This is a genomic window from Cryobacterium fucosi (assembly GCF_004403515.1).
Taxonomy (GTDB): Bacteria; Actinomycetota; Actinomycetes; order Actinomycetales; family Microbacteriaceae; genus Cryobacterium; species Cryobacterium fucosi.
The window spans coordinates 1-53,129 of sequence record NZ_SOHH01000116.1; the positions used below are offsets into that span (position 1 = coordinate 1).

The 53,129-nt window shown below is 67.8% G+C and carries 51 protein-coding genes and 2 tRNA genes; 13 read left to right on the forward strand and 40 right to left on the reverse strand.

The window, feature by feature from the left end; genetic code table 11:
- The 5 genes from E3T48_RS15735 to E3T48_RS15755 all read left to right on the forward strand — a co-directional run.
- On the forward strand, positions 1-241 hold a 241-nt coding region (locus E3T48_RS15735; RefSeq protein ID WP_174844192.1), incomplete at its 5' end, for a transposase.
- Between the two features lie 211 nt (positions 242-452).
- Entirely contained in the window at positions 453-1,331 is an 879-nt protein-coding gene (locus E3T48_RS15740; protein WP_134525006.1) for a LysR family transcriptional regulator, read from the forward strand.
- A gap of 318 nt (positions 1,332-1,649) precedes the next feature.
- On the forward strand, positions 1,650-2,012 hold the full coding sequence (locus tag E3T48_RS15745) for a cupin domain-containing protein (protein WP_134524968.1): 363 nt from the start codon (positions 1,650-1,652) through the stop codon (positions 2,010-2,012).
- 78 nt (positions 2,013-2,090) lie between these two features.
- A complete protein-coding gene (locus tag E3T48_RS15750; protein WP_134524969.1) occupies positions 2,091-2,393 on the forward strand; it encodes a putative quinol monooxygenase in 303 nt (100 codons plus the stop codon).
- Positions 2,394-2,562: 169 nt separating this feature from the next.
- Positions 2,563-3,687, forward strand: coding sequence for an IS30 family transposase (locus E3T48_RS15755; RefSeq protein ID WP_241986879.1), 1,125 nt, complete (start codon positions 2,563-2,565; stop codon positions 3,685-3,687).
- 185 nt (positions 3,688-3,872) lie between these two features.
- On the opposite strand, the gene E3T48_RS15760 is transcribed toward E3T48_RS15755, so the two are convergent.
- The 8 genes from E3T48_RS15760 to E3T48_RS15795 all read right to left on the reverse strand — a co-directional run bounded on the left by E3T48_RS15760 (position 3,873) and on the right by E3T48_RS15795 (position 10,061).
- Positions 3,873-4,604, reverse strand: a complete 732-nt coding sequence (locus tag E3T48_RS15760; protein ID WP_134524971.1) for a tyrosine-type recombinase/integrase — start codon at positions 4,602-4,604, stop codon at positions 3,873-3,875.
- A gap of 84 nt (positions 4,605-4,688) precedes the next feature.
- Positions 4,689-5,453, reverse strand: a complete 765-nt coding sequence (gene istB, locus E3T48_RS15765; protein WP_134524972.1) for an IS21-like element helper ATPase IstB — start codon at positions 5,451-5,453, stop codon at positions 4,689-4,691.
- Positions 5,450-6,691: a Mu transposase domain-containing protein gene (locus E3T48_RS15770; protein WP_194087860.1), complete on the reverse strand. Its 1,242-nt coding sequence runs from the start codon at positions 6,689-6,691 to the stop codon at positions 5,450-5,452. Before E3T48_RS15770 ends, istB begins: the two co-directional genes overlap by 4 nt.
- A 52-nt stretch (positions 6,692-6,743) precedes the next feature.
- A complete protein-coding gene (locus E3T48_RS15775) occupies positions 6,744-7,199 on the reverse strand; it encodes a hypothetical protein (protein ID WP_134524973.1) in 456 nt (151 codons plus the stop codon).
- A complete protein-coding gene (locus tag E3T48_RS15780; protein WP_241986875.1) occupies positions 7,199-7,495 on the reverse strand; it encodes a helix-turn-helix domain-containing protein in 297 nt (98 codons plus the stop codon). Before E3T48_RS15780 ends, E3T48_RS15775 begins: the two co-directional genes overlap by 1 nt.
- 111 nt (positions 7,496-7,606) lie before the next feature.
- Positions 7,607-7,680 (reverse strand) — tRNA-Ile (locus E3T48_RS15785).
- Between the two features lie 10 nt (positions 7,681-7,690).
- Entirely contained in the window at positions 7,691-8,947 is a 1,257-nt protein-coding gene (locus tag E3T48_RS15790) for a glycosyltransferase (protein WP_241986876.1), read from the reverse strand.
- Positions 8,948-9,146: 199 nt separating this feature from the next.
- Positions 9,147-10,061, reverse strand: a complete 915-nt coding sequence (locus E3T48_RS15795) for a DMT family transporter (protein WP_134524975.1) — start codon at positions 10,059-10,061, stop codon at positions 9,147-9,149.
- Between the two features lie 40 nt (positions 10,062-10,101).
- On the opposite strand from E3T48_RS15795, the gene def reads away from it, so the two are divergent.
- Positions 10,102-10,668, forward strand: coding sequence for a peptide deformylase (gene def / locus E3T48_RS15800; protein ID WP_134524976.1), 567 nt, complete (start codon positions 10,102-10,104; stop codon positions 10,666-10,668).
- Positions 10,669-10,697: 29 nt separating this feature from the next.
- Here def and E3T48_RS15805 read toward each other — a convergent pair whose 3' ends face one another.
- The 15 genes from E3T48_RS15805 to recO form a co-directional block, all read right to left on the reverse strand.
- Positions 10,698-11,561 (reverse strand): sensor histidine kinase, encoded by an 864-nt coding sequence (locus tag E3T48_RS15805; RefSeq protein WP_134524977.1) that lies wholly within the window; start codon positions 11,559-11,561, stop codon positions 10,698-10,700.
- A gap of 79 nt (positions 11,562-11,640) precedes the next feature.
- Positions 11,641-11,713 (reverse strand) — tRNA-Asn (locus tag E3T48_RS15810).
- Between the two features lie 61 nt (positions 11,714-11,774).
- Positions 11,775-12,683, reverse strand: a complete 909-nt coding sequence (locus tag E3T48_RS15815; protein WP_420898390.1) for a D-isomer specific 2-hydroxyacid dehydrogenase family protein — start codon at positions 12,681-12,683, stop codon at positions 11,775-11,777.
- A gap of 109 nt (positions 12,684-12,792) precedes the next feature.
- Complete coding sequence (locus E3T48_RS15820) at positions 12,793-13,728, reverse strand: ATP-binding cassette domain-containing protein (protein ID WP_134524978.1); 936 nt, start codon at positions 13,726-13,728, stop codon at positions 12,793-12,795.
- A 5-nt stretch (positions 13,729-13,733) separates the two neighbouring features.
- Entirely contained in the window at positions 13,734-15,422 is a 1,689-nt protein-coding gene (locus E3T48_RS15825; RefSeq protein ID WP_134524979.1) for an ABC transporter ATP-binding protein, read from the reverse strand.
- Positions 15,419-16,444 carry an ABC transporter permease gene (locus E3T48_RS15830; RefSeq protein ID WP_134525010.1) on the reverse strand — a complete coding sequence of 342 codons (1,026 nt, stop codon included), beginning with the start codon at positions 16,442-16,444 and terminating at the stop codon, positions 15,419-15,421. Before E3T48_RS15830 ends, E3T48_RS15825 begins: the two co-directional genes overlap by 4 nt.
- A gap of 31 nt (positions 16,445-16,475) precedes the next feature.
- Positions 16,476-17,561 carry an ABC transporter permease gene (locus E3T48_RS15835; RefSeq protein WP_134524980.1) on the reverse strand — a complete coding sequence of 362 codons (1,086 nt, stop codon included), beginning with the start codon at positions 17,559-17,561 and terminating at the stop codon, positions 16,476-16,478.
- Positions 17,562-17,658: 97 nt separating this feature from the next.
- Positions 17,659-19,290, reverse strand: coding sequence for an ABC transporter substrate-binding protein (locus E3T48_RS15840; RefSeq protein WP_134524981.1), 1,632 nt, complete (start codon positions 19,288-19,290; stop codon positions 17,659-17,661).
- A 178-nt stretch (positions 19,291-19,468) separates the two neighbouring features.
- The gene (gene dnaG, locus E3T48_RS15845) at positions 19,469-21,352 is read right to left on the reverse strand and encodes a DNA primase (protein ID WP_134524982.1); all 1,884 of its coding nucleotides are present in this window, start codon (positions 21,350-21,352) and stop codon (positions 19,469-19,471) included.
- A 25-nt stretch (positions 21,353-21,377) separates the two neighbouring features.
- The gene (locus tag E3T48_RS15850) at positions 21,378-22,625 is read right to left on the reverse strand and encodes a deoxyguanosinetriphosphate triphosphohydrolase (RefSeq protein WP_134524983.1); all 1,248 of its coding nucleotides are present in this window, start codon (positions 22,623-22,625) and stop codon (positions 21,378-21,380) included.
- Entirely contained in the window at positions 22,618-23,793 is a 1,176-nt protein-coding gene (dusB, locus tag E3T48_RS15855) for a tRNA dihydrouridine synthase DusB (RefSeq protein WP_134524984.1), read from the reverse strand. Before dusB ends, E3T48_RS15850 begins: the two co-directional genes overlap by 8 nt.
- Positions 23,794-23,875: 82 nt before the next feature.
- Positions 23,876-24,007 carry a hypothetical protein gene (locus E3T48_RS17460; protein WP_255455850.1) on the reverse strand — a complete coding sequence of 44 codons (132 nt, stop codon included), beginning with the start codon at positions 24,005-24,007 and terminating at the stop codon, positions 23,876-23,878.
- Positions 24,004-24,663, reverse strand: coding sequence for a DsbA family oxidoreductase (locus E3T48_RS15860; RefSeq protein WP_134524985.1), 660 nt, complete (start codon positions 24,661-24,663; stop codon positions 24,004-24,006). Before E3T48_RS15860 ends, E3T48_RS17460 begins: the two co-directional genes overlap by 4 nt.
- A gap of 216 nt (positions 24,664-24,879) precedes the next feature.
- Entirely contained in the window at positions 24,880-25,698 is an 819-nt protein-coding gene (locus E3T48_RS15865; protein ID WP_134524986.1) for an isoprenyl transferase, read from the reverse strand.
- Complete coding sequence (recO, locus tag E3T48_RS15870; RefSeq protein ID WP_134524987.1) at positions 25,695-26,417, reverse strand: DNA repair protein RecO; 723 nt, start codon at positions 26,415-26,417, stop codon at positions 25,695-25,697. Before recO ends, E3T48_RS15865 begins: the two co-directional genes overlap by 4 nt.
- A gap of 75 nt (positions 26,418-26,492) precedes the next feature.
- On the opposite strand from recO, the gene E3T48_RS15875 reads away from it, so the two are divergent.
- Both E3T48_RS15875 and E3T48_RS15880 read left to right on the forward strand, forming a co-directional pair.
- A complete protein-coding gene (locus E3T48_RS15875) occupies positions 26,493-27,194 on the forward strand; it encodes a trimeric intracellular cation channel family protein (protein ID WP_134525011.1) in 702 nt (233 codons plus the stop codon).
- 207 nt (positions 27,195-27,401) lie between these two features.
- On the forward strand, positions 27,402-28,040 hold the full coding sequence (locus E3T48_RS15880) for a hypothetical protein (RefSeq protein WP_174844194.1): 639 nt from the start codon (positions 27,402-27,404) through the stop codon (positions 28,038-28,040).
- Positions 28,041-28,259: 219 nt separating this feature from the next.
- On the opposite strand, the gene leuA is transcribed toward E3T48_RS15880, so the two are convergent.
- The 11 genes from leuA to hrcA form a co-directional block, all read right to left on the reverse strand.
- Positions 28,260-30,032 carry a 2-isopropylmalate synthase gene (leuA, locus tag E3T48_RS15885; protein ID WP_134524988.1) on the reverse strand — a complete coding sequence of 591 codons (1,773 nt, stop codon included), beginning with the start codon at positions 30,030-30,032 and terminating at the stop codon, positions 28,260-28,262.
- Between the two features lie 180 nt (positions 30,033-30,212).
- Entirely contained in the window at positions 30,213-32,768 is a 2,556-nt protein-coding gene (locus tag E3T48_RS15890; protein ID WP_134524989.1) for a bifunctional lysylphosphatidylglycerol flippase/synthetase MprF, read from the reverse strand.
- On the reverse strand, positions 32,765-34,027 hold the full coding sequence (locus E3T48_RS15895) for an alpha/beta hydrolase (RefSeq protein ID WP_134524990.1): 1,263 nt from the start codon (positions 34,025-34,027) through the stop codon (positions 32,765-32,767). The genes E3T48_RS15890 and E3T48_RS15895 overlap by 4 nt, the downstream gene beginning before the upstream one ends.
- A gap of 156 nt (positions 34,028-34,183) precedes the next feature.
- Positions 34,184-35,086 carry a GTPase Era gene (era, locus tag E3T48_RS15900; protein ID WP_134524991.1) on the reverse strand — a complete coding sequence of 301 codons (903 nt, stop codon included), beginning with the start codon at positions 35,084-35,086 and terminating at the stop codon, positions 34,184-34,186.
- Positions 35,070-36,398, reverse strand: a complete 1,329-nt coding sequence (locus E3T48_RS15905; protein ID WP_134524992.1) for a hemolysin family protein — start codon at positions 36,396-36,398, stop codon at positions 35,070-35,072. The genes era and E3T48_RS15905 overlap by 17 nt, the downstream gene beginning before the upstream one ends.
- Positions 36,395-36,862 carry an rRNA maturation RNase YbeY gene (gene ybeY, locus E3T48_RS15910; RefSeq protein WP_134524993.1) on the reverse strand — a complete coding sequence of 156 codons (468 nt, stop codon included), beginning with the start codon at positions 36,860-36,862 and terminating at the stop codon, positions 36,395-36,397. Before ybeY ends, E3T48_RS15905 begins: the two co-directional genes overlap by 4 nt.
- On the reverse strand, positions 36,859-37,872 hold the full coding sequence (locus E3T48_RS15915) for a PhoH family protein (protein ID WP_134525012.1): 1,014 nt from the start codon (positions 37,870-37,872) through the stop codon (positions 36,859-36,861). Before E3T48_RS15915 ends, ybeY begins: the two co-directional genes overlap by 4 nt.
- 88 nt (positions 37,873-37,960) lie before the next feature.
- Positions 37,961-38,353, reverse strand: a complete 393-nt coding sequence (locus E3T48_RS15920) for an HIT domain-containing protein (protein WP_134524994.1) — start codon at positions 38,351-38,353, stop codon at positions 37,961-37,963.
- A 19-nt stretch (positions 38,354-38,372) separates the two neighbouring features.
- Positions 38,373-39,113, reverse strand: a complete 741-nt coding sequence (locus E3T48_RS15925; protein WP_134524995.1) for a 16S rRNA (uracil(1498)-N(3))-methyltransferase — start codon at positions 39,111-39,113, stop codon at positions 38,373-38,375.
- Between the two features lie 6 nt (positions 39,114-39,119).
- Complete coding sequence (gene dnaJ, locus E3T48_RS15930; RefSeq protein WP_134524996.1) at positions 39,120-40,229, reverse strand: molecular chaperone DnaJ; 1,110 nt, start codon at positions 40,227-40,229, stop codon at positions 39,120-39,122.
- An 88-nt stretch (positions 40,230-40,317) separates the two neighbouring features.
- Complete coding sequence (hrcA, locus tag E3T48_RS15935) at positions 40,318-41,349, reverse strand: heat-inducible transcriptional repressor HrcA (protein WP_134524997.1); 1,032 nt, start codon at positions 41,347-41,349, stop codon at positions 40,318-40,320.
- A 171-nt stretch (positions 41,350-41,520) separates the two neighbouring features.
- Here hrcA and E3T48_RS15940 point away from each other — a divergent pair, with 171 nt between their 5' ends.
- Both E3T48_RS15940 and E3T48_RS15945 read left to right on the forward strand, forming a co-directional pair.
- A complete protein-coding gene (locus E3T48_RS15940) occupies positions 41,521-41,973 on the forward strand; it encodes a DUF4870 domain-containing protein (RefSeq protein WP_134524998.1) in 453 nt (150 codons plus the stop codon).
- A gap of 43 nt (positions 41,974-42,016) precedes the next feature.
- Positions 42,017-42,388, forward strand: coding sequence for a DUF4870 domain-containing protein (locus E3T48_RS15945; protein WP_241974728.1), 372 nt, complete (start codon positions 42,017-42,019; stop codon positions 42,386-42,388).
- A 114-nt stretch (positions 42,389-42,502) separates the two neighbouring features.
- Here the strand turns inward: E3T48_RS15945 and hemW are convergent, their stop codons facing one another.
- From hemW to lepA, 3 genes are read right to left on the reverse strand one after another with little or no spacing between them, the layout of a single operon-like run.
- Positions 42,503-43,729: a radical SAM family heme chaperone HemW gene (hemW, locus tag E3T48_RS15950; protein ID WP_134524999.1), complete on the reverse strand. Its 1,227-nt coding sequence runs from the start codon at positions 43,727-43,729 to the stop codon at positions 42,503-42,505.
- A 4-nt stretch (positions 43,730-43,733) separates the two neighbouring features.
- Positions 43,734-44,381, reverse strand: coding sequence for a DUF1990 family protein (locus E3T48_RS15955; RefSeq protein WP_134525000.1), 648 nt, complete (start codon positions 44,379-44,381; stop codon positions 43,734-43,736).
- A gap of 4 nt (positions 44,382-44,385) precedes the next feature.
- Complete coding sequence (gene lepA / locus E3T48_RS15960; protein ID WP_134508630.1) at positions 44,386-46,239, reverse strand: translation elongation factor 4; 1,854 nt, start codon at positions 46,237-46,239, stop codon at positions 44,386-44,388.
- 508 nt (positions 46,240-46,747) lie between these two features.
- Between lepA and E3T48_RS15965 the strand changes: the two genes are divergently transcribed.
- From E3T48_RS15965 to rpsT, 3 genes are all read left to right on the forward strand, one after another.
- Positions 46,748-48,040 (forward strand): HNH endonuclease signature motif containing protein, encoded by a 1,293-nt coding sequence (locus tag E3T48_RS15965; RefSeq protein WP_166789775.1) that lies wholly within the window; start codon positions 46,748-46,750, stop codon positions 48,038-48,040.
- Between the two features lie 399 nt (positions 48,041-48,439).
- Positions 48,440-49,186 (forward strand): alpha/beta fold hydrolase, encoded by a 747-nt coding sequence (locus E3T48_RS15970; protein ID WP_134525002.1) that lies wholly within the window; start codon positions 48,440-48,442, stop codon positions 49,184-49,186.
- Between the two features lie 118 nt (positions 49,187-49,304).
- A complete protein-coding gene (gene rpsT, locus E3T48_RS15975) occupies positions 49,305-49,568 on the forward strand; it encodes a 30S ribosomal protein S20 (RefSeq protein ID WP_134508407.1) in 264 nt (87 codons plus the stop codon).
- A gap of 136 nt (positions 49,569-49,704) precedes the next feature.
- Here the strand turns inward: rpsT and holA are convergent, their stop codons facing one another.
- The 3 genes from holA to E3T48_RS15990 all read right to left on the reverse strand — a co-directional run.
- Positions 49,705-50,700, reverse strand: coding sequence for a DNA polymerase III subunit delta (gene holA, locus E3T48_RS15980; protein ID WP_166789776.1), 996 nt, complete (start codon positions 50,698-50,700; stop codon positions 49,705-49,707).
- A 107-nt stretch (positions 50,701-50,807) separates the two neighbouring features.
- On the reverse strand, positions 50,808-51,026 hold the full coding sequence (locus tag E3T48_RS15985; protein WP_134525004.1) for a hypothetical protein: 219 nt from the start codon (positions 51,024-51,026) through the stop codon (positions 50,808-50,810).
- Positions 51,023-53,129 (reverse strand): ComEC/Rec2 family competence protein (locus E3T48_RS15990; RefSeq protein WP_134525005.1); only part of this gene is annotated, 2,107 nt, incomplete at its 5' end. The genes E3T48_RS15985 and E3T48_RS15990, both read right to left, overlap by 4 nt.

Consider the following 53,129-nt stretch of genomic DNA (forward strand, 5'->3'; position numbering starts at 1 on the left):
CTGGCTGGTGCTGGCCACGATCGCGTTCAACCTCTCCCGCGCCATCGGCACGCTCGCCAGCACGGAGCTCGGCAAAGCGCGCAGCGGCACCATCCGCCGCAAACTCATCTCCATCCCGGCACGCCTCTCGACCTCGGCCCGGAAAATCGCCCTGCATTTGCCGAGCAGCTGGCCCTGGGAAACCGGATGGCAAGCCCTGTTCACAGCGGCCTGCGGACCACCGCGAACCGCGACCATCTGACCACCCAGCCGAACGGCGCAACAGGACCAGGAACACCACCGGCAGCAAGGCCGGACGCACCGCCATGCCCGCGAGCAGAAAGCCCCGATCAATGGTTGGCGGCCTCACTCAACCAGGCTGACCGGTGGATCGAGGCTANGGTGGATCGAGGCTAGGCTCCAACCATGAATCAAATGAATTTGGGTCATCTTGTCATGAACAAAGTCGATCCATGTCGGTGACTTTGCGACAGTTGGGCGTTCTTGTTGCAGTGGTGGATGAGGGGAGTTTCGGGGCTGCCGCTGATGCCTTGCAGATGAGCCAGTCCGCCGTCTCGCATTCAGTCGCCGCGCTGGAGTCGGTGGCGGGTGCACCGCTCGTTGTCCGAGCGCCGACAGTCGCAACGACACCGCTGGGCGAAGCTGTTCTAGCACACGCCCGGAGCGCCCTCGCCAGTGTGCGCGCTCTCGACGCAACCGTCCGTCGTCACCTTGAAGGTGTTGCTGTTGGCCCCGTTCGCCTCGCGGCTGGCGTGACGGCATCTCATCGCCTCGTCCCCGAACTCCTCAACCGGTGGCGTGTGGACCTGCCCGGACTTGACGTGCGCTTGTTCGAGGGCAGCGACGACGAACTCGAAGCCTGGCTCGAGACCGGAGCGGTGGATGCTGCTGTCCTGGTCGACCCGAACCCGATCCCTCATGGCGCGGTGATCCTCGCCCGTGACGACTTCCGTGCCGTGCTCCGCTCCGATCACCCCCTCGCCCGCGAGACACGCATCAGCCTGGGCGACCTCGCCGAGGATCCCCTGCTGACATCGACCAGCGGCTGTGAACCTCAAATCACTGCGCTGCACGCCATGGCCGGATCCGACTACGCGCCGGCGCAAAGGGTGCACGAGACCAGTACCCTGCTGGGCATGGTCGCGGCCGGACTCGGAGTCGCGATCATGCCTGCACTGGCGCTCACGATGCTCGCTAAAAACCTAGTAATGGTCGAACTCGAACAACACCTCGAACGAACCCTTGTCTTCACTGGACCCTCGGGTCGCCCGTGGCACCCGAGCGTTGAACGCATGCGCGACATCGCGGAAACGGCCACGACACCACTGTGATCCCTGCCATGTCAGGCCCCAAGAAAGCAGTCAAGACCAAGACACAACACTCGCTACGCCCGCCCGCAAAGGGCCCTATTGGGGTCTTCGCGACGGCCAGGCGTTGGTGGTCGACGGCAGCAGCGTTGTGCTTCTCTGAGCGATCCGCCTACCGCATACCGCCGATGCGCCGCTGAAGGTTCCCAAGTGACACAGGATCGGGCCGGCCGGGACGTTGGATGGATCGGCCCAGACCTGTCGCGCTGGCCGTCCCGCTTTCGAGTTGAAGTTCGTATCGCGAAGTGCAACTCCGGTTGGTCATTCCGGCATTATTGAGTCATGACAGATGATGTTCGCAACGTTTCTGATGCCCTCGACCTTATCTCCGACTATTGGCAGCCGCGCCGCCTGACGAGCGTCAACGATTACGACGTCAAAGTCGTAAAACTACAGGGCGAGTTTGTCTGGCACACCCATCCAGACACTGACGAACTCTTCATGGTGCGAACCGGCCAACTCACCATTCAACTCCGAGACCGAGATGTGCACCTCGGTCCAGACGATGTATTCGTCGTTCCTGCAGGTGTCGAGCATTGCCCTCGCGCAGACCAAGAAGTATTCGCACTCCTGTTCGAGCCCAAGGGCACGGTCAATACCGGCGACGTCGGCGGCGACCGCACGGCTGCACTTCAAGAATTCTGAACAAACACACCTTCGTCCCGTTGACCGTTCCCAAAAGACACAGCATCGGCATGCTCGGGCGCTGGGTAGGGTTGTGCCATGACTTTCGCAAACGCGGGAACACTCGGTGTCGTCCCCGGTAAACGTGATGAGCTGGTCGCTCATCTGACTCAGCGCAGCGACACCCTCAAACAGATCGGCTGCCTGGCGTATGAGGTAGGGGTCAGCGACGACGACCTCGACACGGTGTTCGTCGTGGAACTATGGGACAGCGCCGAAGCGCATCAAGCTTCGCTCGCCTTGCCCGAGGTCCAAGCATCTATAGCGGCCGCAAGGCCGCTTCTGTCCGGCGCTTTTGGAGGGTTTCGCTTCAACGTCGTCGGATCACCACTACGCGACTGAACCGCGGCGCTCCAAGCGCACGATCTACGATCCACCGTCGGAACTCCTCAGCCGTCCCATTAGCCGTTGGCGAGCTCAACCGGTCGTTGCAACACCCGTTGATAGTGAGGTGTTGTCCGTGTGGTTGAAGCATGAGTTGGTTGAAATACAGGCTCGATTCTGGGTGTTGATGGCCCAAGGCTCGACGCTGACTTCGGCATGTGATGCTGTGGGGGTGAATCGACGAACGGGACGGCGTTGGCGCCAAGCGACCGGGGGGCGGGTTCCGCTTCCCAAGCCGGAACTGTCAGGGCGATACTTGAGTCTGGAGGAGCGGCTCCGGATCGCGGACTTGCACGTGACCGGCGCCGGGATCCGGGCCATCGCCGGCCAGGTCGGCCGGTCGGCTGCGACGATCAGTCGCGAGCTGGCCCGAGGCGGGTCCAAGTCCGGCCCGCGAGCCCGGACCAGGTATGCCCCCTATGCGGCCCAGAAGCGGGCCGAGCTTCGCGGCCGCCGCCCCAAGGGCAGCAAGTTCGACCATCCAGAACTGGCATCCTTGGTTCAGGCCAAATTGTGCGTGAAATGGAGCCCGGAGCAAATCAGCGATCACTTGGCTTCGGCGTTCCCGGACCGGCAGGAGATGCGGGTGAGCCCCGAGACGATCTATCAGGCCCTCTATGTGCAAGGCCGCGGCCATCTGCGCGCTGACCTGCACCAACACTTGCGCACCGGCCGTGCCATCCGACGTCCGAGACGACCGGCCGCGAAGAACTCGGGCAAGATCCCGGACATGATCATGATCAGCGAGCGACCCGCGGAGGTCGCCGACCGTGCCGTGCCTGGCCACTGGGAGGGAGATCTGATCTTGGGATCCAACTGCCGGTCCGCGATCGCTACCCTGGTCGAGCGTCAGACCCGATTCACGATGCTGGTCCACCTCCCCGGCGACCACAACGCGATCACGGTCCGCGATGGCCTGCTGGCAGCCATCAAAACGCTCCCCGTGCAGCTGGCCACGACCCTGACCTGGAACCAGGGAACCGAGCTCGCCCAGCACCGCCAGATCACCTTGGCCACCCAGATGGCCATCTACTTCTGCGACCCGCACTCGCCCTGGCAACGAGGAACCAACGAGAACACCAACGGACTGCTCCGCCAGTACTTCCCGAAAGGCACCGACCTCTCCGAGCACTCACCCGATCGGCTGCTCGAAGTCGCCACCGAACTCAACAACCGGCCCCGCAAAACACTCGGCGGAATCACCCCCGCCCAAGCCAGGCAACGACTACTTGAAACCGCCTCTCCTTACTGAGACAGACCAAGGTCGGCGGTGCAGATAAGGACAGAGCAGCGAGTGGCCGAGTCCGGTATGCGCCGTATCTCCTTTGTCGGTCAGGGAGCCTAACTTTGGCACCTGCCTTGCCCTGCCCAACACGGGGGCCAACCAATGGGTCGCCGGCCTCCGTGTTGGGCGTCTTGAGAGTCTGGGTCTCCCTACTACGGCGGCGCCAGCCGCTGCAGCACCGACGCCGGCTCCGACTTCACCGTGCGATCTGGCTCGGCGTAGTGCGCCTTCGTCGTCGACGTCGAGGCGTGTCCGAGCATGTCGGCCGCAGCCTGCATGCCCAGTTCGTTGGCGAGCAGCGTCGCACCGGTCCGGCGAAAGGAGTGCGGGGTGATTTCCATACCCTCGAGGCCAGCGTTCCGGAGGATGCCCCGAAACGTGCGTCTGACGTTGTACGGCGTGAGTGGAGTGCCTTTCCGTGAGAAGAACAGCAGGTGCTCCGCGTCTTCCGGATCGATCAGCGTCAAGCGTTGTCGAATCACGTCGGCCGCGAATTGCGGCACGGCAATGACGCGGTTCGACTCGTGTGTCTTGGGGTGTGCCTGACGGAGAACACCGGCGCCGTTGTGCACGACGAGCGTGCCGCTGATGTTCACTCGCGGCGGGTCGGCAGCCATGTCCACGTCGCATTGCCGAAGCGCGAGCGCCTCGCCGATGCGTGTCGCCGTGCCGAGCATCACCTCGATGATGTCTCTCACCTGCCCGTCGGATCGCGGTCCCATCGTGCCCTCCCCCGTGCGCCAGTCGCGGGCCGCGAGTCGGATGGCGGCGATCTGCTCCGTCGTGAGCGCCTTGGGGGTGTGAGGAGGCTTCTTCATTCGCGAGGTTTCCTTCACCGGATTGCGCGGGATGATCTCTCGCCGAACTGCGAAAGCCAAGATCATGCTGAGGATCGTGCGGGAGTGTTAACGCCGACTGAAAACAGGGCCACTTCTGCCAACTGAAAACAGGGCCACTCGCGTGTGGTTCTAGTGTGCCGTAGTCGTGGCAGGTTGGTGTTGCTTGAGCCGGTAACTGTTGCCTTTGAGGCTGATTACGTCGGCGTGGTGAACGATGCGGTCGATCATCGCGGAAGCGATCGTGAGGTCGCCGAACACGTCGCCCCAGCGGGCGAAGGGCAGGTTGCTCGTCATGATCAGCGAGGCGTGTTCGTAGCGGGACGACACGAGCTGGAAGAACAGGTTCGCGGCGTCCTGGTCGAAGGGGATGTAGCCGACCTCGTCGACGATCAGCAGGCTGTAACGGCGCAGCCTGATGAGCTCGGCGGCGAGTTTGCCCCTCGAGTGGGCCTCTTGGAGTCGCGTGACCCAGCCCGTCGCCGTGTCGAAGAGGACCCGGTGGCCGACCTTAGCGGCCTTGATCCCGATGCCGACGGCGAGGTGTGTTTTCCCGGTTCCGGGAGGCCCGAGGAGGACGACATTCTTCGCTTCGGTCAGAAACACGCTCGTGCCCAGGTGCGCGATCAGGTTCCGGTCGGCGGAGGGCTGGTGGTCGAAGTTGAAGTCCTCGAGGGTCTTGTGACCGGGGAACCGGGCGGCCTTGATCCGCAGCGCAGCCCCGGATGCTTCGCGTTCGGCGACTTCTTTGGAGAGAACCGCGGCGAGGTATTCCTCGTGGGACCAGCCCGCGTCGCGGGCCTGGTCGCCCAGGCGCCGGAAGGCTTCGCTGATCCGTGGTGCCCGCAGCGCGCGGGCGTAGTACTCGATCTGCGAGGCCGCTTCCGGGCCGGTCATGACGCGACCGCCATCACGGTCGGCGCGGCGTCGATGTCAACGCTGAAGAGTTCGTCGTAGCGGGCTAGTGAGGCCATCTCGACGACGGCCGTGACCGTGGGTCGGCGGGCGCGTTGGGCTTGGAACTGGGCGCGGAGCTCGGCCGCGCGGAGGACATGTGCCGGGTCGGTGACGGTCAGTTGCCGGGCCCACTTCCGGCGGTGGCTGGCGATGAGGACCCCGTCGTGGTGGACGGTCACTCGCTCCAGGCTCGCTGCCACGTCAACGACCCGGCCGATCATGGCCGGGTCGACGGAGTAGTCGTTGCTGAACGCGCGAACGTAGTAGTCCCGTGGGAGCCGGACGCTGTTGCGGAACATCACCTCCGGCGCCAGCGGTGGCAGGCCGCGCATCGCCGCCCGGTCGATGCGGACCAGGTCTCCGGGTCGCCCTCGTCGCGATCGGGAGAGACGGTTGTTTGCGATGGGTAGCCAGCCGGCCAGCTGCTGGTTGAAGTCGTCGGGAGAGGTGAAGGCGCGCCCCGACATGAAGCGGCTGCGGAAGAAGCGATTCATTCGCTCGACCATGCCCTTGGACTCGGGGTCGCGGGCCTTGAGGAGCTTGATCTGGGTGCCGAGAGTGCCGGCGAACGCGGCGGCGGACTCGGTGAGCTTCCCGCGCCCGATGCCGGTCTCGTTGTCCCAGGTCAGCCGGGCGGGAACGGCCTCGGCCTCCTGCAGCAACGACCACATCCCACCGAGCAGATCCGGCGTCGTCCGCGAGGGCAACATGCGGGCTTGGATGAATCCGGAGAACGTCGACGTCATCACCAAAACCGGCGGCGCAGCAGCCTGGTCATGGCCCAGCGGCAGGTCTTCGTGCGGGAACCAGAGATCACATTGGACCTGGAAGCCGGGCGGGTGCACCAGTCGATCCGCGGGGTCCGGCACCGCATACTCCGGCCGCAGCTCGGCGATCTTGGCCCGGAACAGCGACGGAGACCCCGACCAGCCCACCCGCTCAGCAGCGGTCGCGGCCGGCATCGTTGGCGTCGCCGCGAGCAACACCCGCACCTGGCCGGCGAACGCGTCGAAGCTCGACCCCGTCGGCTCACGCTGATACGTCGGCGACCGATCCACGGCCAACGCCCGATCCACCGTTCCCCGGGACACTCCGACCAGCCGAGCTATCTCCCGCTTCGAATGTTTCCCCGTCGAACGCAGGTGGCGAATCTCTGCCCAATCATCCAATTTGATCACCTTCCATGATGGTTGGTGGCCCTATTTTCAGTTGGCGTTTCTGGCCCTGTTTTCAGTTGGCGTTAACACGGGAGTGCTTCGCTCGCGTGTAGGACTTCTCGCGCTGCTTCTTCAGGAAGAGTTCGATGCGTCCGACGGTCACTTCGCGAATGGTGAAGTGCTCGAAGAAGGGCAGCACGAGCACGCGCAGCTCCCGCTTGTAGGTGTCTTTGGTCCCTTGGGCGCGGTCGACGTCGAGCATCACGTCCTCCAGCCAGGCGTCGGCGAGCATCGGGAAGGGCGAGCCCGCATTCAGCGAGTCGCCGACCCCACCGGCACGCATGCGCCCGGCCAGTTCGACTTTCAACGCTGACTGCGCCGCATTGCGACTCGAACGGGTCACGCCCACTTGCCGCGATTGCCCGTCCCAGTCGCGGAACACAGTCGTCGCCCGGAACCGCTCGGGACCGACCTTTGTCGTCGTGATCGCGCCGAAGGTGCTGATCGGCAGTCGTGGTCGTCCGGCCATCAACGCTCGCCCCCGCGGCCGCTCAGGGACGATTCAGGCTCGTGGAGACCGTCCAACCACCGCCGAACATCGGAGACGCGGTAGCGGATCTCCCGGCCGACTCGAATGCCGGACGGGCCGCGACCGTCAGTGCGCAGGTCGTAGATGGCCTGCACGTGCACGCCGAGATACTCGGCGAGTTCGCTTGTCGTCAGTACAGGCTCTAGACCGAGCCCGAAGAGTCGTTCAGTATCCATAACCCGTAGGTGTTCGAGGTCACTCCAGACCGATCGAACCGGGTCGTGCACCTTCTCCATGAGCGCCCTTTGTAGGCGGTCACTTTGGAATAAACAATGGATAAACAATGTGTGCATCAAGTCTTGCCCTTTCGGTAAGGACAAGAAACCCTGATCACACGATATTTCGAGTAGGGCGGCCGGGACTTGAACCCGGGACCGACGGATTATGAGTCCGCTGCTCTAACCAGCTGAGCTACCGCCCCAGAACCGCGGTTACTCCGGGGAGTGTGCGGCGGCCTCGGAGGTGACCGTGTCGACCACGGGTTCCCCACGATACAGGCACTCGAAGGTGTTCAGGGTGCGGTTGATATCGTGCGCCCCGATCAGCTTGAGCGACTCGCGCTTGAGCGCGATGAGTTCGTCGGGCGAGGCGGTGAGCACCTGGATGAGCCTGGCAGCCATGTCCTTGGCGCTGCCCGGCTCGAACAGATAACCGTTCTGTCCATCGTGCACCAGGTGCGGAAGGGCCATCGCGTTCGCGGCGACCACGGGAAGCCCGGAGGCCATGGCCTCCATCGTGGCGATGCTCTGCAGTTCCGCAATGGACGGCATCGCGAAGACCGTCGTCCGCGTGTACGCGGCGCGCAACTCCTCGTCGGTCACATACCCGGCGAAGGTCACCCGGTTACGGATGCCGAGGGTCTGGGCCAGGTGCTCGAGGTTGCGTTTCTGGTCGCCGCCGCCGACGATCTCGACCTTGACGTTCAGGTCGGGTGAGAGCAGCGTGACCGCATGCAGCAGCACATCGATCTGCTTCTCTCCGGTGACTCGTCCGACGAAGAGGATCCGGTTCTCGGTGCGCGGCTCGAAGCTCGGCGCATAGTTGTGTGCGTCGATTCCGCAGGAGATCGCGAGCACGCCCTCGAGCCCGGTGTAGCGCTCGAGGAATTCGGCGGCGCGCACGGTAGGCGTGGTCACGGCCTCGGCTCGGCCGAACGTGCGACGCGCGGCTTTCCAGGCGCCCCGGATCATCCCCTCGTGCAGCCACTTGGGCAGGAGCGTGAACTCGAGCATGTTCTCCGGCATGAAGTGGTTCGTGCCGATGATGCGGATCCCGCGCTTGGCGGCTTCGATGGTGACACCGCGGCCCACATTGATGTGGGATTGGAAGTGCACGACATCCGGCTTGAAGGTGTCGAGGATGCGGCGGCTCTCCGCGTGGATCAGCCACGGCAGGGCGAAGCGCAGCCAGTCATGCGGGTACCAGCGCCAACTCTTCAGGCGGTGCACGACCATCGGCTGGCCTTCGTGGATCTCGGTCCAGGTGCCGTGCTTGCGGGACGGCGCGGGTGCCATGATCTGCACCTCGTGCCCCCGGGAAACGAGGCCGGCGGCGAGCCGCTCGGCGAAGCGGGCCGCTCCGTTGACGTCAGGGGCAAAGGTGTCCGCGGCGATGAGAACCCGAATCGGCTTCTTCGTTGCCGGCTCAACGCGGGTGGCGTCGCTCGGCGAATCGGTCGAATCTGACAAGTGGAATTGTCCCAACGTAAGTGAGCCGGAGGTCGTCATCCGGCGAGAATTCAAGGATTCGTCGGCGCGCACGCCGACGAGGTCATATAGCACCCTATTCTAAACCGCCGTGTCTACAGCCATTCCCGGCACCGGCGCGTCACCGAGCCGAGCGGAAGCAGTGCGGCAAACGGGCAGCAAAAGAGGGCATCGACGGACGCTATCCGGTGGCCTGCGGGTGGTGACGGGCAAGCAGGAACACGCCGTAGATCGCGAGTGCGCCGGCCACGATGAATGCCACGGCCGCCCAGGCCGGTGCCTGCGCCACTTCGCCGAGCACGACGATTCCGATGCCGACCGCGATCAGGGGGTCGATCACGGTCAGCCCTGCGATCACCAGGTCGGGAGGTCCGGACGCGTACGCGTTCTGCACGAAGTAGGCACCGAGGGCCGCGCCGAGCAGCAGGCCGGCGACGCAGGTCAGCGTCAGCCACTCGAAGTTGCCGTTCTGGGTGCGGTTGATGATCACCTTCGCGAGCGTCGCGACGAACCCGTAGAGAACGCCCGCTCCGATGATGTACAGGATCGCCTGGAACCGGGTGCGGAGGAACACGAACAGGCCGCCGAATACCAGCAGGACACCGCCAAGCATGATCAGGATCGTGATGAGGTTCGTGTCCGTGACCGGTTTGTCGACGGCGGTGAACGCCGCGACGGTGACGAACAGTCCCACCCCGCCAACGCACATGCCGATGGCGAGCTTGGATGCCCGGTTGACCTTCACGCCGGAGACGCGCGCGTTGAGAATCGACGTGATCACCAGGGCCACCGCACCGAGGGGCTGGACCACGATGATCGGCGCGAAGTTGAGGCTGGACAGCTGAAAGAGGATGGCCAGGGCGAGCATCACCGTGCCGAATACCCAGGAGGGCCGGCCCAGCAGGAGGGTGAGCTGGCGCGGGTTGAGTCCGCCGGTGACCTCCACGGTCCTGGCCTCGACCTTGACCACGCCACGGTGCTGGAACTGGGCCCCGAGGGAGAGAAAGACCGCGCCGATCAGCGCGAGCGGGATTCCGATGGCCTGGCGGGGATCGATCGTGAGGTCCACAGCCAAGTCAGTCAGGTCGAGGGTCACCCAATGACCCTATCGAGAACCAGCCCGATATCCTTGCTGAATGGCCGTGCGATCGATTGTTATTTCCGGAGATCCCGTTCTCCACTCCCCCGCAGCACCCGTCGAGGATTTCGGCGATGATCTGAGTGTCCTGGTTCAGGACATGTACGAGACGATGGATGCCGCCCCCGGCGTGGGCCTCGCAGCGCCCCAGGTCGGCGTGCCGCTCCGGCTCTTCACCTACAGCTTCGTCGACGATGAGGACCGGTCGTGGCGGGGTGTGGCGATCAACCCTGAACTGTGGGTCACCCCGGTGCCGGCCGGCGAGGCCGATGAGGACGAGGACGTCGAGGGCTGCCTGTCCTACCCGGGCGAGCGGTTCCCGCTCCTGCGTTCCCCGTCGGCGATCCTGCGCGCTGTCGACCTGGACCAGAAGCCGTTTGAGATCCACGCGGAGGGCTGGCTGGCCCGGATCTTCCAGCACGAGTTCGACCACCTCGACGGCACGCTCTATGTCGACCGTCTCGAGCATTTCTACGCGAAGATCGCCACTAAGGTCACCCGCAAGCGCGGCTGGGGAATCCCCGGCCTCAGCTGGGTCCCGGGCGTTGACAACCTCGAGGATTGAGCCGCGGGCAAGTCCGCGCGACGTTCCGCTCAGCGGGGCAGGTTCACGCCGTGAACGCCGTTGTGGAAGCGCAGGGACGGGAAGATCGCTGACACGGAGAACCCGACGCCCGGCACGGTGCCGGCGTTGAAGACCCCGCCGAACAACTCGGCCCGCTCCCGCATCTGGGTGATTCCGGCGCCGCTGATGCTCTCGCTGAGCGCCTTGAGGTCGTCGTCGATCGTGTAGCTGGTGCGGGCGGCGAACTCCCCCACGTCGGCGCTTGACCGCCGGGCGGCCGCGCGGATGCCATCGTCGTCGACCTGCAGCTGCAGGCCGTCCTGGGTCCAGGTGAACGCGATCTTCGCCTCGGTGCCCGGACCGCCGTGCTGAAGCGAATTGGCCAGCGCACTCTGGAGAATTCGGAAGATGGCCAGCTCAGCGCCGGGCTTGAGCGGGAAACGCTCGCCCGACTCGGTGAAACCCACGACGAGTCCGGCGTCGCGCATGACCCGGAAGAGGTCCCTGGCCGATTGGAGGCCCGGCCGGGCAATGGCGACGGATTCGCCCTCGCGCACGATGGTGAGCACCCGGCGCATGTCCGCGAGGGTGCCACGCCCGTCCTCGGCGAGGGCAGTGGCGGCGCGAACCGCGCTGGACGGGTCTGTCTCGGCCGTGTACCGGGCCGCTTCCGCCCCGGTGACCAGCCGGGAGACGGCGAGCACGGCCACGTCCTGGAGTTCGCGGATGATGCCGAGCCGGCCCTGCTGCTCCGCGAGGCTCAGTTCGAGGTCGATCCGGTGCTGCTCGGCCGCGGACTGATTGACGGCGACCCGCCGCGCTCGCAGCCACAGGACGAGCAGCACCGCGGAGAGGATTGCCAGCACGATGCTCGCGATCAACCAGAAATCCATGGACTTCGCCTTTCGTGCGGCGGCTTCGTGCTCGGGTGCAAAAAAGGCCACCCGGGGTGGAGCCCTGGGTGGCCTTTCGCTCCCCGACTTGGACTCGAACCAAGAACCTGCGCATTAACAGTGCGCTGCTCTGCCAATTGAGCTATCGAGGAATGCTTGAACAACTCTGCCACTTTATCAAAAGTTGGCCCTTCGCCAAATCGCGACCGGGAATCAGTAGCCGGCGAGGGGGTCCACGACCCCGACGAACCGCCCGTCGGTAAGGAACGCGCGCACATTCAGCCTGATCCGCTCCGCGAGGAGCGGCGCCGTCATCTCGGGCGTGTCGGCCGAATGCGGCGTGATCAGGCACCTGGGCTCGCTCCAGAGCGGATGCCCGTCCGGCAACGGCTCCGGATCGGTCACGTCCACGGCCGCGCCGGCGATGGTGCCCGCCGCCAGGGCGGCCACGAGCGCATCGGTGTCGACCAGCGGCCCCCTGGCAATGTTGACCAGGCTCGCCTCCGGCCGCATCAGGGCGAGCTCGGCCGCCCCGATCAGGTGCCGGGTGTCGGGAGTCAGGGCGGCTGCGACGATGACCAGGTCGGCCTGGGGCAGCACCTCGGCCAGGGCACCCGGAGGCACGGTGCGTTCCGCGCCGGGCACCGGCCGGCTGCTCCGGCGCACGATCGTGATGCGGGTGCCGAAGGGCTCCAACAACCGGATGAGCTCGCGGGCGATCCCCCCGGCGCCGATGATGACCACCGTGCGGCCATAGAGGGAGCGGCCCTCCGGGACGGTGGACCAGCTCGATGCCCTGGCGCGGGCGGGCAGCACCCGCAGGAGCGCCAGAGCGAGGGCGAGCGCGTGTTCGGCCACGGGCTGCGCGTACGCGCCCTTCGCGCTGGTCCACAGCAGGTCTGGACGGGCCTGCTCCGCCAGGATCGCGCTGAACGCGTCGACGCCGGCCCAGGGCAGCTGCACCCACTGGATCTGCGGGTTGGCCGCCAGGGTGGACCCGAGCAGGTCGGCCTGGGCGTAGGACAGCCAGATCAGCCCCCTCGTCGCAGGCGACAGCTCCGCCACCTCCCCCCGCGCGGCCCGTACGGCCGCCGTGAAGACCTCCGCCGGGCGCGGAAGCACGGCGATCGGTCCGCGGGCCGGGCGCCTGCCCTCGGGAATCGGCTTCACCTCGTCGGCGAGCACGGCACGGTGCTGCGCGCCCGGTCCTGTCTCGTCCACGGTCTGAGGCTCAGGACCGGTCGGCACGGGGATCGCCTTCTTCGCGGCCTTCTTCATGGTCCGGTTCGCGGTCATGCTCGTCGCCCGGTTTGCCGTCGGGCTCGTCGCCGGCCTCGTCGTCGGCCTCCGGCCCGGTCAGGGCTGCGGCCAGTCCGGCCACGTACGGATGCCACGGGTCGTCGAACACCTCGTCGATGGTTCCGAGGCCGACGAGCACGCCCTGGTACAGCACGCCGATCCGGTTCGCCACCCGGCGCAGCACCTTGAGGTCCGAGCTGATCACCAGAGCAGAGAACGACCGTTCCCGCTGCAGCTCGCCGATCAGGTCGATCACCGCGTCCCGCACCGTCACGTCGACCCCGGCAGTCGGCTCGTCCGCGATCAGCAGGGACGGGCCGAAGACGAGGGCACGGGCGAGGGCGACCCGCTGACGTTGCCCGTTGCTCAGCTCGTACGGGTAGCGGGGCAGCACGGCCAGCGGCAGCCGAACAGCGTCCACCATGGTCGCGACCCGCGCGTCGAGGGCCCGGCGGTTGTAACGCCGGTCGCGTTCCAGCACCGGCTCCGCCACGATCTCCGCGACCGTCATCGTCGGCGGGAGGGTGTCGGCCGCGTTCTGTTCGAGCAGACCGACCGCGAAGGTGAGGCGGGCGAGCTTGCGGCGGCCGATCCGGCGCATCCGGAACCCCAGCACCGTCGCCTCTCCCCCGGTGATGATCGGCCGGGCGCTGCCGAGTCCCGGAGCGAACGCCGCACCGGACAGCACGCTGGCGAGGGTGCTCTTGCCCGAACCGCTCTCCCCGAGCAGTCCGAGCACTTCGCCCGGCCTGATCTGCAGGGTGAGCCCATGCACCGCGACATGGGCCGGGCTCACTCCGTGCGGCGGATACTCGATTGTGAGGTCACTGGTCGAGATCGGAAAAATCGGTTTGGCGCCGCGAGTCATGCGTTCTATCCTGCCGCACGCAGCCGGCGAAGCTTCTCCCGTCGGTCGGCCTGCTCGGCCGGGTCGGGAACGGGAAGCGAGGCAAGCAGCCGCTGCGTGTATGGATCCTTCGGCGCGCCCAGCACCTCGGCGCCGGTGCCCTCTTCGACCAGTTTGCCCTTGTACAGCACCGCGATCCGGTCCGCGAGGATGTCGACGACGGCGAGGTCGTGGCTGATGAACAGCGCGGCGAAACCGAATTCCTCCTGCAGTTCGGCGAACAGCTCGAGTACCCTCGCCTGCACGGACACGTCGAGGGCCGAGGTGGGCTCATCGGCGATGAGCAGGCTCGGTTCGAGCGCCAGTGCCCTGGCCAGGCTGGCCCGCTGGCGCTGCCCGCCGCTCAGCTCGTGCGGGTAGCGGTCGCCGTAGGCCCGGGGCAGCTGAACGGCCTCGAGGAGCTCGTTGACGCGGGTGCGGGCCCCTGCCGGGTTCCCGGCCCGCCCGTGCACGACCAACGGCTCTGCGACGCATTCTGCGATCGTGAGCAGCGGGTTGAAACTCGACGCCGGGTCCTGGAACACGAAGCCGATGTCGCTGCGGAGCTTCTTGAACTCACGCTCCCTGAACCCGTGCATTTCGTGCCCGAGCACCGTGAGAGAGCCGCCGGTCACCCGGGTCAGGCCGGCGATGGCCCGGCCCGTCGTCGTCTTGCCCGACCCGCTCTCGCCGACGAGGCCGAGCACCTCGCCGGGGCGGATGACGAAACTCACCCCGTCCACGGCGGTGAAGCCGGTCCGGCCGAACCGGCCGGGGTATTCGATGGTGAGGTTGTCGGCCACGACGACCGGCGGGAGCTCCAGCCAGGCGGGCTCCCGTGCCTCCGCACGCACCGCGGCGTGCGCGATTCCCTGGCCCACGTGCGGCACTGCGGCGAGGAGGCGCTTGGTGTAGTCGTTCTGGGGCGAGGAGAAGAGGGTTTGCGCGTCGGCCTCCTCGACCACCTTGCCCTGGTACATCACGGCCACCCGGTCGGCGAGGTCGGCGACGACACCCATGTTGTGGGTGATCAGCACGATGGCAGTGCCGAACTCGTCACGGCAGCGCCGGAGCAGGTCGAGAATCTCGGCCTGCACGGTCACGTCCAGCGCCGTGGTCGGCTCGTCGGCGACGATCAGGCCGGGGTCGAGCACAAGGGCCATGGCGATCACGACGCGCTGCTTCTGCCCCCCGGAGAACTGGTGCGGGAAGTAATTGACGCGCGTCTCCGGGTCGGGAATGCCCACCCTGCCCAGGATCTCGATGGCCTTGGCCTTCGCCTCCTTGCGGCTGAACTCGCCGTGCGCGCGGATTCCCTCCGCGATCTGCCAGCCGACCGTGTAGACCGGGTTGAGCGCGGTCGACGGTTCCTGGAAGACCATCGAGACGTCGGTGCCGCGCACCTGGCGCAGTTTGCGCTTGCCGATGGAGAGGATGTCGTGCTCGCTCGAGCCGTCCTTGCTGCTGAGCAACACCACGCCCGAGGCGGTGGCGGTCTCCGGGAGCAGGCCGAGGATGGTCTTGGCCGTCACTGTCTTGCCACTCCCGCTCTCGCCGACGATGGCGAGAACCTCGCCGGGGGCGACCCGCAGGCTCACGCCGTCGACGGCCCGCACCGCCCCCGCATCCGTGGAGAAGGAGATGCCCAGGTCGGTGATGGTCAGGACATCGCTCACTGGGGAACCTCGAATTCGTCCTTCACGGTGCCGCCGGGCACCACCGATGTTTCGGCAACCAGCCCGGATGACTTCGCAACCGATCGGCGGCCCCGCAATCGGGGATCGGCGAGGTCGTTGAGGCTCTCGCCCACGAGAGTCATGCCAAGCACGGCGAGCACGATGGCGAGCCCGGGGAAGAGCGCGGTCCACCAGATGCCGCTCGAGACATCCGACACGGCCTTGTTGAGGTCGTAACCCCACTCGGCGGCGGCGGACGGCTCGATGCCGAAGCCGAGGAATCCCAGGCCGGCGAGCGTCAGGATCGCCTCGGACGCGTTGAGCGTGAAGATGAGCGGGAGCGTGCGGGTGGCGTTGCGGAGCACGTGCCTGAACATGATCCGGGCGTTGCTCGCTCCGAGGACGCGTGCCGACTCGACGTAGGCCTCCGCCTTGATCCGCACCGTCTCCGCCCGGATCACCCGGAAGTACTGCGGGATGAACACGGTGGTGATCGAGATGGCCGCGGCGAGGACGCCGCCGATCAGGTTCGACCGGCCGCCGGAGATCACGATCGACATCACGATGGCCAGCAGCAGCGATGGGAACGCGTAGACGGCGTCGAAGACGACGACGAACACGCGGTCGAGCCAGCCGCCGAAATAGCCGGAGACCAGGCCGAGCATGACCCCGGCGAAGATGGAGAGGATCACGGCGATGACGATGACGATCAGCGCGGTCTGGGCCCCCCAGATGACCCGGGAGAGCACGTCGTAGCCGCCGACGGTGGTGCCGAGCAGGTGCGAGCCGCCCGGCGGGTTCTGGGCGCCGAATGCGCCGTTCGCGTCACGGAGCTGGCTGTAGCCGAACGGCGCGATCAGGGGCGCGAGAATGGCGGTGAGGATGAAGATCCCGCTGATGACGAGGCCGACGACGAGCATCCCTCGTTGCAGCCCGACGCTCTGGCGCAGTTGGTGCACCACGGGCAGGCGACTCAACCGGTTGCGCTTGTGCGGGCCGGTGGCGATGGACGTGGCGATCATTTCCGTGTCGGTCATCCCGCTACCAGCCATGTCAGTACCTCACTCTCGGGTCGATGACTGCGGCGATGATGTCGACGACGAAGTTGGATAGGGCGACGATCACGGCGAGCAGGGCGACGATGCCCTGGACGGCGACGAAGTCGCGGGCGGTGAGGAATTGGGCCAGCTGGAAGCCCAGGCCCTTCCATTCGAAGACCGTCTCGGTCAGGACCGCGCCGCTGAGCAGCAGCGCGATCTGGAGTCCGATCACGGTGATGATCGGGATCAGGGCGGGCCGGTAGGCGTGCTTGGTGACCAGGCGGTATTCGCTGACGCCGCGCGATCGACCGGAGTCGACGTAGTCGGCGCCGAGGGTGCCGATGACGTTCGTGCGGACGAGGCGGAGGAAGACGCCGGCGGTGAGAAGCCCCAGTGCCAGCGCGGGGAGGACGGCGTGCGACACCACGTCGAGGAGGATTTGGGGGTTGCCCGTCTGGAGGGCGTCGATGGTGTAGATGCCCGTCTTGCCAGGCAGGAACTGCATTTGCAGCTCAGAACCGGTCGACGCGCGACCGGCGACCGGGAGCACCTTGAGCCAGACGGAGAAGACGAGCTTGAAGAGCAGGGCAGAGAAGAACACCGGGGTGGCGTAGCAGAGGATTGCGAAGACACGCAGGAACGCGTCGGGAGCCTTGTCCCGCCAGTAGGCGGCGACGAGGCCAAGCGGGATGCCGACGATGAACGCCACGACGAGCGAGTAGAAGACCAGCTCCGCGGTCGCGACGCCGTAGGTGAGGAGCACCTCGGTGACGGGCCTGTTGGTGCTGATCGTGGTCCCGAAGTTGCCGGTGAAGACGTTCCCGAGGTATTCGACGTACTGCACCAGGATGGGCCGGTCGTAGCCGGCCGCGTGGATGCGCTCCGCGAGCTGGTCCGGCCCGAGGCGGCCGCCGAGGGCGGCCGTGATCGGGTCGCCGGTGGCCCGCATCAGCCAGAACACCATCGAGACAAGGATGAAGATAGTGGGAAAGATCAGGGCGAAGCGGATCAGGATGTACCGCCCGATCCCCCCGCCCGAGGAGGTCCGTTTGCGCCTGGCGGCCTGTGGGGCCGGGGGGCGCGCTGCCACTGTGGTCATGCCTGCCTAACGATTGGAAAGGGTCGGGGGCACCCAGCGATGGAACTGCTGGGTGCCCCCGGATTTCAAATTAGAGAAACTCTAGCCGTTTGGCGGACTAACCTTTCGCCAGTGCCGCGTAACGGAACTTGAACGACGCGTCCAGCGTGTCCTCGGTTCCGGTGATGTCGGTTCCGGTGACGGCAACCTGCGCGCCCACGAGCAAGGGCAGGGTCGACAGCTGCACGGCGACCTTGTCCTGAATTTCCTCAATCAGGGCAGTGCGTGCGGTCGGGTCAGCCGTGACCGCCTGCTTGAGGATCAGGTTGTTGACCTCTGGGTCGTCGAAGTGGTTCTGCAGGAAGTTCTCCTTGAGGAAGAACGGCGTCAGATAGGTGTCGGCATCCGAATAGTCCGGGTACCAACCCAGCTGGTACAGCGGGTAGGCGTCGCTCGTGCGGTCCTTGCTGTACTGCACCCACTCGGTCGACTGGAGGTTGACGGTGAACAGGCCGGATGCGTCCAGCTGGTCCTTGACGAGGGCGTACTCGTCACTCGAGCCCGGCCCGTAGTGGTCGGTGTTGTACTGCAGGTTGAGCGTGACCGGGGTGGTGACGCCGGCAGCCTCGAGGGCCGCCTTGGCCTTGGCGGCATCCGGGCCCCCATTGCCGTCGCCGTAGAGGGTTTTGAGCGGCTCGATGGCGCCCGTCAGTCCGCCGGGGACGAAGGAGTACGCGGGCGTGTACGTGCCCTTGTAGACCTGGTCGGCGATCTCTTCGCGGTCGACGAGGTTGGCGATCGCCTGGCGGACGGCGAGTGCCTTGGCCGGGTCGGCGTCGGCGGTCGTCGCACCGAACGGCTGGGTGTTGAAGTTGAAGACGATGTAGCGGAGTTCTCCACCGGGACCGTCGACGACCTTGACCTTGTCATTCCCGCGCAGGTCGTCGATATCGGTCGCCGACAGGGTTCGCCATGCGACGTCAATGTTCCCTTCCTGCACATCGAGCTTCAGGTTCGAAGCGTCGGTGTAGTACTTGACGTTGATGACGTCGGTCTTGGCCTTGCCAAGCAGTCCCTTGTAGTCCGGGTTCGCCTTGTACCCGATCAGGTTGTTGAAGTCATAGCTCGTGATGATGTACGGCCCGGCGAATGCCTTGGCCTTGACGATGTCCGCGTCGGGGGTCAGCGCGTCGGGAGAGAACGAGTCCTCGTCGACGATCGGGCCCACATTGCTGGAGAGGATCTGCGGGAAGATCTGATCGTCGGCAGCCTTGAGATGGAAGACGACGGTCGTGTCGTCTTTGGCCTCGGTGCTGTCGAGGTTGTAGAGGAGCGAGGACGGACCGTTTTCGTCGGCGATCTTCACCTGACGGTCGAAGGTGAACTTCACGTCGGAGGCAGTGAGGTCGTTACCGTTCGCCCACTTGAGGCCGGCCCTGAGCGTGACGGTGTACTCCGTCGGAGACGTGAACTCCGCAGTCTCCGCGAGGTCGGGCTGGACGTCGGGGCTGCCGTACGGTGTGTTCATCAGGAACGGGAAGACCTGGTTCTGCACGGCCAGCGAGCCGTTGTCGTAGGAACCGGCCGGGTCGAGCGAGATGACCTTGTCGGTCGTGCCGATCGTGATCGCGCCGCCGGTCGTCCCACCGGTGGTTCCGCCTGCGGAGCAACCCGTCATGGCAAGCGCGGCGACAGCGATTACTGCTGCGGCGCTGAGCCCTCGAGAGCGGGGAGTGGATGAGAATGCCATATCCGTGAGCCTCTTCCTCTGAAAAATCCAGGCACGGGCGGCGCCTTGCGCGTCACCCGGCATAGCTGTATGGAAAGAAATAGCACAGAATGCGCGGTTCGTCCGTCAACGATGGAGCATCTTTACCGAGCTGCAATGAAGCGTCGGACCTCACGAACGGCAGGCCGGTCCGCCGCGGCTAGTCCTCGCGGAGGTTGCGCCGTTCGGCCTCGACCCGCACCAATTCGCGCTGGAGCGCCACGTAGACCTCGCGAATGGAGGCATCCGCGCGCTGCAGCCGGCCGAGCAGTTCGGCCTTCTGGCGCAGCAGGTCCTTGTCGACGAGGGCGACCGTGATGTCGCGCACGTACCGGCCGATTTCCCGCTCGCTGCGCTCCGGCAGCGGGGCCATCGCCAGCTCCTTGACCAGGTTCTCCAGCTGGGGCGGCACATCGGCCACGATCCGGTCGAGCCAATCAGGAGCGTCGTGGTGCTCGAGGTTGGCCGCGACGGCGTCCCGCACGACCGCGAGCGAGGGCTGAGCGAAGCTGGTCAGCACGGCACGCTGGATCAGGTCGGCGCCGACCAGGACGGGACGCTGGAGCATGGCCATCAGCCCGTCACGCTCAAGCCGGGTGACCGGGTCCGTCGACAGGTTGGTCATCGAGAACGGCTGCTCGCGCGAAGCCTCCTCCGTGTCGTCGCGGCGTGTGCCGACGTGGCCCTGCGCCGCGGAGTTCCCGGCTCCCGCGGAGCGGGTGCGCGACAGCGCGGTCGACACGGCCCTGGCGACCTCGCCGAGCTCCATGCCGAGCATGCGCGCCAGCTCGTGCGTGTAGCCGGGACGGAGGGCTGGGTCACGGATGTCGGCGACAAGCGGAGCGGCCTGGCGCAACGCCCCGACCCGCCCCTCGACCGTGTCCAGGTTGTACTGGCCGAGCAACTGCCGGATCATGAACTCGAACATCGGCTTCTTCGAATCGACGAGACGACGCACGGCGTCGTCGCCGCGGTGCAGGCGCAGGTCACAGGGGTCGAGACCCTCCGGCGCGACGGCAACGAAGGTCTGCGCGGAGAAGCGCTGTTCTTCGCTGAATGCGCGCATCGCGGCCTTCTGGCCGGCGGCATCCGGGTCGAAGGTGAACACGACCTCGCCGACCCCGCTGTCGTCACCGAGGACGCGACGCAGCACCTTGATGTGGTCGACGCCGAAGGAGGTCCCGCAGGTGGCGACGGCGGTCGTCACCCCCGCGAGATGGCAGGCCATGACGTCGGTGTAGCCCTCGACGACGACGACCTGGTGGTTGCGCGAGATGTCTCGTTTGGCGAGGTCGAGCCCGTAGAGCACCTGGGCCTTGTGGTAGATCGGGGTCTCGGGCGTGTTGAGGTACTTCGGGCCCTTGTCGTCGTCGAGCAGCTTGCGCGCACCGAAGCCGATGGTCTGGCCCGTGATGTCGCGGATCGGCCAGACGAGCCGCCCGCGGAAACGGTCGTACACCCCGCTCGAGCCCTCACGGCTGGAGACGAGGCCGGAGAGAGTCAGCTCCTCGGTCGAGTAGCCCTTGCCGCGGAGATGGTTGGTCAGTTCGTCCCAGCTCTTGGGCGCGAATCCGACGCCGAAGAGGGCGGCGGCCTGGGAATCGAAGCCGCGTTCGCCGAGGAAGTTGCGGCCGACCAGGGCACCGGCGCTGCCGAGACGTTCCACGAAGAACTCGGCCGCCGCCTGGTTGGCCGCGTAGAGCCGGGACCGGTTGGTGTGGTCGGGTGCGTCCCCACCGCCCTCGTAGTGCAGTTCGATCCCGACGCGGGCGGCAAGCCGTTCCACGGCCTCGCTGAAGGAGACATGGTCCATCTTCTGCAGGAACGAGTACACGTCGCCGCTCTCCCCGCAGCCGAAGCAGTGGTAGAAGCCGACCTGTGGGCGCACGTGGAAGCTCGGGCTGCGCTCGTCGTGGAAGGGGCACAGGCCCTTCATCGAGCCGACTCCGGCCGACTTCAGGGTGACGTAGTCGCCGACGATGTCCGCGATGTTCGTGCGGGCCTTGACCTCTTCGATGTCGCTTTGTCGAATCAGGCCAGCCATAGCTGAATGCTAGTCCTGCCCATTGTCAGTTCTGCACGAGACGCTCGTACCAGGCCAGCGCGGACTGGTCGGTGAGGCTGGCAACCTGGTCGACGACAACGCGCTTGCGCGCCGGGTCGTCCGCGGCCGCGTGCCAGTCCTCGCGGAAGCCGGCGTCGAGGTGTTCGTCGCCGGTGGCGTGCAGACTCTCGGCAAGCAGGGTGAGCACCTGACGCTGCTGCTGGTAGATCGGCTGGCGGGTGTTCTTCGACATCACGAAAGCGGCCACGATGCCCTTGAGTACCGCGATTTCCGCCTGGACCTCGCGCGGCACGACAACGTGGGCGCCGAAGCGGATGAGTTGCTCCCCCGAGTACGCCTGACGGGTGGCACGCACGGCGGCCCCGGAGAACCGGCCGATGAGCTGGCTGGTGAGATTCTTCAGCCGACCCTGGTCACGGCGGCCGGCGGTCCAGCCGTGCAACCAGTAGTCGAGGGCGCCGAGCCGGTCGTAGGCGAGCGCCAGTTCCGCGTGGGAGACGGCGCCGCCGATCCAGGAGTGCATCGAGGAGACGAGTTCGGTGCTGGCACGCCCGCCGAGTTCGGCGATGTCCAGGTACCCGTTGACCACGGCGTCCTCGAAGTCATGCACGGAGTAGGCGATGTCGTCGGAGAGATCCATCACCTGGGCCTCGATGCAGAGCCGTCGTTCTGGCGCCCCCGACCGCATCCACTCGAAGGCGGCCATGTCGTCCTGGTAGAAACCGAACTTGGCGCGGCCGCTGGGATCGGCGACGGAGGAGTCTTCCGGCCAGGGGTATTTGCAGCTGGCGTCCAGGCTGGCCCGGGTCAGGTTCAGCGCGTAGCTGCGGCCGTCGTCGCCGAAGACCTTCGGCTCGAGTCGGGTGAGCAATCGCAGGGTCTGCGCATTGCCCTCGAAGCCGCCGATGTCCAGGGACCAGGTGTTGAGCGCCTTCTCGCCGTTGTGGCCGAACGGCGGGTGCCCGATGTCGTGCGCGAGACAGGCCGTGTCGACGATGTCGGGGTCGAGGCCCAGCCGGAGCGCGAGCTCCCGGCCGATCTGGGCGACCTCGAGCGAGTGGGTGAGCCGGTTGCGGGCGAAGTCGAGGCCGGCGGTCGGGCTGAGCACCTGCGTCTTGGCGGCCAGGCGGCGCAGCGCGCTGGAATGGAGGAGCCGGGCGCGGTCGCGGGCGAAGTCGCTGCGGCGCGAGCCGTGCACCTCCGGGAGCCAGCGTTCCTCGTCGTGGCTGCTGTAACCGGTTTCGTTAGCCACCGCTGGTGTCCCCTTCGCCCTCGGTCAGGTTGACCCGTTCCGCGCCGACGATCTCCCTGGAGTCGAGCCAGTGTTCGGGCAGAGACGTCTTCTTCGGGCTCCCGGCGCGGCCGCGCGGTCCCTCGGCTCCGACGCCGGGGTATTCCTGCTGCCAGTCCAGGGTGCCCAGCAGGTCGTCGAGCTGCGCGAGCGACGCGACCGAGGCGAGGCTCGCCCGCAGGTCGCCGCCGACCGGGTAGCCCTTGAAGTACCAGGCTACGTGCTTGCGGATGTCGCGGCAGGCGCGCTCTTCGCTCTCGAAGAACTCGGTGAGCAACTCCGCGTGGCGGCGGAAGGTTTCGGCCACGCGTCCGAGGTTGGGCTGGATCAGCGCGGTCTCCGCTCCGGTCCCCTGTCCGCGGAAGGCGGCGGCGAGGTCGCCGAACAGCCACGGGCGGCCGAGACAGCCGCGGCCGACGACCACCCCGTCGCATCCGGTCTGCGCGACCATGCGCAGGGCGTCGTCGGCGGACCAGATGTCACCGTTACCGAGTACGGGCACGCTCGTGATGGTGTTCTTCAGGGTCGTGATCGCCGACCAGTCGGCCTCCCCGGAGTAGTGCTCTGAGGCTGTGCGCGCATGGAGCGCGATCGCCGAGACGCCCGCGCCCTCGGCAGCCTTGCCTGCCTCGAGATAGGTCAGGTGGTCGGAGTCGATGCCCTTGCGCATCTTCACCGTGACCGGGACGGCGCCCGCCGCGGTGACGGCGGCTTCGACGATCTGCCGGAACAGGCCGAGCTTCCAGGGGAGGGCGGCTCCGCCTCCCTTGCGGGTGACCTTGGGCACCGGACAGCCGAAGTTGAGGTCGATGTGGTCGGCCCGGTCTTCGGCGACGAGCATGGTGACCGCGTCGGACACGGTCTTGGGGTCGACCCCGTAGAGCTGGATCGAGCGGGTGGTTTCGCTCTCGTGGTGGTTGATCAGGCGCATCGATTCCGGGGTGCGCTCAACGAGTGCACGGGAGGTGATCATCTCACTGACGTAGAGCCCCGCGCCGAATTCACGGCAGAGCCGGCGGAACGCGGTGTTGGTGATGCCGGCCATCGGTGCGAGCACGACGGGGACATCCAGCGTGAGGGGGCCGATCGAGAGCGGCGCGGCCCGGCTGGTCGCAATTTCAGGAGTCATTTCGCTCAATTCTCCCAGACGCGGGCGACACCGCTCGACGCGCGCAGGACGGGGCGTCGAGCGGTGTCGACGAGCGCGCTGTTCAGATGCCGCAGGAGCCGCCGCCGCAGCATCCGCCGCCGGCCTCGCCGAGAAGTTCGATGGTGGGAACGGGGGTCACAGCAGTGGTGCCGACCGGGGCGGTCGCCTCGGCAGAAATGGTCTGTTCGGTCATTTGTTCTTCTCCTCGGATTTTTCGGTGGACGCCTGGCGGAGAGCCTGCGCAAAGGTATCAGGGTCCTGGGCTCCGGAGATCCCGTACTTCCCGTCAATGACGAAGAAGGGAACGCCCTGGATGCCGTACGCGTTGGCCTGTGCCATGTCGGCCTTGACGTCGCCGAGGTAGTCGTGGGCGGTGAGCGCCCTGACGACGTCGGCGCGGTCGAGGCCGATTTCGGCGGCGAGGTCGGCGAGGTCGTCAATCCGGCCCACGTGCAGACCGTCGACGAAGTAGGCCTTGAGTAGTCGTTCCTTCATGTCGAGCTGGCGCCCGTGCACCTTCGCATAGTGCAGCAGCTCGTGCGAGATGACGGTGTTGGTCTGGTGCACGGAGTCGTAGTCGTAGTGGAGTCCGACGCTCTCGGCGATCCCGGTGACCCGCTCGAGCATCTCCTCGACCTGCGCCACGGGCAGGCCCTTCCGCTGGCTGAGGTAGTCGACCGGGCTGCCATCGAAGTCGACTGGTGTATCGGGCGCCAGTTCGAAGCTGTGATACTCCACCTCGACATCCCCGTCGAAGAGGGCCGCGCCGGCCTCGAATTTGCGCTTTCCGATGTAGCACCAGGGGCACTGCACGTCGGACCAGATGTCTACTTTGATGGTTTCGCTCACTCAGAGGCCAACCGGCGGCGCGCCCCAGTATTCCCGAGCCGGGATCTCGTTGCGCCGCGGTCTCCCCCGACCCGGCCGACCGGAACCTGATCCGAATTCAGGTGTGGACCCCGGAACAGTGCGACGGGTGCTCGCCGCCGCCCTGAAACCGGGTTGTTCTCCTGAATTCGGAACGCACTCGGCCGACGGGGGCGGGAGGGGCGGGGGCGGGGAGGGTCAGGCGGAGGGCGTGTCGACGGCGCCGCCGTAGCGGCGGTTTCGGGTCGCGTAGAGCTCGATCGCCCGCCACAGGTCGACCCGGCTGAAGTCCGGCCACAGGGTATCGAGGAAGACCATCTCCGCGTACGCGCTCTGCCAGAGCAGGAAGTTGCTCGTGCGCTGCTCCCCCGAACTGCGCACGAACAGGTCGACGTCGGGAAGGTCCGAGGTATACAGGTGGCGCTGGATCGACTTTTCGGTGATGCCGGACGGCTTCAACCGGCCGGCTGCGACGTCCTCCGCCAGGGCGCGCACGGCATCCGCGATTTCCGTGCGCCCGCCGTAGTTCACGCACATGGTCAGGGTGAGCACGTCGTTGCCGGCGGTCAGACGTTCGGCAAACTGCAGTTCGTTGATGACGGATGCCCAGAGCCGGGGCTTCCGCCCGGCCCACCGCACGCGCACCCCCCACTCGTTGAGCTGGTCACGCCTGCGGTGCAGCACGTCGCGGTTGAACCCCATCAGGAACCGCACCTCGTCGGGCGAACGCTTCCAGTTCTCGGTGGAGAACGCGTAGACGCTCAGGTGCTTGACACCGATCTGGATCGCGCCGGCGACGACGTCGAGCAGCGCCGCCTCCCCCGCCTTGTGGCCCTCCACCCGCGGCAGTCCCCTGGCGTTCGCCCACCGGCCGTTGCCGTCCATCACCACGGCGACATGCTCGGGGACGACCTTCAGCGGCAGGGTCGGCGGGTAGAGACCGGTCCAGTCCAGGGGCCGGAACGGCATCGCGTCCCTGTGGGTGAACGGTTTCTGCGCGAACGGATTAGGGGTCATCGACTGACGTGCTCCAACGATCGGAGGCCTCGTCCGAGGTGCCACTGCGTGTACGCGGCGACGACCCCGGTGGCCTGGGCTCTGGTCTTTTCTGCGGCGGATTCGGCGTGGTCCCAGTCACCGGTGAGCAGGGAGCTGAGCAGGGCGATCGTCTGGGCGTCGAGCCGCGGCGAGCCGGGGGCGGCGCAGTCGTCGCAGACGATCCCCCCGACCTGCACGACGATCGCAGAGTGGCTGCCCTGCGCGCCGCACCGGGCACAGTCCTGGAAGCTGGGTGCCCAGCCGGCCATCGACAGGGCGCGCAGCAGATAGGAGTCGAGGGTGAGGCCGGCGCCGTGTTCCCGGCGGGCCAGGGATCTCAGGGCGCCGACCAGGAGCAGATACTGCTGAAGCGAGCCCTCGGCCTCGGTCAGCTTGTCGGCGGTTTCGACCATGGCGCTGGCCGCCGTATAGCTGGGATAGTCGGCGGTGATCTGCGCCCCGTAGGACCCGATCGACTCGGCCTGGGTGATGATGTCGAGGCTGCGGCCCTCGTAGAGCTGCACGTCGGCGACCATGAACGGCTCGAGCCGCGCCCCGAACTTCGAGGCGGTGCGCCGCACTCCCTTGGCCACCGCGCGCACCTTGCCGTGCTTCCGCGTGAGCATGGTGACGATGCGGTCGGCTTCACCCAGCTTGTGGGTGCGCAGCACGACGGCTTCATCACGGTAGACAGGCACACTCCGATTGTCCCACCTGCGGCAACGGATGCCCGCGTGCGCGCCGCAGCGGGCGTTTCAGTGGTTTCATTGGATGTGCCCACAATCTCCTTCACGATCCCGCTGTGGCTCGACCTCACGGCCGTCGCGATCGGCGCGATCCAGGGCGCCATGTTCGCCGGGCGTTTCACCGACCGCCGCTTCGACCTGCTCGGGATCGCGTTCATCGGCATCACCGTCGGGCTCGGCGGCGGCCTGCTGCGCGACATCATGCTGGACGGCGTGCCGGCCGCCCTGCAGAGCAACTGGTACCTGCCGGTGTCGGCAGGGGCCGCCCTGCTCGGCATGCTCCTGCAGAGCCTGTTCAACCGGCTCGGCCCCCTCATCATCACCCTCGACGCCGTCACGATCGGCCTGTTCGGCGCCCTGGGCACCAGCAAGGCGCTCGCCCAGGGATTGCCGGAGATCCCCGCCCTGTTCGTGGGCGTGATCACGGCCGTCGGCGGGTCGGCTCTCCGCGACATGATGCTCAACGTGCCGATCGCGGTCATGCACGTCGGGTCGTTCTACGCCGTCGCCGCGGGGGTCGGCAGCGGACTGCTCGTGGTGCTGTTCATGCTTCAGGTGCCGATCACGATCGCCGGGATCAGCTGCGTCGTGGTGACGACCGTCATCCGTGTGCTCGCGGCCCGGTTCGGCTGGAGCCTCCCGCAACAGCGGGCGATCGGCAGCTGGCCGCGCTGGCGGCGCAATGAGAACATCGTCGCCTTCCGGCGCCGTCGCAACCGCGGGGTCTGACAAAGTCTGTGAAATCCCCCCTGCACGGCGGATTAGCTCTCGCCTTTCCGGCCGTGCGGGGTGACACTGGTGAGAAGAATTCACCTTGTTTGGAGGATGCTCATGAATCTACTGACAGGAAATGCGCCCGGCCTGATGCCGGCACCGGACCTGATGCCCGTCCTTTCCAGAGGGAAGCATAGAAACCCTAGGTCAGGTGCATGTTTCATGGAGTTCGCCTCCTACCTTGCCGGCGAAGCCTGGACCGACCACCCGACCTGCACCCATCCGCTGCTGGCATCCCTGGCCCGGATGGTGAACGACTGCACCTCCGACACGGGGAGGTCGCGCCTGGTTCCGCTCATCCCGTCGGTGATCGGCGTGCGCGGCGACGATTCCCGGGTGCGCCTGCTGATGGCCCTCCGCGCCGGTACGTCGGCGCTGTCCGTGGCCAGCGCCGAACACCAGCATGCCCTCGCGGTCGGGATACTCAACTGCGAACGCCACCTGGCCGGTGACACCGGTGAGTTGCCCGCCGACCTTGCCCTGAGAATCCGTGCCGCCTTCGACGAAGCGCCCGACGCCGAACGCTGGGCACGAGAATTCATCGCCTCAATGGGGTCCTGGTCGAGGTCGAGGTTCACCGACCGCACGGCCGAGACCATCATCCGGGTGTCCGTTCAGGGCATCGCCGAGGCGTGCACGCCCAACCCAGACGACCGGTTGTACGACCTCCTCGCCGGAGCGATCGATGACTGCGTCGCGGTTCTCAGCCCCAGGTCGGAGTCCCGGAGGGCACCGGTGCGGCCGTCCCCGGGATTGGCGGTGCAGACCCGGCTCCGGGAGTCGGTTGACGCCCGCGGCTGACCGGTTCGGTGCTGACCGGTTCGGTGCTGACCGGCTCGGTGCTGACCAGCTCGGTGTGGTCCGGCTCGGTGTGGTCCAACTCGGTGTGGTCCGGCTCGGTGTGGTCCGGCCGGCAAGCATCCGCCGGGAGTCGCCCGTGAGGGCCCGCTCCCGGCGGAATCGTTGTGCCGCAAGTTGTGGCTATGGCTCAGATCAGCCGCGGTCCGGCCCGGCTGCGTTTCAGACGGATGCGTCGGCGAGGCGGCGCTTGCCGGCCTCGGCGCGGATGCCGCGGTTGACCGCCGAGACGACCGACTTCAGCGAGGCGGTCGAAATGTCGGCATCGATGCCGACGCCCCAGAACCGCTTGCCGTTCACGTCCAGCTCGACGTAGGCCGCCGCGAGGGCGTCACCACCGGCCGACATGGCGTGCTCGACGTAGTCGTACAGCGTGATCGCGATGCCTCGCTCTGCCATCACACCGAGGAACGCCGCAATCGGGCCGTTGCCGGCGCCGACGGCGCTGGCCACGGTGGTGTCATCGCGCAGGTCGACCGAGAGCTCGACCGTTCCCGACAGGTCGCTCGACGTGCGGGTGGCGTGCAGTTCGAAGCGTCCCCACTTGGCGTCGGGCGTCGTGTGGCTCGCGGGCAGGTACTCGTCGTTGAAGATCTCCCAGATCTGCTCACTGGTGACCTCGCCGCCCTCGGCGTCGGTCTTGGACTGCACGACACCGGAGAACTCGATCTGCAGCTTGCGCGGCAGGTCGAGCGCGTGGTCGGTCTTGAGCAGGTAGGCCACGCCGCCCTTGCCGGACTGCGAGTTGACCCGGATCACGGCCTCGTAGCTGCGGCCGAGGTCCTTCGGGTCGATCGGCAGATAGGGAACCGCCCAGGGCAGGTCGTCGACCGAGCAGCCCCGCGCCGCGGCATCCGCCGCCATGGCCTCGAAGCCCTTCTTGATGGCGTCCTGATGCGATCCGCTGAACGCGGTGAAGACGAGGTCGCCCGCCCACGGGCTGCGTTCGGGCACCGGCAGCTGGTTGCAGTACTCGGCGGTGCGCTTGATCTCGTCGATGTTGCTGAAGTCGATCTGCGGGTCGATGCCCTGGGTGAACAGGTTCACGCCGAGGGCGACCAGGTCGACGTTGCCGGTGCGCTCGCCGTTGCCGAAGAGGCAGCCTTCGATGCGGTCGGCCCCGGCCAGGTAGCCGAGTTCGGCGGCCGCTATGGCGGTGCCCCTGTCGTTGTGCGGGTGCAGGGAGATGAGCACGTTCTCGCGGTGGGCGAGGTGGCGGCCCATCCACTCGATCGAGTCGGCGTAGACGTTGGGGGTGGTCATTTCGACCGTGGCCGGCAGGTTGATGATGACCTTGCGCTCTGGCGTCGGTTCGAGGACCTCGATCACCTGGTTGCAGACGTCCACGGCGAACTCGAGTTCGGTGCCGGTGTAGCTCTCCGGGGAATACTCGTAGTAGACGATGGTGCCGGGAACGGTCTTCTCCATCTCGCGGCAGGTGCGCGCCCCGAACAGCGCGATGTCGATTATGCCCTGCTTGTCTTCCCGGAAGACCACCTCGCGCTGCAGAACGCTGGTCGAGTTGTACAGGTGCACGATCGCCTGCTTCGCGCCGTGTATCGCCTCGTAGGTACGCCGGATCAGGTGCTCGCGGGCCTGGGTGAGCACCTGGATCGTCACGTCGCCGGGGATGGCGTCCTGCTCGATCAGGCTGCGCACGAAGTCGAAGTCGGTCTGGCTCGCCGACGGGAAGCCGACCTCGATCTCCTTGTAGCCCATTCGCACGAGCATGTCGAACATGATGCGCTTGCGCTCGGGGCTCATCGGGTCGATCAGGGCCTGGTTGCCGTCACGCAGGTCGACGGCGCACCAGCGCGGAGCCTGGTTGATGTGCTTCGTCGGCCAGGTGCGGTCGGGCAGGTCGACCCGGAACTGCTCGTGGTACGGACGGTACTTGTGGATCGGCATCGCCGACGCGGTCTGATTGTTCTTCATGATCCTTCATCTCCTCGCGAATGGTGGTCAGCCAACGACAAACTCCGCGACGAGGGAGGCCTCAGTAGGACCCGTCGCGGCGGCTAAGGAGGAGCGCACCGGCAAACACATTTTTAACTTAGCATCGTTTGGCCGCAGTTTCGATTGCGTTTCGACAACGGAGGCCGGGGTGCCGGAACCCTAGCGGAGGCCCCGGGCGAAGGCGAGCGCTTCCCTCATCGACAGCGTCGGCAGATAGGCGCGGGCGAGCGCGATCCCGATGGCCGGCAGAGCAACCGGGTCGGGGTAGTTCAGGAACAAGGGGTGGAATTCGGGCTGGAATTTGCGCTTGAAGGCCAGCAGGGAACGGAAGCCGTAGACAGGCTCGAGGCTGCGGCCGAGGAAGTCCATCATCCGGGCCGCAACACTGCCGGACCGTCCCTGGCCTGCCCCGGCACCGGTCTGGGCGCCGGTCTGGGCGAGCGGGGCGGCCGACAGGCTGAGGAACTCGATCTCGGGTTGCTCGCTCATCATCTGCATGGTGCGAGCGATCAGGAACTCCATCACGCCGTTCATGCTGTCGGGCCGACGGCGCATGAAGTCGAGGGTCCAGCCGACGACGATTCCGTCCCGGTAGCTGGGCATCCAACTGGTCACGGCGTGCACGCGCTCGTCCGCGTCGACGGCGAGCATGAGGCGCACGGCCGGGTCACGAAGTTCGTCGAGGCCACCGAGGGTGAATCCGAGTTCGGGGAGTTCCTTCTCCTGCACCCACAGTTCGGAGATCTCGGTGATCTGCAGGGACTGGAGCACGCCGAGGGCCTTGTGATCGGTCCAGACCGCTCGCACGCCGGCCCGGTCGGCCCGGTTGACCGACGAGCGGATGTCCTGCCATTTCCTGCCCGTCGGGTCCCAGCTGCGCGGCCGCAGCACGGTCTCCTCTCCGATGCCCATCGATTGCCAGCCCATCCGGCTGAACGTTGCCTGCCAGCTGCCGTGGAGGCTGTAGAAGACCGGGATCCAGCCGTGGTCGTCGCACATGGTGGCGAAGTCGGAGATCGCCTGTGCCCCATGCTCTGCCCTGCCGATCGGCTCCGTCGTGGTGATCGCGACACCGTTGACCACCCGGTAGGCGATGGCGACGTCGCCGGCCCGGTTGAACCAGATCGAGTTGCCCTCCCAGGTCGCCATGAACGCCAGGGAGCCTCCTCCCCCGCGGGTGAGGATCTCCCGCAGCCTGGCCTGGTCGTCCCGGCTCACGCCAGCCGTGCCGCTGCGCAGGCTGAGGATGGCGCCGACGATGACGATGATCCAGAACACGGGGCCGACCCACTGGTACAGGGTGGCCGAGACCCAGTCGGTCGGGAGGAAGGACAGCCGCTCCAGCCGGAGGAAGCCGACCGGGATGAAGCGCTCCGGCACATCCGTGACCAGGTCGATCAGGGCGACCCTGGGCCGGAAGCTGTCGCGGAGCAGCCAGCCGGCGCCGACGTAGAGCGACGCCAGCCCGAGGAAGCTGAGCACGACCGTCAGGGCGAACCGGCGGCGGCGACCCGGCCGGCCCCGCACCGGGAACCGGCGGAGATTGGCGGCCAGCACGATCGCCGTGGCCAGGGGGACGAGCACCGACACGACCAGCACCAGGGCGATCTCCCAGTAGTGTGCGGAGTGCCAGTGCCAGACGTACGGCTGGCCGGAGACCGGCAGCAGACCGTAGTACCAGGCCCCGAGCACCGCCATCCCGGCGTTGACGACGATCGCGAGCCAGGCCGCGAAGCGACGGCCGCGCGCCAGGCCGAAGGCAGCGACGAGGAGGGTGAGCAGCGGGAGCAGGCTGACCAGCACCGGGCCGGCGCCGCCGATGCGTTCGAGGGTGAGCTCGTGCACGCACTGCCTCGTGATGTTGCCGAGCAGGCACCGGTCGACGACGTCGGTGGCGGCGGGCACGTCCTGGGTGAGCAGGAGGCCGAGCGGGGCGAGCAGGCCGAACCGGGCGCCGGAGAAGATCGTGATCAGCGGGCCGACCGCGAGCACGCCGGCGACCGCGGCCAGCAGGGTGCGGGTTTCGTGGTGCGAGCTGCGCCGCCAGGTGAAGTCGATCCGGCTGGGCCGGAACAGCGCCCCGATGCCGAGGCCGACGAGGGCGGCGATCAGCCGGTAGACGTCGGAGGGCTGGCCGGAATAGAGCAGGAGGACCAGTGCTGCGGAGATCGTGAGCACGCGGATGCGCCGTCGCCAGAGCGGACCGGCGTAGCAGCTTGCCGCCATGATGGTGCCGAAGATCGGAGTGAACGGGTCGAGCGCGAAGAGTTCGCTCACGCCTCGCGACCAGAGTTCCCCGCCGGCGACGCCGGCGTCCTGGAGCAGGATGCCGCCGGCGGCGCCGAGCACCGCCGAACCGGCGAAGACGATGATGGTGCGGCCGCTGCCCATCAGCCTTTCGGCATAGCCGACCAGGACGACCGCGCCGGCGAGGGCGAGGAGCAGCTCTGCGCCGTTGTCGACGAAGAAGACGGAGGTGAGCGGGGTCCACCAGTGCCCCTCATCGACGACGGACTCGTAGCCGGTGCCCAGCAGCAGCCGCACGTGCCTGGCGGGGCCGTGGAGCGGGCCGGTGGCGAGGGCCATCACCAGGAGAGCGAGCGCGTAGGCGAGTGCGACCGGTTGCCGGGCCGCCCGGCGCCGCGCGGCCCGGCGCAGTGAAGTCCAGCGCGGTGACGCCCGGGGCGGTGCAGTCCCAGGCCGCTGCCTCGTCACGGGGTCACCGTCAATCCCGTGTGCGCGGCGACGAGCGGCAACGCGCGGGTCAGCGCGTACACCACCGTGTGCCAGTCGTGGGCAGTGCCCGGGGAAACGAGGAGGTCGGTGGTCGCCCCGGCCCTGACCGCCGCCGCCTGGAGGGTGTTCGTCCAGGCAATGTACCTGGTGTCATCGCCGCCGACCGCGAAGATGATGTGCAGGGCCCGGTAGGGCGCGTGCGCGGCCAGGATGGCGCTCGGTGCGGCCGCGGCGTAGGCGGCCGCGCTGCCCGCGAACCCTGCCTGCACGGTTTGCTCCGGGGTGCCGGCCGTGGGCGCCAGTTCCCCGGAGATGTCCAGGATCGTGCCGTAGAGCTCCGGGTGGTCGGCGCCGAGCTGGATCGAGCAGGTGCCGCCCTGGGAGAACCCGGCGATGGCCCAGCCCTCCGGCGCATCGGCAACCCGGTAGTGGGCGCGGATCCAGGCCGGCACGTCCACGGTCAGATAGGTGGCCGAGTTGCCCAGCGTCGAATCGACGCACATCGGATTCCGGTCGGGGGCGCCGAGCTGGTCGGGGACGACCACGATCGGCGCCAGGCCCTGGTGCGTGGCCGCCCAGGCATCGAGGATGCCGGCCAGTCGGCCGGCCGTGAACAGGTCGGCTGGGCTGCCCGGCTGGCCGGAGAGCATCTCGATGACGGGCAGCGCCGGCGGGTCGGCACTCCGGGCCGCCGCCGGAAGGTAGACCATGGCGTCCCTGGCCGCGAAACCCGACACGATCGCCGGTATCGTGACGGTGCCGACGGTGCCCCTGGTGTCGGCGACGGGCGGGACCGGTGCGGCGAGGGCATCCGTGAGCGTCCCGTAGACCGGGATGCCGAGGACAGCCCGCACTGTGTTGAATTGGCCGAACTCGGCATTGATCCCGGCGGCCGCGGTGAGGAGGCAGAGCGGAATCGCGACGATGGCCAGCCACCGGCGGTGCGCGCGGGCACCGACCAGGTTGGAGACGGCGAGCACGAGGGCACCGAACAGGCCCGCCGTCCACAGCCGGGTGGGCGTGGACATGGAGACGCCGAAGACGTCCCAGACGTCGCTGACCAGCCAGACGAGGACCCAGCCGGCGAGGGCCCCGGCCAGCACGAGGGCCAGGGTCAGGGCCGCGGAGCGCAGGCCCAGCCGCCGGAGCAGGAGACCGGCGACGGCCAGCCCCGTCAGGACGTACAGTCCGATCAGGAAGGGACCTCCGACGAGGCTGGTGGCCAGCAGCGCATTCATTCGATTCCTCCGTGCCCACTCTCACACCGGAACGTCCCCGCCGCACGCCAAATACCCGGTTCTGAACGAGGCCTCAGACTCGGGTCGAGCACGTCACAGCAAACTCACTGCAGGCGCACAGGTCGCGGCTCAGGGCCGGATCATGGGGCGGTTCGACTAGAAGCCGAGGCGTCCGAGCTGCTTCGGGTCGCGCTGCCATTCCTTGGCGACCTTCACCCGGAGCGAGAGGAAGACTCGTTTACCCACGAGCGGTTCGATTTGTTTGCGGGCGCGCATGCCGACATCCTTCAGACGGCTGCCTGACTTGCCGATGATGATGCCCTTCTGGCTGTCGCGTTCGACGAAGAGGTTGGCGTAGACCTCGACCAATTCCTGGTCGTCGCGCTCGATGATGTCGTCGATGGTCACGGCGATCGAGTGCGGGAGTTCGTCGGTGACACCCTCGAGCGCGGCCTCACGGATGAACTCCGAGATGCGCGACTCCAGGCTCTCGTCGGTGACCGCGTCGGCCGGGTAGAGCGGGGCATCCGAGAGCGGAAGCAGACGCAGCAACTCCGCGGTGAGGATGTCGAGCTGGATCCGGCTGGTCGCCGAGATCGGCACGATCGCCTCCCAGTCGCGCAATTCGGAGACTGCGAGCAGCTGGTTGGCGACGCTGGTCTTGGAGGACGCGTCGATCTTGGTCACGATGGCGACCTTGCGGGCGCGCGGGAAATTGTCGAGCTGTTCGTTGATGAACCGGTCCCCCGGGCCGATCGGCTCGTTCGCGGGGATGCACAAGCCCACCACGTCCACGCCGGCCAGGGTCGACTGGACCAGGCTGTTCAGGCGCTCCCCGAGCAGGGTGCGCGGCTTGTGGATGCCGGGCGTGTCGACCAGGATCAGCTGGCCGTTCTTCTGGTGCACGATCCCGCGGATCGCGCGGCGGGTGGTCTGCGGCTTCGACGAGGTGATGGCGACCTTCTCCCCGACCAGGGCGTTGGTCAGGGTGGACTTGCCCACATTCGGGCGTCCCACAAAGGACACGAATCCCGCCCGGAACTCATTTTCTGTCGTCATGACCGTTCTCTCCCTCGTCGTCCGACACTCCGAGGAATGCGGTCTGCGCGTCAATCAGCGCTTCGTCTCGTTCAACCAGCACAGTGCTGATTCGTTTGCGGCGGCCCTCGGTGCGTTCCGCGGTGAGGACCAGACCGCTGGTGCGGGCGACCGAACCGGCAGCCGGCAGCCGGCCGAGTGCCTTGGCCAGCAGCCCGCCGACCGAATCGACCTCGTCATCGTCCAACTCCAGGTCGAACAACTCGCCGAGTTCGTCGACCGGAAGCCGGGCGCTCACCCGGAAGCGTCCGTGGCCGAGGTCCTCGACCAGGGCGACGTCCCGGTCGTATTCGTCCGAGATGTCCCCGACGAGTTCCTCGATCAGGTCCTCGAGCGTGACCAGCCCGGCGATCCCACCATACTCGTCGACCACCATCGCGAGGTGGTTCGACTCGAGCTGCATCTGGCGCAGCAGGTCGTCGGCCTTCTTCGACTCCGGCACGAACACGGCCGGGCGCTCGAGCTCGGCGACGGTCAGCGTCTCCACGTTCGGCGGCCGCTCGTAGACCAGCCGGGCCACGTCGCGCAGGTAGAGGATGCCGGTCACGTCGTCGACCTCGCCGTCGATGACGGGCACCCGGGAGATGCCCTTGCTCAGGAACAGGCCCATGGCTGCGCCGATCGACGCGTCGGCGTCGATGGTGACCATGTCGGTGCGCGGGATCATCACCTCACGCACGACGGTCTGGTTGAACTCGAAGATGGAGTGGATGAGCTCCCGGTCGTCCTCTTCCAGCACGTCCAGTTCGGTCGCCTCGTCGACCATGCTGAGCAGCTGGTCCTCCGAGGTGAAGGTGGCGAGCCGGGTGCGGCCGGGAGTGACCCGGTTGCCGAGGGCGACGAGGGCGTTCGCGATCGGGCCGAGGAGCACCCGGAGGAAGTGCACCAGCGGCGCAGTGCCGGCCAGGAGCTGCTTCGGGTGGGCGCGTCCGACGCTGCGGGGGCTCGCGCCGACCAGCACGAACGAGACGGCGGTCATCAGCGCGGCGGACAGCACCAGGGCCAGCCAGATCTGGTCGATCGTGGTCGCGAAGACGAGGGTGACGAGCACTGCGGCGGTGGTCTCGGCGATGATTCGCATGAAGCTGATCGCGTTCAGGTGCGCCCCGGTGTCGGCTGCGATCGCGGCCAGGGACCGCTTGGCCCGTGAGGTGTCCGCCAGATCGGCGATGTCGGCGCGCGACTGCGCGGTGATGGCGGAGTCGACGGCGGCCATCAGGCCGCCGAAGGCCACCAGGAAGACGGCCGCGGTGAGAAACCACCCGATGATCATCGGTTTCGGAGGCGTTCCTGCAGGGCGAAGCCGATCAGGATGTCACGCTGGATGCCGAACATTTCCCTTTCCTCGGCCGGCTCGGCATGGTCGAACCCGAGCAGGTGCAGCACGCCGTGCGTGGTCAGCAGCAGGAGCTCCTCGAGAGTGCTGTGCCCCGCCGTCTCGGCCTGGGCCTGCGCCACCTGCGGGCAGAGCACGATGTCACCGAGCAGACCGGGCGGGGTCTCCTCGTCCTCGGTGCCCGGACGGAGCTCGTCCATCGGGAAGCTGAGCACGTCGGTGGGACCGGGCTCGTCCATCCACTGCACGTGCAACTGCTCCATCGCGCCCTCGTCGACGAGCACGATCGCCAGCTCGGCATCGGGGTGCACGTGCATCGAATCCAGGGCGTACGCGGCCAGGCGGAGGATGGCTGCCTCATCGACCGGGATGGTGGACTCGTTGTTGATCTCGATGCTCAAGAGGGGCTCCGTTTCGGAAGGCGGTCGCGTGGTGTGCCGGAGCGCGGTCCGCGCTTGGCAAATTCGTGGGCCTGCTCGCTCTCGTAGCGCTGGGCCTGTTTCTGGGCGTCGAACTCCGTCCAGGCGTCGACGATCCGGCCGACGAGGGAATGACGGACGACGTCGGCGCTGGTCAGGCGCACGAAACGGATGTCGTCGACCTGGTCGAGCACGCGGGTGACGAGCCGGAGCCCGCTCGACCCGACGGGCAGGTCGATCTGGGTGATGTCGCCGGTCACGACCATTTTCGAGCCGAACCCGAGTCGGGTCAGGAACATCTTCATCTGTTCCGGTGTGGTGTTCTGCGCCTCGTCGAGCACGACGAACGAGGAGTTGAGGGTGCGGCCTCGCATATAGGCGAGGGGCGCCACCTCGATCGTCCCTGAGGCGAGGAGCTTCGGCACCAGCTCGGGGTCCATCATCTCGTTCAGGGCGTCGTAGAGCGGTCGGAGGTACGGGTCGATCTTCTCCGTCAGGCTGCCGGGGAGGAAACCGAGGCGTTCCCCGGCCTCGACGGCCGGCCTGGTGAGGATGATCCGGTCGACCTCCTTGCGCTGCAGCGCCTGCACGGCCTTGGCCATCGCCAGGTAGGTCTTGCCCGTTCCCGCCGGGCCGATGCCGAACACGATCGTCGCCGTGTCGATGGCGTCGACGTAGTCCTTCTGGCCGACCGTCTTCGCACGGATGCTCTTGCCCCGGGAGGAGAGGATGGCCGGGCCGAGGCGTTCCGACGGGCTGGTCGAACTGTCGACGCCGAGCATCCGCGACGACGAGGTCACCTCGGCCTCGGCGAGGTCACGCCCGCCGCGAATCATCAGCAGCAGTTCGTCGATCAGCCGGCGGGCTGCCTCGACCTGGTCGGCCTGCCCCGTGAGGGTGATCTCGTTGCCGCGCACGTGCACGGAAACGCCGGGGTGCTCCCGTTCGATGGTGCTGAGGAGGCGGTCCTGGGCGCCGAGCAGGCGCACCATTGCGATGCCGTCGACCGACACCCGAGCCTCGACCAGGTTCTCGGCGGCGTCGGCGGCGTCAGCGGCGTCGGCGGCGGCGTCAGCGGCGTCAGCGGAACGCAAGGGAGCCCTCTCCGAGCGACGCGTCCCCGGTCGGGGTCGCCGGACCGGGTTGCGCGAGCAGGTGGGCGTGCACGTGGAAGACGGTCTGGCCGGCGGCCTCGCCGGTGTTGAAGACCAGGCGGAACTGGCCGTTGGACCGCTCGGCCGCGATCCCGTCGGCGACCGCGACGAGCTCGGCCAGCAACCCGGGGTCCCCGGCCGCGAGCTCCACCACGTTGCGGTACTGCTGGGTCCTGGTGGTGATGACGACGTGCACGGGCGCCTGCGGAGCGATGTCCTCGAACGCGATGATCCGGTCCGTTTCGGCGACGATGGTCGCCGGGATTTCGCGCGCGGCGATACGGCTGAAGATGGACGGTTCCTGCCCGGTGGAAGTCATGGCTCTATCTTAAGCGGCGTTACCAGCGGCCAAGGGTTGCGTTGAGGATGGCGAGGGCAGCCGGGCCGGCGGTCGAGGTGCGCAGCACGGTCTCACCCAGCCGCACCCGGGTCGCACCCGCCTGCTCGAGCTGGTCCAGTTCGGACGGCGAGATGCCGCCCTCCGGGCCCACGACGAGCAGGATGTCACGGTCGTCGGTGGGGGCGGCGAGCTCGGTGAGCCGAAGCTCGGCGGTCGGCTCGAGCAGGAGCATCCGGGTGCTGCCCGCCATCACGGCCAGCTGCCTGGTGCTCGCCAGTGCAGCAACCTCCGGCAGCCATGCCCTGATCGACTGCTTGGACGCCTCACGCACGATGCTCGCCCAGCGGCCCTGGCCCTTCGCGACCTTGGGGCCTTCCCAGCGGGTCACCGACCGGGAGGCGGCCCACGGAATGACGCCGTCGATCCCGAGCTCGGTCGCGGCCTGCACGGCCATTTCGTCGCGGTCGCCCTTGGCCAGGGCCTGCACGAGCAGGATCCGCGGTGTGCCGGTTTCGACCACGGCGGCCTCGTCGACCCGGAAGGTGAGCAGGCCCCCCTCGGTGCCCGTCACGGTGACGTCGAGCAGCAGTCCGGCGCCGTTCCCGATCCGCAGCCGCTCCCCCGGCCTGACCCGGCTCACCGTCACCGCGTGTCTGGCCTCGGCACCGTCGATGCTGAGGACGTCTCCCGGCACGGCCGAGCCGCCGCGCAGGGAGTCGTCGATGAAGAAATGCGCCATGGAGCTCTAGCCGCGGAACCGGTCGCGGAGCTTCGAGAAGAGTCCCTGCTGCACCGCGCTGAGGGTGGGCGCCGGGGACTTGTGCCGGGCGGCGAACGCTTCGATCAGCTCCCGCTCCTTGTGGTCGAGCCTGGTCGGGGTGGCGACGTGCACGCCGATCCTGAGGTCGCCGCGTCCGTTGCCGCGCAGCCGGGTCACGCCGCGGTCCTTGATGGTGATGACCTCGGCGCTCTGCACGCCGGCCCGCACCTCCACCTCGATGTCGCCGTCGAGGGCCTTGACGGTCGCCGTGGTTCCGAGGATCGCATCCGTCATCGGCACCTCCAGGGTGGCGAGCAGGTCGTCGCCGTCGCGGCTGAAGACGTCGTGGTGGCGCACCTTCATCTCGAGGTACAGGTCGCCGTTCGGGCCGCCGGCCGGTCCGGCCTCGCCGCTGCCGGGCATCTGCAGGCGCAGTCCGGTGTCGACGCCGGCCGGGATGTCGACCGGGACGGTGCGGCGGGCGCGCACGCGACCCTGGCCCTGGCAGGTGACGCACGGGGTGGCGATGATGGTGCCGTAGCCGCGGCAGGAGCCGCAGGGGCTGGACGTCATCACGTTGCCGAGCAGCGAACGCACGGCCCGCTGGATGCTGCCGGTGCCGTGACAGATGTCGCAGGTGACCGGAGAGGTGCCCGGCTGGCAGCAGGTGCCGCTGCAGCTCGTGCAGAGGACTGCCGTGTCGACCTCGAGATCGCGGTGGGTTCCGAAGATGATCTCGTCGAGGTCGAGTTCGACCCGGATCAGCGCGTCCTGGCCACGGTCCCGGCGGGACTTGGGACCGCGGCTGGTTCCGCCACCGCCGAAGAAGGTCTCGAAAATGTCGCCGAAGTTGCCGAAGTTGCCCGCGTCGAACCCGCCGCCGGAGTGGCCGTTGCCACCGCGGTCGTAGTTGTCACGCTGCTTGGCGTCGCTGAGCACGTCGTAGGCGTGAGTCACCGATTTGAACCGCTCCGAGGCATCCGCGCCGGGGTTCACGTCAGGGTGCAACTGCCGGGCGAGGCGCCGGTAGGCCTTCTTGATCTCGTCTGTCGTGGCGTCGCGGGCGACACCGAGTACTTCGTAATGGTCAGCCAAAGCTGGCTCTCCTAGGTCTGTTCGGGTGCTCCGGCGGGTGTGGCCCGGGGAGCGTTTCGATGGGGTGTTCGGTGTGGAGTCTGGGGGCTCATTCGAGCAGGCGGGACAGGTAGCGGGCGACGGCGCGCACGGCCGCCATGTTGTTCGAATAGTCCATCCGGGTCGGGCCGAGCACACCCAGCCGGGCGAGGTTGCCGCCCTGCGAGGAATAGCCGCTCGTGAGCACGGAGGTTTCGGCCAAGCCGAACGGCGCGTTCTCCCGGCCGATGCTCACCGACACGCCGTGCTGGTCGGTGGCCATCTCGCCGAAGAGGCGCAGCAGCACGACCTGCTCCTCGATGGCTTCGAGCACCGGGTAGATGCTCCCGGAGAAGTCCTCCTCGGTCCTGACCAGGTTCGCCGCCCCGGCCATCACGAGCCGGTCCTGGCGATTGGCGCCGATCTGGTCGCGCAGGGTGTCCCTGATCAGGTCGGCGGCTTCCCGCTGCGGCACGGGTCCCGTGCCGGACGCGCCGGCGAGGTCGGTTGCGACCAGGGCCGCTGCCGCCTCGCTCATGCTCAGGCCGATGACCGCCGCGTTCAATCCGGCCCGGAGGTCGACGAGCACGGGTTCCTCGATCGGGCGAGGCAAATCGATCACGCGCTGCTCGACCCGGCCCGCGTCGGTGATGAGCACGGAGAGCAGGCGGGTGTCTGAGAGCGGCACGAGTTCGATATGCCGCACCCTGGCCCGGGACAGGGACGGGTATTGCACGAGCGCGACCTGGTGGGTGAGCTGGGACAGCAGTCGCACGCTTCGGGAGAGCACCTCGTCGAGGTCGGCGGACTGGCCGAGGAACGTTTCGATGGCCTGGCGTTGCGCGGCGGAGAGCGGGCGGAGGTCGGCGAGGTGGTCGACGAAGACCCGGTAGCCCTTATCGGTGGGGATTCGCCCCGAGGAGGTGTGCGGGGCCGCGATGAGCTCCTCCTCCTCGAGGATGGCCATGTCGTTGCGGATGGTGGCCGCGGAGACTCCGAAGGAGTGGCGGTCGACGATGGACTTCGACCCGACGGGCTCCCTCGACGCGACATAGTCCTGCACGATCACGCGCAGAACCTCGAGACTGCGATCGGACACCATGCGAATCGCCTCCTCCTGGTCGGTCGCGAGGGCCGGTCTCGACTGGCACTCGGGGTGATTGACTGCCAATCATACCGCCAGCTGCTGGGCGCGCCCCATTGCCCCCTGAGGATTGGGCGCAGTAGCTTAGGCATGTAATGCACCTCTCCCTGTGCGCTGAAAGGCATGATCATGAGCGATTCCACCGGCAACACCCCCGAAGACCCGAACCTGGGCCAGCGGCCCCCGCAAGCTCCGTACCAGCCCGCAGCATCCACCCCGGTGGCCGCCGCGCCGCTCTCCGACGTCGATGACCGGCAGTGGGCGTCTTTCGCGCACCTCGGCGGAGTCCTCGGTTTCCTGCCCTCCCTGATCATCTGGCTCGTGTTCAAGGACCGCGGCCGGTTCACGTCGGTCGAGGCGAAGGAAGCGCTGAACTTCCAGATCACACTGCTGATCGGTTACATCGCCGTGAACATCCTCGCGACCTTCCTCGCCATGGTGACGTTTGGCATCGGCGGAGTCCTCGCAGGACTAGCGTGGGTGCTGTGGGTCGTCGGAGTGATCTTCTCGATCATGGGCTTCATGAAGGCCAAGGACGGTCAGCACTACCAGTACCCGTTCGCCCTCCGCCTGATCAAGTAGTCCAGCCGGCGCCCGGCGCCCGTCACTGACAAAAGGAGTACGAATGTCCGCCATGCCCCCACCCGCCAGCCCGTACCAGGCGCCGACCCCCATGAATCCGTCCGATGAGAAACTCTGGGCCACGCTGATCCACATTGGTGGAATCCTCTTCGGGTTCCTGCCTGCGCTGATCGGCTACCTTGTGCTCAAGGACCGGGGGCCGTTCATCCGCGCGCACACCGCGACGGCGCTGAACTTCCAGATCACACTTCTCATCGCTTATATCGTCGGTGGAATCCTGACCCTGGTCCTGGTCGGCTTCCTCGTGCTGTTCGCCGCGTGGATCCTCACGATCGTGTTCGGCATCATGGCGGCCCTGGCCGCCAACAAGGGCGAGTACTACACGTACCCGCTCACCATCAAGTTCATCAGCTAGGTCGGGGCAAGTCTGACCGCCGGTGATTGAGCCTGTCGAAATCGCCTCCACCGGGTCTCGACAAGCTCGACCACCGGGTCGAGGCAAGCTCGACCACCGGGTCGGGGCAAGCGGTCAGTCGCTCAGCAACCGGCGCACGACCGCATCCGCGAGCAGCCGTCCTCTCCTGGTCAATTCAATTGATCCGGACAGGGCGGCTTTCGCGTCGATGAGCTCGTCGGCGATGAGCCCGGCGACCTCGTGCCGGCCCGGCTCCGCGAGCGATGCGATCGGGATGCCTTCCCGGATGCGGGTGAGCAGCAGCACGCGCTCGACCTCCCGGGTGGCGGCGTCCAGGGTCTCCCGACCGGCCGCCGGTGAGTCCCCGGCGAGGATCCGGTCGGCGTAAGCCGACGGATGCTTGACGTTCCACCAGCGCACGCCGCCCACGTGGCTGTGTGCGCCGGGTCCGACGCCCCACCAGTCCTGGCTGCGCCAGTAGGCGAGGTTGTGCCGGGAACGGTGGGCGTCATCCGTTGCCCAGTTGCTGACCTCGTACCAGCCGTAACCGGCGTCGGCGAGCAGCTCGTCGGCGAGCTCGTAGAACTCGGCCTGCTGGTCCTCGTCGACAGGAACGAGCTCACCGCGTTTGATCTGCCTGGCGAGCCTGGTTCCCTCCTCAACGATCAGCGAGTACGCGCTGATGTGGGTCGGCGCCAGACCGATGGCCTGCTCGAGGCTGGCCCGCCAATCGGCGAGAGACTCCCCCGGCGTGCCGTAGATCAGGTCGAGGCTCACGTCGAGCCCGGCGGCACGGGCCAACTCCACGACGAGCGGCACCTTCTCCGGGTCGTGCGTGCGCTCGAGGGTGGCCAGCACGCGCGGCACGGCCGACTGCATGCCGAACGAGACCCGGGTGAACCCGGCGGCGGCCAGCCGGGCAAGGTAGTCGGCGTCGACGGAGTCGGGGTTCGCCTCCGTGGTGACCTCGGCCCCCGCGGCGAGACCCCAGGTGCTCCGCACGGAGTCCAGCATCCGGATCAGGTGCTCGGCCGGCAGCAGGGTCGGTGTGCCGCCGCCGAAGAAGACGGTGGCCGCCTGGCGGGCGGGCACCCCCGAGGCGTCGAGGATGCGTCCGGCCGCCTCGACCTCACTGATCGCCTGGCCCGCATAGTCGTGCTGGGAGGCTCCCCGCAGCTCGGTGGCCGTGTAGGTGTTGAAGTCGCAGTAGCCGCAGCGCACCCGGCAGAACGGCACGTGCAGGTACACGCCGAAGTCGCGGTCTGCGGCGCCGACCGCCGCCGACGCAGGCAGCAGGCCGTCGCGGGGTGCCGGGTCTCCGAGGGGCAGGGCGCTACCCATCGGGTCAGGCCGCGCCGATCGGGTGCAGGGCGCGCAGGTAGCGTTTCGTGAACTTCGCCTGCTGCAGGCGAACGATCGGCCAGCCCATCCGGTATCGCCAGTTGCTCGGCCGGGAGAAGGCGCGAATGGTCAGCCAGACCGAGTCGTCGTCGCGCTTGTCGACGATGAAGGACTCCTCGCCGCTGGCCGGGTGCCCGACCATGGTGCCGTAGGCGAATCCGACCCGGTCGGGCTCGTCGATCACGTAGACGACCCGCACGGGGGCGTCGACGGTGAACGGGCCGGCCTTGACCGACAGGTGGGCTGACATGCCGTTGACGATGTACGGAGTGCCGTCGTCGCCGAACGTGGCCTCGTTCGCCGGGCTCTTCTGGTCCCTGGCGGCCTGGCCGTCGGCGTTGAAGACGAGGCCGGTGTACTGCTCACCGGTGCTGCTCAGCAGGTCGGTGACCGTCATCCCGCTCCCCCGCTGCACGCCCCAGGTCATCAGCGACTTGGAGGCCAGCTGGAAGCGTTCCTCCCCGCTGCCCAGACGCACCGTGCGTTCGATCGGCCGGTAGCCCTTCGGCGGGTAGCGGAGCAGGTCGGGGGCGAGGGTGCCGCCGATGGACGCGTAGGTGACGGCGGTATCGGTGAAGGTGGCGCGTCGCATCCGGCTACTTCTTCTCTTTCTTGGGCGGCTCGTCGCCGGAGAGCGCGGCGATGAACGCCTCTTGGGGAACCTCGACCCGGCCGACCATCTTCATCCGTTTCTTGCCCTCCTTCTGCTTCTCCAGCAGTTTGCGCTTGCGGGAGATGTCGCCGCCGTAGCACTTGGCCAGCACGTCCTTGCGGATGGCGCTGATGGACTCGCGGGCGATGATGCGGGCGCCGATCGCGGCCTGGATCGGCACGTCGAACTGCTGGCGCGGGATGAGCTTCCGCAGCCTGCCCGTCATCAGCACGCCGTAGTCGTAGGCCTTGTCGCGGTGCACGATGGCGCTGAACGCGTCGACCTGCTCGCCCTGGAGGAGGATGTCGACCTTGACCAGGTCGGCCTCCTGCGAGCCGATCGGCTCGTAGTCGAGCGAACCGTAGCCGGCGGTGCGGCTCTTGAGATTGTCGAAGAAGTCGAAGACGATCTCGCCGAGCGGCATCGTGTAGCGGATCTCGACCCGGTCTTCGCCGAGGTAGTCCATGCCGAGCAGGGTGCCGCGGCGACTCTGGCAGAGTTCCATGATCACGCCGACGTAGTCCTTGGGGGCGAGGATCGCAGCCTTGACGATCGGTTCCTCGACCTTGGCGATCTTGCCGTTGGGGAACTCGCTCGGGTTGGTGACCGTGACGGTCTTCTTGTCGTCGGTGGTGACCTCGTAGATCACGCTCGGCGCGGTGGTGATCAGGTCGAGCCCGAACTCCCGGTCGAGGCGTTCGGTGATGATCTCCAGGTGCAGCAGACCGAGGAAGCCGCAGCGGAAACCGAAGCCGAGGGCGACGGATGTCTCCGGTTCGTAGACGAGGGAGGCATCCGACAGCTTGAGCTTGTCGAGGGCCTCGCGGAGCGCCGGGTAGTCGCTGCCGTCGATCGGGTACAGGCCGGAGAACACCATCGGCTTGGGCTCGGTGTACCCGGGCAGGGCTACGGTGGCGGGGCGCAGGGCGGTCGTGACGGTGTCGCCGACCTTGGACTGGCGCACGTCCTTCACGCCGGTGATCAGGTAGCCGACCTCGCCGACGCCGAGACCCTTGCTCACGGTGGGTTCCGGGCTCGTGACGCCGATCTCGAGGATCTCGTGGGTGGCCCGGGTGGACATCATCTGGATCTTCTCGCGCGGGTTCAGCTTGCCGTCGATCATGCGCACGTAGGTGACGACGCCGCGGTAGCTGTCGTAGACCGAGTCGAAGATCATCGCGCGGGCGGGGGCGGCCGGGTCGCCGACCGGGGCAGGGATCAGCCGGGTGGCCCGGTCAAGCAGCTCGGCGACGCCGACACCGGTCTTGCCGGAGACGCGCAGCACGTCGTCGGGGCTGCCGCCGATCAGGCTGGCCAGCTCCTTCGCGTACTTGTCGGGGTCGGCCGCCGGGAGGTCGATCTTGTTGAGCACGGGGATGATCGTGAGGTCGTTCTCGAGCGCCAAATAGAGGTTGGCGAGGGTCTGGGCCTCGATGCCCTGGGCGGCGTCGACGAGCAGGATGGCACCCTCACAGGCGGCCAGGCTGCGGGAGACCTCGTAGGTGAAGTCGACGTGCCCGGGAGTGTCGATCATGTTCAGGGCGTAGGTCTGCCCGTCGAGTTCCCACGGCATCCGCACGGCCTGGCTCTTGATGGTGATGCCGCGCTCGCGCTCGATGTCCATCCGGTCCAGGTACTGGGCGCGCATCGCCCGGTCGTCGACGACCCCGGTGATCTGCAGCATCCGGTCGGCCAGCGTCGACTTTCCGTGGTCGATGTGGGCAATGATGCAGAAGTTACGGATGAACTCGGGAGGTGTTGCGGCCGGTTCAAGCGCAGTGAGGGGTCTCGGTGACATGGTCTGGCAATTCTCCCATAGCTGGCTGGTCGCCGGTTTCGCCCGGCCATCCGATCTGGTGGAGCTTGCCCGCAGCCTGCTCGCCGGTCAGCTCGAACTGATTCGCGAGATCGAGGATGCCCGGCGTTCGAGCTCGTCGAGACCGGGTGTCGGTGGTCGAGCCTGTCGAGACCCCGGTGCGCCGATTTCGATGCTCAATCACCGGTGGTCGAGCCCGTCGAGACCCCCGTCGGTGGTCGAGCCCGTCGAGACCCCGCTCGCCCCGGGGTCCCGCCGCCGCGCCGGTTTCGGCAGCCCGCGTCCGCGGCCGCGGTAGCGCCCTGCCGATTCGGGCGCCGCGAGAGGGCATCCCGCCCTCCACGGTGGCACCCCCGCGTGCCCGGGGATTCCGCCCCAGCGGGTGCCCGCTCTCCCTCCACATTATGGGTTTGATCAGCTTATCCACGGCGTGTGTGTGGGGGGTGTTTCGGGTGCGGGAATGTCGGTGGGTGCCCGTACTGTGACCGGTATGACAGCATCGTTCCTTGCCCGGCAGGAGGGCCTCGGCACCCGGTTCGAGGCGATCGCCGAGACCGAGCGGGAGATCGCGGCCGCTTTCGCCCGGCGGGCGGCGCAGGTGGACGAGGCCCGCCGCTACAGCGAAGCCACCGCCGCGACCCGGGCCGTGCCGGGCGGCCGGTGGCCGGCGGGCACGGTCGCGGAGCGGGAGTTCGTCAGCGAACTCGCGGTGACTCTGCGGTTCCCGCAGCGCACCGCGGAGAACCTGATCGAGGCCAGCCGGGCCCTGGCCGAGGACCTGCCCGCCACCCGGGCCGCCCTTGAGGCGGGAGAGATCAGTTACCGGCACGCTCAAGTGCTGATCGGGCAAGCCCTGACGGTTCCCGCGGCCGCCAAGGCCGGCTTCGAGGCGGCGCTGCTGCGCACGGCCGGGCACCTGACCGTCGCGAAACTCAAGTACAAGGCCCGGCTGCTCCGCGAACGACTCCACCCCGAGACGATCCTGGCCCGGCACACCATCTCCGTGGCCGACCGGAAGGTCGGTGTTGACGCCGACGCTGACGGGATGGCGACGCTCTGGCTCTACGACACCGCCGAGAAGGTCAACGCCGCTTATCACCGGGTCAGCGTCACCGTGGGCAGCTTGCAGGGTCCGACGGAGCCGCGCACGCTGGCGCAGTTGCGGGCGGATGTGCTCACCGACCTGCTCCTGGACGGGGTCACCCCGGCCGGGCTCGGTGCCGGGATCCGGGCCACGGTGAATGTGACCGTGCCAGTGCTCACTCTGATGGGTCAGTCCGAGGAACCCGGGCACCTGGAAGGATATGGGCCGATCGACCCGGAGACGGCCCGGAAACTTGCCGGCGGGGCGGCCGGGTTCACGAGGCTCCTCACCCATCCGGAGACCGGGGTCGTGCTCTCCGTCGGCCGGGACCACTACAAGGTCCCGGAGCCGTTGAAGAACTGGCTCAGGCTGCGCGATGAGACCTGCCGATTCCCGGGTTGCAACCAACCGGCCGACCGGTGCGATCACGACCATTCCCTGGACTGGCAATTCGACGGCCTGACCGCCCACGATAATCTCGCGAATCTCTGTGGTCCCTGCCATGCCCTGAAAAGCGAGACCGGGTGGACCGTGAAACACCTGGCCGGCGGGTTCCTGGAGTGGACCTCGCCCACCGGGCAAAGCTTCACCACCGAACCCGCCACCATCATCCACACGCCACCCGGCACGGTGGCCACGCCACCGGGGCCGGAACCCGCACCACCCGACGACACCGACCCAGAGCCCGCCCCCTTCTGAACCGACTGAGCGGCCCCGCTCGGATCTCGACAGGCTCGATCACCGCGCAGGCTCGATCACCGGGCCGGTGGTCGAGCTCGTCGAGACCCCGCAGCATCGCCCGGATCTCGACAGGCTCGATCACCGCGCCGGCTCGACCACCGCGCAGGCTCGACCACCGGGCCGTCGGTGGTCGTTGTCGTCGAGACCAGCGAGCGGCTACCTCCCAAGCAGCGATGGAAGGCCGGTGATGTGACCCCGGGCGAGCGGAACGCCCGGAGGGACCAGGCACGTGAAACTACCACTCGAAGAGTTGAAAGGCGTGCAGAATCTACCTATCGGATCTGCAGCCCGAAAGGCCACCAATACCGCACCCGACACCAAACTGAGCTGAACCACTTACCTGAAAAGGACGGTCGTATGAACGCGGTCCCGCCCGTGCTCTTCGTGCACGGGATCCGCACGGCGGCGACCATGTGGCGCCGGCAACTCGCGATCCTGGGAGACGCGGGGCATCCCGCGCTGGCGATCGATCTGCCCGGGCACGGCTCGCGCATCACGGAGCGGTTCACCGTCGATGGCGCCCTGGCCGCCATCGACGAGGGGGTCGCCGCCCTGGGCGGCCGGGTGGTGTTGGTCGGGCTCTCCCTCGGCGGCTACTACGCCATCGCATATGCCGCCCGGCATCCCGAGCGGGTGGCCGGACTGGTCGCCGCCGGCTGCTGCGCGATCCCGTCCGGGTGGCCGCTCGGCGCCTACCGGGGCCTGGCCCGGCTCATCGGCAGGCTGCCCGACCACGGACTCAGGCTCCACACCTCCCTGGTGCGGGTGCTGCTGCCGCCGACGGGGGCCGCGGACGCGCTCGCCGGCGGGGTGCCCCTGAACGTGATGGACGCCGGGCTGGGCGCCACCGGTACCCTCCGCCCGCTCGAGGGACTGTCCCGGTATCCGGGCCCGGTCTGGCTGGTCAACGGCGCTTTCGACCAGTTCAGGCTGCACGAGCGACGCTTCCTGGCCGCGTGCCGGAATGGTCGCCTCGTGGTCGTGCCGAGGGCCTCCCACCTGGTCAGCCTCGCCCAGCCGGAGCGGTTCGCGGCGGTGCTGCGCGACATCCTCGACGAGGTCGCCAGCGATCGGCCATGGCCGATTGTCGACCCGGTCGAATAGCTGGTATCGTTTCCTGTTGGCTTGCGTGTTGGGTCCCACCCCACACGATCATTGCCGTACGGCGCCCTCTACCGCCACGCGGCCCATCCGAACAAGAACCTAACGAAAGCGTATAAACGTGGCAAATATCAAGTCGCAGATCAAGCGAATTGGCACCAACAAGAAGGCCCAGGAGCGCAACAAGTCGGTGAAGAGCGAGTTCAAGCGCGCTATCCGCGCAACGCGCCTCGCCGTCACCGCCGGGGACAAGGACAAGGCCGTTGCCAGTCTCGCCATTGCTTCGAAGAAGCTTGACAAGGCCGTCAGCAAGGGCGTCATCCACAAGAACCAGGCGGCAAACAAGAAGTCGGCCATCGCGAAGTCGGTCGGCGCACTCGTCTAGTCACCACCAGACCTGGTTTGAGGCCGATGTTCGGAACTGAACCGGTGTGAAGGAAAGCCCTCGCCTTATGGCGGGGGCTTTCTTTTTTTGTGTTGCGAAGCCTGGAGCCGGCCCACTGTCTTGCCGCCGACGGAGGTCAGCCCTCGCCGCGGCGGGCGATCACGCCGACGAGTCGCTCAAGGGCGAACACGGGGTCGCGCCCGGCGCCCTTCACCGCGGCATCCGTCTCGGCGAGCATGACCATGCACCGGGCCAGTCCCTCGTCCGACCACCCGCTCAGGTCGCGCTGGGCGCGCTCGACCTGCCACGGCGCGAGCCCGAACTGCGACGCGAGCTGCCCGGAGCCGCCGCGCACGCCGTAGAGCTTCGCCATCGTGCGGATCTTCATGGCGAACGCCGCGACGACGGGAACGGGGTCGGCGCCCGAGGACAGTGCGTGCCGAAGGATGACCAGGGCCTCGCCATGGCGCCCCGCGATCGCGGAGTCGGCGACCTTGAACGCGTTCGCTTCGACCCGTCCGCCGTAGTATCGGTCGACTGTTGTCTCGGTGACCTCGGAGGCCGAGTCGGCGATCAGCTGCTGGCAGGCTGCGGACAGCTCGGCGAGGTCGCCGGAGAATGCCGCCACGAGCGATCGGAGGGCGCTGGGCGTGACCCGCTTGCCGGCCGCCTTGAACTCGGCCGACGCGAAGTCGTGCCGGTCGGAGTCCTTCTTCAGCTCGGCACAGACGACCTCGACAGCGCCGCCGGCGCCGGACCGGATCGTGTCGAGAAGCTTCTTGCCACGCACCCCGCCACCGTGCCGCAACACGACGTAGGTATCTTCCGCGGGGTTCTCGAGGTAGGCGAGCGCCTCGGTGAGGAAGGTGTCGCTGCATTTCTCAACCGAGCTCACCCGGATCAGCCTGGGTTCGCCGAACAACGAGGGGCTGGCCATGGTGAGCAGCTCCCCCGGCGCATAGCTGTCGGCCTGAATGTCGCTGATCTCCAGGCTCGGGTCTTCGAGTTTCAGGAAGTCCCGCAGCTGACGGACGGCCCGCTCCGCCAGGAACACCTCGGTGCCGGAGACCAGCACGATCGGGGCCGGTCGCACCTGGTGCCACGGGAGTTGCGGAATGGCAACGGACTTCACGGCGCGGCTCGGTGCTGCCTTGCTCGCTGCGGATCGGCCCGTTGCGGCCCGACCAGAGGATGCGGTTCGTGCGGCCACTCGGTTCCCTTCGATTGCGTGTGTCAAGCCTAGCCCGGGCCGCCGACGGGGGCAGCAGGTGAGCGCGCCGGGGCGATCGCCGGCTTCTCGGTCCAGACGACCAGCGCGCCGTGTCCGCCCGGGTCGAGGGCCACCACGGCCAGCCCCTGCCGGTCGGTGCGCACGGCGGCGGTGCCGTCCGAGGCGAGAATATCGAGCAGACGGTCCGTCGGATGGCCATAGCCGTTGTCGGCGCCGACCGAGATCACCCCGACCGTCGCCCGGAGATCGGCATAGAGGTCGGGGCTCTGGTCGCGCGAGCCATGGGGGCGACCTTGACGACGTCCACGGGGCCGGGCGCGGACGCACGGCGAAGCGCGTCCTGTGCCTCCTCGCCGAGGTCGCCGAGGAAGATCGACCGGATGCCCCGCCCGTCGAAACCGATCGTCACGCTCCCCGGGTTGCCGGTCTGCATCACCGGGGAGCCGCGCACCGGCCAGAAGATCTCCCAGCGCAGCCCGCCCAGTGTGCCCCGGTCGCCGCGGGCCCCGGTGCGCACCTCCGCGCCGCCCTCGGCGAGCCGCGCGTGCAGGCGCTCGTCCTGGGCGTTCTCCGGGATTCCGACCAGCGCCGTGCCGACCCGGCCGATCACGGCCTCGATCCCGCCGACGTGGTCCATGTCGTAGTGAGTGAGCACGAGCAGATCGATCCGCTCGATCCCGAGGGTGCGAAGGCAGGCGGTCAACCGCGCAGGGTCCGGGCCGACATCGACCAGGGCGTAGCGATCCCGGTCACGCACGAGGACCGCATCGCCCTGGCCGATGTCGCAGGCCGCAATCTGCCAGTCCGCCGGGAACGCCACGGCCCGGCCCAGGCCAGAGCCGATCAGGCTCCCCGCGTAGGTGCCACCGGCAACGATCAGCACGGCCACCGCGGCGATCCGCCAGCCGGGTTGCCGCGCCTGGCCGGGCCCGCCGCGGGGCCGTCCGTTCACAGCCGGACGGCCGATCGCCCCGGAACTGCCCTTCGCACCGGGACCGAGCAGGACCGACAGGGCAAGAACGGTCAGCAGCCCGGTGGCCGCAACCCCGAACGCCCCTCCCAACCACGGGAGACGGCTGCCCGGAAGGGCCGCGCTCGTTTCGGCGACGGCGGCGATCCACGCCGCGGGAAGCCAGGCCAGCTGCAGGATGCCCCACGCCACGCCGGGAAGCCACGGCAGCAGCAGGCACGCGACCAGGCCGATCACGGTGGCCACCGGGGCGGCCGGCCCCGCGAGCAGGTTCGCCGGCACCCCGTAGAGCGGAAGGGTCGGGCTGAGCAGCACGAGCACCGGCTGACAGGCCAGTTGCGCGGCGAGCGGGATCGCGATGATACCGGCGAGCCAGGCGGGCATCCAGCGGCCGAGGACCCGGCCCAGTGGCCCGGCCAGCACCAGCAGGCCGCACGTCGCCAGCACCGAGAGCGCGAAGCCATAGCTGCGGGCCAGCCACGGGTCGAAGGCGAGCAACACGATCACCACGAGGGCGAGCAAGGGCAGCCCCCGGCCAGGCCTTCCCGACCCGATCGAGAACAGGAGCACGGTGGCCATCAGCGCGGCGCGCAGCACGCTCGGCTCCGGGGTCACCAGCACCACGAACCCGGCCAGGGTGAGGACGGCCAGCGCCAGGCGAGCCGGGCGCCGCAGCCTCAGGTAGCCGCCGAGCAGCAGCACTCCGGCGGTGACGACGGCGCAGTTCGCCCCGGACACCGCCGTGAGGTGGCTCAGCGAACTGGTCTTCATCGCACCGTCGAGCGCCGGTCCCACGGCGCTGGTGTCGCCGATCGCCAGCCCGGGCAGCAGGTCGCCGCCCTCCCCCGGGAGCCTTCCGGCGGCATCCGCGAACCGGGCCCGGAGATCGTTCGCCCACGCCAGCCACCACGGTGGCTCTGCGACCACCACTGGCGGATCCCGGCCGAAGACGAGCGCCGCCGCCGCGTCACCTGGTTCGGCCAGCCGAAGACGAGCGGGCAGGCGAATGACGGTGCCGATCCGGAGCGCGGGGCCCGCCGGAGCCTCGGCGAAGACCACCACCGGCACCGACGCCGCGACCGTGCGGCCACCTTGGCCGAAGGAGCCGATGGTGCCGTGGAACCGCACCCTGCTCGAGCCGCCTCCGCCACCGACGCCGCCAAAGCCTCCGAACGAGGCGGTCTCGACCGGCCTGGACCACACCGTGACGGTCGTCGTGACCACGGCGTGCCTGGCCGCCGCGTTCCGCACTTCGGCAGGCAAGCGCGCAGGGGCAGCCACGGCGACCGCGGATGCCACGAGCGCGGCGCCCGCGCAGCACACGGCCAGCTGGGCAAGGACCGCGCGCGCCGGAACGCTG

Bases quoted from the DNA above. Each gene is read 5' to 3' on its own strand.
- E3T48_RS15755 (WP_241986879.1), top strand. From the start codon at position 2,563: ATGGCCCAAGGCTCGACGCTGACTTCGGCATGTGATGCTGTGGGGGTG.
- E3T48_RS15940 (WP_134524998.1), top strand. From the start codon at position 41,521: ATGAGCGATTCCACCGGCAACACCCCCGAAGACCCGAACCTGGGCCAG.
- def (WP_134524976.1), top strand. From the start codon at position 10,102: ATGGCCGTGCGATCGATTGTTATTTCCGGAGATCCCGTTCTCCACTCC.
- E3T48_RS15895 (WP_134524990.1), bottom strand. From the start codon at position 34,027: ATGAATGCGCTGCTGGCCACCAGCCTCGTCGGAGGTCCCTTCCTGATC.
- E3T48_RS15925 (WP_134524995.1), bottom strand. From the start codon at position 39,113: ATGGCGCATTTCTTCATCGACGACTCCCTGCGCGGCGGCTCGGCCGTG.
- E3T48_RS15820 (WP_134524978.1), bottom strand. From the start codon at position 13,728: ATGACTCGCGGCGCCAAACCGATTTTTCCGATCTCGACCAGTGACCTC.
- E3T48_RS15740 (WP_134525006.1), top strand. From the start codon at position 453: ATGTCGGTGACTTTGCGACAGTTGGGCGTTCTTGTTGCAGTGGTGGAT.
- E3T48_RS15865 (WP_134524986.1), bottom strand. From the start codon at position 25,698: ATGACCCCTAATCCGTTCGCGCAGAAACCGTTCACCCACAGGGACGCG.
- E3T48_RS15805 (WP_134524977.1), bottom strand. From the start codon at position 11,561: ATGGATTTCTGGTTGATCGCGAGCATCGTGCTGGCAATCCTCTCCGCG.
- E3T48_RS15840 (WP_134524981.1), bottom strand. From the start codon at position 19,290: ATGGCATTCTCATCCACTCCCCGCTCTCGAGGGCTCAGCGCCGCAGCA.
- E3T48_RS15760 (WP_134524971.1), bottom strand. From the start codon at position 4,604: ATGATCTTGGCTTTCGCAGTTCGGCGAGAGATCATCCCGCGCAATCCG.
- dusB (WP_134524984.1), bottom strand. From the start codon at position 23,793: ATGACTCCTGAAATTGCGACCAGCCGGGCCGCGCCGCTCTCGATCGGC.
- E3T48_RS15965 (WP_166789775.1), top strand. From the start codon at position 46,748: ATGACAGCATCGTTCCTTGCCCGGCAGGAGGGCCTCGGCACCCGGTTC.
- E3T48_RS15920 (WP_134524994.1), bottom strand. From the start codon at position 38,353: ATGACTTCCACCGGGCAGGAACCGTCCATCTTCAGCCGTATCGCCGCG.
- E3T48_RS17460 (WP_255455850.1), bottom strand. From the start codon at position 24,007: ATGACCGAACAGACCATTTCTGCCGAGGCGACCGCCCCGGTCGGCACC.
- hemW (WP_134524999.1), bottom strand. From the start codon at position 43,729: ATGGGTAGCGCCCTGCCCCTCGGAGACCCGGCACCCCGCGACGGCCTG.
- E3T48_RS15905 (WP_134524992.1), bottom strand. From the start codon at position 36,398: ATGATCATCGGGTGGTTTCTCACCGCGGCCGTCTTCCTGGTGGCCTTC.
- E3T48_RS15970 (WP_134525002.1), top strand. From the start codon at position 48,440: ATGAACGCGGTCCCGCCCGTGCTCTTCGTGCACGGGATCCGCACGGCG.
- E3T48_RS15780 (WP_241986875.1), bottom strand. From the start codon at position 7,495: ATGGAGAAGGTGCACGACCCGGTTCGATCGGTCTGGAGTGACCTCGAA.
- dnaG (WP_134524982.1), bottom strand. From the start codon at position 21,352: ATGGCTGGCCTGATTCGACAAAGCGACATCGAAGAGGTCAAGGCCCGC.
- istB (WP_134524972.1), bottom strand. From the start codon at position 5,453: ATGACCGGCCCGGAAGCGGCCTCGCAGATCGAGTACTACGCCCGCGCG.
- E3T48_RS15745 (WP_134524968.1), top strand. From the start codon at position 1,650: ATGACAGATGATGTTCGCAACGTTTCTGATGCCCTCGACCTTATCTCC.
- E3T48_RS15955 (WP_134525000.1), bottom strand. From the start codon at position 44,381: ATGCGACGCGCCACCTTCACCGATACCGCCGTCACCTACGCGTCCATC.
- E3T48_RS15835 (WP_134524980.1), bottom strand. From the start codon at position 17,561: ATGACCACAGTGGCAGCGCGCCCCCCGGCCCCACAGGCCGCCAGGCGC.
- E3T48_RS15750 (WP_134524969.1), top strand. From the start codon at position 2,091: ATGACTTTCGCAAACGCGGGAACACTCGGTGTCGTCCCCGGTAAACGT.
- E3T48_RS15945 (WP_241974728.1), top strand. From the start codon at position 42,017: ATGTCCGCCATGCCCCCACCCGCCAGCCCGTACCAGGCGCCGACCCCC.
- lepA (WP_134508630.1), bottom strand. From the start codon at position 46,239: ATGTCACCGAGACCCCTCACTGCGCTTGAACCGGCCGCAACACCTCCC.
- E3T48_RS15880 (WP_174844194.1), top strand. From the start codon at position 27,402: ATGGAGTTCGCCTCCTACCTTGCCGGCGAAGCCTGGACCGACCACCCG.
- era (WP_134524991.1), bottom strand. From the start codon at position 35,086: ATGACGACAGAAAATGAGTTCCGGGCGGGATTCGTGTCCTTTGTGGGA.
- hrcA (WP_134524997.1), bottom strand. From the start codon at position 41,349: ATGGTGTCCGATCGCAGTCTCGAGGTTCTGCGCGTGATCGTGCAGGAC.
- leuA (WP_134524988.1), bottom strand. From the start codon at position 30,032: ATGAAGAACAATCAGACCGCGTCGGCGATGCCGATCCACAAGTACCGT.
- E3T48_RS15830 (WP_134525010.1), bottom strand. From the start codon at position 16,444: ATGATCGCCACGTCCATCGCCACCGGCCCGCACAAGCGCAACCGGTTG.
- E3T48_RS15775 (WP_134524973.1), bottom strand. From the start codon at position 7,199: ATGGCCGGACGACCACGACTGCCGATCAGCACCTTCGGCGCGATCACG.
- E3T48_RS15915 (WP_134525012.1), bottom strand. From the start codon at position 37,872: ATGGTGCGCCTGCTCGGCGCCCAGGACCGCCTCCTCAGCACCATCGAA.